This window comes from Natronolimnobius baerhuensis (assembly GCF_002177135.1).
GTDB classification, from domain to species: domain Archaea; phylum Halobacteriota; class Halobacteria; order Halobacteriales; family Natrialbaceae; genus Natronolimnobius; species Natronolimnobius baerhuensis.
Genome location: NZ_MWPH01000001.1, coordinates 735,473 through 790,391, shown reverse-complemented (window position 1 = coordinate 790,391; position 54,919 = coordinate 735,473). Strand labels below are relative to the sequence as shown.

General features: G+C 61.0%; 57 protein-coding genes and 1 pseudogene (2 of these 58 cut by a window edge). 29 read left to right on the top strand and 29 right to left on the bottom strand.

Annotated features, from left to right (window positions below; translation table 11 throughout):
• From B2G88_RS03805 to B2G88_RS03790, 4 genes are all read left to right on the top strand, one after another.
• Positions 1–339, top strand: the 3' portion of a protein-coding gene (locus B2G88_RS03805) for a GrpB family protein (RefSeq protein ID WP_087714010.1). Its footprint begins 186 nt before the window's first position; only the last 339 of its 525 coding nucleotides appear in the window; the start codon falls outside the window, past its left edge; it ends in the stop codon at positions 337–339.
• A gap of 169 nt (positions 340–508) precedes the next feature.
• The gene (locus B2G88_RS03800) at positions 509–748 is read left to right on the top strand and encodes a hypothetical protein (RefSeq protein ID WP_054862039.1); all 240 of its coding nucleotides are present in this window, start codon (positions 509–511) and stop codon (positions 746–748) included.
• A complete protein-coding gene (locus B2G88_RS03795; protein WP_087714009.1) occupies positions 745–1,098 on the top strand; it encodes a type II toxin-antitoxin system PemK/MazF family toxin in 354 nt (117 codons plus the stop codon). The genes B2G88_RS03800 and B2G88_RS03795 overlap by 4 nt, the downstream gene beginning before the upstream one ends.
• 765 nt (positions 1,099–1,863) lie before the next feature.
• Entirely contained in the window at positions 1,864–2,646 is a 783-nt protein-coding gene (locus tag B2G88_RS03790; protein WP_245835289.1) for a S1 family peptidase, read from the top strand.
• A gap of 129 nt (positions 2,647–2,775) precedes the next feature.
• Here the strand turns inward: B2G88_RS03790 and B2G88_RS03785 are convergent, their stop codons facing one another.
• The 4 genes from B2G88_RS03785 to B2G88_RS03770 all read right to left on the bottom strand — a co-directional run bounded on the left by B2G88_RS03785 (position 2,776) and on the right by B2G88_RS03770 (position 4,630).
• Positions 2,776–3,060: a type II toxin-antitoxin system RelE family toxin gene (locus B2G88_RS03785; RefSeq protein WP_054862037.1), complete on the bottom strand. Its 285-nt coding sequence runs from the start codon at positions 3,058–3,060 to the stop codon at positions 2,776–2,778.
• Complete coding sequence (locus B2G88_RS03780) at positions 3,053–3,337, bottom strand: ribbon-helix-helix domain-containing protein (protein ID WP_054862036.1); 285 nt, start codon at positions 3,335–3,337, stop codon at positions 3,053–3,055. Before B2G88_RS03780 ends, B2G88_RS03785 begins: the two co-directional genes overlap by 8 nt.
• A 100-nt stretch (positions 3,338–3,437) precedes the next feature.
• The gene (locus B2G88_RS03775; protein ID WP_054862035.1) at positions 3,438–3,761 is read right to left on the bottom strand and encodes a chorismate mutase; all 324 of its coding nucleotides are present in this window, start codon (positions 3,759–3,761) and stop codon (positions 3,438–3,440) included.
• Positions 3,758–4,630: a shikimate kinase gene (locus B2G88_RS03770; RefSeq protein WP_087714291.1), complete on the bottom strand. Its 873-nt coding sequence runs from the start codon at positions 4,628–4,630 to the stop codon at positions 3,758–3,760. Before B2G88_RS03770 ends, B2G88_RS03775 begins: the two co-directional genes overlap by 4 nt.
• Positions 4,631–4,745: 115 nt before the next feature.
• Here B2G88_RS03770 and B2G88_RS03765 point away from each other — a divergent pair, with 115 nt between their 5' ends.
• A complete protein-coding gene (locus B2G88_RS03765; protein ID WP_054862034.1) occupies positions 4,746–5,237 on the top strand; it encodes a DUF5796 family protein in 492 nt (163 codons plus the stop codon).
• A gap of 2 nt (positions 5,238–5,239) precedes the next feature.
• A complete protein-coding gene (locus B2G88_RS03760; protein WP_054862033.1) occupies positions 5,240–5,485 on the top strand; it encodes a DUF7508 domain-containing protein in 246 nt (81 codons plus the stop codon).
• Positions 5,486–5,510: 25 nt separating this feature from the next.
• Here B2G88_RS03760 and B2G88_RS20045 read toward each other — a convergent pair whose 3' ends face one another.
• Positions 5,511–5,645 carry a DUF7128 family protein gene (locus B2G88_RS20045; protein ID WP_054862082.1) on the bottom strand — a complete coding sequence of 45 codons (135 nt, stop codon included), beginning with the start codon at positions 5,643–5,645 and terminating at the stop codon, positions 5,511–5,513.
• Between the two features lie 229 nt (positions 5,646–5,874).
• Here B2G88_RS20045 and B2G88_RS03755 point away from each other — a divergent pair, with 229 nt between their 5' ends.
• Positions 5,875–8,100, top strand: a complete 2,226-nt coding sequence (locus B2G88_RS03755) for an AAA family ATPase (protein WP_054862032.1) — start codon at positions 5,875–5,877, stop codon at positions 8,098–8,100.
• Between the two features lie 197 nt (positions 8,101–8,297).
• On the opposite strand, the gene B2G88_RS03750 is transcribed toward B2G88_RS03755, so the two are convergent.
• From B2G88_RS03750 to B2G88_RS03730, 5 genes are all read right to left on the bottom strand, one after another.
• A complete protein-coding gene (locus B2G88_RS03750) occupies positions 8,298–9,053 on the bottom strand; it encodes a hypothetical protein (RefSeq protein WP_140408815.1) in 756 nt (251 codons plus the stop codon).
• Positions 9,054–9,196: 143 nt separating this feature from the next.
• Positions 9,197–11,449, bottom strand: a complete 2,253-nt coding sequence (locus B2G88_RS03745) for a catalase (RefSeq protein ID WP_087714006.1) — start codon at positions 11,447–11,449, stop codon at positions 9,197–9,199.
• A 131-nt stretch (positions 11,450–11,580) separates the two neighbouring features.
• Positions 11,581–12,330, bottom strand: a complete 750-nt coding sequence (locus B2G88_RS03740; RefSeq protein WP_054862030.1) for a protein sorting system archaetidylserine decarboxylase — start codon at positions 12,328–12,330, stop codon at positions 11,581–11,583.
• A 66-nt stretch (positions 12,331–12,396) separates the two neighbouring features.
• A complete protein-coding gene (locus B2G88_RS03735; protein WP_054862029.1) occupies positions 12,397–12,795 on the bottom strand; it encodes a response regulator in 399 nt (132 codons plus the stop codon).
• A 135-nt stretch (positions 12,796–12,930) separates the two neighbouring features.
• Positions 12,931–15,822 carry a DEAD/DEAH box helicase gene (locus tag B2G88_RS03730; RefSeq protein ID WP_087714005.1) on the bottom strand — a complete coding sequence of 964 codons (2,892 nt, stop codon included), beginning with the start codon at positions 15,820–15,822 and terminating at the stop codon, positions 12,931–12,933.
• 140 nt (positions 15,823–15,962) lie between these two features.
• Between B2G88_RS03730 and B2G88_RS03725 the strand changes: the two genes are divergently transcribed.
• The gene (locus B2G88_RS03725; RefSeq protein ID WP_087714004.1) at positions 15,963–16,238 is read left to right on the top strand and encodes a helix-turn-helix domain-containing protein; all 276 of its coding nucleotides are present in this window, start codon (positions 15,963–15,965) and stop codon (positions 16,236–16,238) included.
• A 17-nt stretch (positions 16,239–16,255) separates the two neighbouring features.
• On the opposite strand, the gene B2G88_RS19415 is transcribed toward B2G88_RS03725, so the two are convergent.
• Positions 16,256–16,972, bottom strand: a complete 717-nt coding sequence (locus B2G88_RS19415) for a hypothetical protein (protein ID WP_176393168.1) — start codon at positions 16,970–16,972, stop codon at positions 16,256–16,258.
• Between the two features lie 109 nt (positions 16,973–17,081).
• Between B2G88_RS19415 and B2G88_RS03715 the strand changes: the two genes are divergently transcribed.
• The 3 genes from B2G88_RS03715 to B2G88_RS03705 all read left to right on the top strand — a co-directional run bounded on the left by B2G88_RS03715 (position 17,082) and on the right by B2G88_RS03705 (position 18,667).
• Complete coding sequence (locus tag B2G88_RS03715; RefSeq protein WP_054862027.1) at positions 17,082–18,071, top strand: PGF-CTERM sorting domain-containing protein; 990 nt, start codon at positions 17,082–17,084, stop codon at positions 18,069–18,071.
• A 68-nt stretch (positions 18,072–18,139) separates the two neighbouring features.
• Positions 18,140–18,358, top strand: coding sequence for a hypothetical protein (locus B2G88_RS03710; protein ID WP_054862026.1), 219 nt, complete (start codon positions 18,140–18,142; stop codon positions 18,356–18,358).
• Between the two features lie 51 nt (positions 18,359–18,409).
• Positions 18,410–18,667, top strand: coding sequence for a hypothetical protein (locus B2G88_RS03705; protein WP_176393167.1), 258 nt, complete (start codon positions 18,410–18,412; stop codon positions 18,665–18,667).
• A 10-nt stretch (positions 18,668–18,677) separates the two neighbouring features.
• On the opposite strand, the gene B2G88_RS03700 is transcribed toward B2G88_RS03705, so the two are convergent.
• Entirely contained in the window at positions 18,678–19,028 is a 351-nt protein-coding gene (locus tag B2G88_RS03700; RefSeq protein ID WP_054862025.1) for a thioredoxin family protein, read from the bottom strand.
• A 783-nt stretch (positions 19,029–19,811) separates the two neighbouring features.
• Between B2G88_RS03700 and glnA the strand changes: the two genes are divergently transcribed.
• Both glnA and B2G88_RS03685 read left to right on the top strand, forming a co-directional pair.
• Positions 19,812–21,167: a type I glutamate--ammonia ligase gene (gene glnA / locus B2G88_RS03690; protein WP_087714001.1), complete on the top strand. Its 1,356-nt coding sequence runs from the start codon at positions 19,812–19,814 to the stop codon at positions 21,165–21,167.
• A 157-nt stretch (positions 21,168–21,324) separates the two neighbouring features.
• Entirely contained in the window at positions 21,325–21,657 is a 333-nt protein-coding gene (locus B2G88_RS03685) for a hypothetical protein (protein WP_054862024.1), read from the top strand.
• 23 nt (positions 21,658–21,680) lie between these two features.
• Here B2G88_RS03685 and B2G88_RS03680 read toward each other — a convergent pair whose 3' ends face one another.
• Positions 21,681–22,403, bottom strand: a complete 723-nt coding sequence (locus B2G88_RS03680; RefSeq protein WP_054862023.1) for an SDR family oxidoreductase — start codon at positions 22,401–22,403, stop codon at positions 21,681–21,683.
• A 135-nt stretch (positions 22,404–22,538) separates the two neighbouring features.
• Here B2G88_RS03680 and B2G88_RS03675 point away from each other — a divergent pair, with 135 nt between their 5' ends.
• On the top strand, positions 22,539–23,204 hold the full coding sequence (locus B2G88_RS03675) for a glycerophosphodiester phosphodiesterase (RefSeq protein WP_054862022.1): 666 nt from the start codon (positions 22,539–22,541) through the stop codon (positions 23,202–23,204).
• 30 nt (positions 23,205–23,234) lie between these two features.
• Here the strand turns inward: B2G88_RS03675 and B2G88_RS03670 are convergent, their stop codons facing one another.
• The 6 genes and pseudogenes from B2G88_RS03670 to B2G88_RS03645 all read right to left on the bottom strand — a co-directional run bounded on the left by B2G88_RS03670 (position 23,235) and on the right by B2G88_RS03645 (position 32,553).
• The gene (locus tag B2G88_RS03670; protein ID WP_087714000.1) at positions 23,235–23,624 is read right to left on the bottom strand and encodes a secondary thiamine-phosphate synthase enzyme YjbQ; all 390 of its coding nucleotides are present in this window, start codon (positions 23,622–23,624) and stop codon (positions 23,235–23,237) included.
• Positions 23,625–23,656: 32 nt separating this feature from the next.
• On the bottom strand, positions 23,657–24,739 hold the full coding sequence (locus tag B2G88_RS03665) for a HEAT repeat domain-containing protein (protein ID WP_087713999.1): 1,083 nt from the start codon (positions 24,737–24,739) through the stop codon (positions 23,657–23,659).
• A 76-nt stretch (positions 24,740–24,815) separates the two neighbouring features.
• Complete coding sequence (locus B2G88_RS03660) at positions 24,816–26,843, bottom strand: SpoVR family protein (protein WP_087713998.1); 2,028 nt, start codon at positions 26,841–26,843, stop codon at positions 24,816–24,818.
• A pseudogene (locus tag B2G88_RS03655) lies at positions 26,836–28,161 on the bottom strand (YeaH/YhbH family protein); the annotation flags it as partial. The pseudogene B2G88_RS03655 and the gene B2G88_RS03660, both read right to left, overlap by 8 nt.
• A gap of 16 nt (positions 28,162–28,177) precedes the next feature.
• Positions 28,178–30,463 (bottom strand): PrkA family serine protein kinase, encoded by a 2,286-nt coding sequence (locus tag B2G88_RS03650; RefSeq protein WP_087713996.1) that lies wholly within the window; start codon positions 30,461–30,463, stop codon positions 28,178–28,180.
• Positions 30,464–30,480: 17 nt separating this feature from the next.
• A complete protein-coding gene (locus tag B2G88_RS03645; RefSeq protein WP_087713995.1) occupies positions 30,481–32,553 on the bottom strand; it encodes a PrkA family serine protein kinase in 2,073 nt (690 codons plus the stop codon).
• A gap of 645 nt (positions 32,554–33,198) precedes the next feature.
• Between B2G88_RS03645 and B2G88_RS03640 the strand changes: the two genes are divergently transcribed.
• Together B2G88_RS03640 and B2G88_RS03635 are read left to right on the top strand one after the other, a co-directional pair.
• Positions 33,199–33,600, top strand: a complete 402-nt coding sequence (locus B2G88_RS03640; protein WP_054863772.1) for a DUF5820 family protein — start codon at positions 33,199–33,201, stop codon at positions 33,598–33,600.
• Positions 33,601–33,625: 25 nt separating this feature from the next.
• Positions 33,626–34,072, top strand: coding sequence for a UPF0179 family protein (locus tag B2G88_RS03635; RefSeq protein ID WP_087713994.1), 447 nt, complete (start codon positions 33,626–33,628; stop codon positions 34,070–34,072).
• 5 nt (positions 34,073–34,077) lie between these two features.
• Here B2G88_RS03635 and B2G88_RS03630 read toward each other — a convergent pair whose 3' ends face one another.
• Complete coding sequence (locus tag B2G88_RS03630; RefSeq protein ID WP_054863773.1) at positions 34,078–34,734, bottom strand: polysaccharide deacetylase family protein; 657 nt, start codon at positions 34,732–34,734, stop codon at positions 34,078–34,080.
• 34 nt (positions 34,735–34,768) lie between these two features.
• Complete coding sequence (locus B2G88_RS03625) at positions 34,769–35,131, bottom strand: winged helix-turn-helix transcriptional regulator (RefSeq protein ID WP_054863774.1); 363 nt, start codon at positions 35,129–35,131, stop codon at positions 34,769–34,771.
• Positions 35,132–35,283: 152 nt separating this feature from the next.
• On the opposite strand from B2G88_RS03625, the gene B2G88_RS03620 reads away from it, so the two are divergent.
• Both B2G88_RS03620 and B2G88_RS03615 read left to right on the top strand, forming a co-directional pair.
• Positions 35,284–37,797 carry a penicillin acylase family protein gene (locus B2G88_RS03620; RefSeq protein ID WP_087713993.1) on the top strand — a complete coding sequence of 838 codons (2,514 nt, stop codon included), beginning with the start codon at positions 35,284–35,286 and terminating at the stop codon, positions 37,795–37,797.
• Complete coding sequence (locus B2G88_RS03615) at positions 37,794–38,174, top strand: hypothetical protein (RefSeq protein WP_054863775.1); 381 nt, start codon at positions 37,794–37,796, stop codon at positions 38,172–38,174. Before B2G88_RS03620 ends, B2G88_RS03615 begins: the two co-directional genes overlap by 4 nt.
• A gap of 78 nt (positions 38,175–38,252) precedes the next feature.
• Here B2G88_RS03615 and B2G88_RS03610 read toward each other — a convergent pair whose 3' ends face one another.
• Positions 38,253–38,855 carry a small multi-drug export protein gene (locus B2G88_RS03610; protein ID WP_140408814.1) on the bottom strand — a complete coding sequence of 201 codons (603 nt, stop codon included), beginning with the start codon at positions 38,853–38,855 and terminating at the stop codon, positions 38,253–38,255.
• A gap of 150 nt (positions 38,856–39,005) precedes the next feature.
• Between B2G88_RS03610 and B2G88_RS03605 the strand changes: the two genes are divergently transcribed.
• From B2G88_RS03605 to B2G88_RS03590, 4 genes are all read left to right on the top strand, one after another.
• Positions 39,006–39,482 (top strand): MaoC family dehydratase, encoded by a 477-nt coding sequence (locus B2G88_RS03605; protein WP_054863776.1) that lies wholly within the window; start codon positions 39,006–39,008, stop codon positions 39,480–39,482.
• Positions 39,472–40,128, top strand: a complete 657-nt coding sequence (locus B2G88_RS03600) for a PH domain-containing protein (protein WP_054863777.1) — start codon at positions 39,472–39,474, stop codon at positions 40,126–40,128. The genes B2G88_RS03605 and B2G88_RS03600 overlap by 11 nt, the downstream gene beginning before the upstream one ends.
• Entirely contained in the window at positions 40,125–40,739 is a 615-nt protein-coding gene (locus B2G88_RS03595) for a PH domain-containing protein (protein WP_054863778.1), read from the top strand. The genes B2G88_RS03600 and B2G88_RS03595 overlap by 4 nt, the downstream gene beginning before the upstream one ends.
• Before the next feature lie 83 nt (positions 40,740–40,822).
• On the top strand, positions 40,823–41,452 hold the full coding sequence (locus B2G88_RS03590) for a GNAT family N-acetyltransferase (RefSeq protein ID WP_087714290.1): 630 nt from the start codon (positions 40,823–40,825) through the stop codon (positions 41,450–41,452).
• Here B2G88_RS03590 and B2G88_RS03585 read toward each other — a convergent pair whose 3' ends face one another.
• Together B2G88_RS03585 and B2G88_RS03580 are read right to left on the bottom strand one after the other, a co-directional pair.
• Positions 41,453–41,803 (bottom strand): DUF5658 family protein, encoded by a 351-nt coding sequence (locus B2G88_RS03585; RefSeq protein WP_087713992.1) that lies wholly within the window; start codon positions 41,801–41,803, stop codon positions 41,453–41,455.
• 275 nt (positions 41,804–42,078) lie between these two features.
• Positions 42,079–43,872 (bottom strand): acyl-CoA carboxylase subunit beta, encoded by a 1,794-nt coding sequence (locus tag B2G88_RS03580; RefSeq protein ID WP_087713991.1) that lies wholly within the window; start codon positions 43,870–43,872, stop codon positions 42,079–42,081.
• A 520-nt stretch (positions 43,873–44,392) separates the two neighbouring features.
• On the opposite strand from B2G88_RS03580, the gene B2G88_RS03575 reads away from it, so the two are divergent.
• Together B2G88_RS03575 and B2G88_RS03570 are read left to right on the top strand one after the other, a co-directional pair.
• On the top strand, positions 44,393–45,577 hold the full coding sequence (locus B2G88_RS03575) for a hypothetical protein (protein WP_087713990.1): 1,185 nt from the start codon (positions 44,393–44,395) through the stop codon (positions 45,575–45,577).
• A 10-nt stretch (positions 45,578–45,587) separates the two neighbouring features.
• Positions 45,588–45,818: a hypothetical protein gene (locus B2G88_RS03570; protein ID WP_054863780.1), complete on the top strand. Its 231-nt coding sequence runs from the start codon at positions 45,588–45,590 to the stop codon at positions 45,816–45,818.
• Positions 45,819–45,940: 122 nt separating this feature from the next.
• Here the strand turns inward: B2G88_RS03570 and B2G88_RS03565 are convergent, their stop codons facing one another.
• From B2G88_RS03565 to B2G88_RS03555, 3 genes are all read right to left on the bottom strand, one after another.
• Positions 45,941–46,813 (bottom strand): class 1 fructose-bisphosphatase, encoded by an 873-nt coding sequence (locus tag B2G88_RS03565; protein WP_054863781.1) that lies wholly within the window; start codon positions 46,811–46,813, stop codon positions 45,941–45,943.
• Positions 46,814–47,608 (bottom strand): class I fructose-bisphosphate aldolase, encoded by a 795-nt coding sequence (locus tag B2G88_RS03560; protein WP_054863782.1) that lies wholly within the window; start codon positions 47,606–47,608, stop codon positions 46,814–46,816.
• Positions 47,609–47,810: 202 nt separating this feature from the next.
• A complete protein-coding gene (locus B2G88_RS03555; protein ID WP_054863789.1) occupies positions 47,811–48,587 on the bottom strand; it encodes a hypothetical protein in 777 nt (258 codons plus the stop codon).
• A gap of 130 nt (positions 48,588–48,717) precedes the next feature.
• Here B2G88_RS03555 and B2G88_RS03550 point away from each other — a divergent pair, with 130 nt between their 5' ends.
• Both B2G88_RS03550 and B2G88_RS03545 read left to right on the top strand, forming a co-directional pair.
• Positions 48,718–49,572, top strand: coding sequence for a 3-hydroxyacyl-CoA dehydrogenase family protein (locus tag B2G88_RS03550; RefSeq protein ID WP_054863783.1), 855 nt, complete (start codon positions 48,718–48,720; stop codon positions 49,570–49,572).
• 143 nt (positions 49,573–49,715) lie between these two features.
• Positions 49,716–50,960, top strand: a complete 1,245-nt coding sequence (locus B2G88_RS03545) for a pyridoxal phosphate-dependent aminotransferase (protein WP_087713989.1) — start codon at positions 49,716–49,718, stop codon at positions 50,958–50,960.
• Between the two features lie 4 nt (positions 50,961–50,964).
• On the opposite strand, the gene B2G88_RS03540 is transcribed toward B2G88_RS03545, so the two are convergent.
• Entirely contained in the window at positions 50,965–52,017 is a 1,053-nt protein-coding gene (locus B2G88_RS03540) for a phytoene/squalene synthase family protein (protein WP_087713988.1), read from the bottom strand.
• A gap of 165 nt (positions 52,018–52,182) precedes the next feature.
• Here B2G88_RS03540 and B2G88_RS03535 point away from each other — a divergent pair, with 165 nt between their 5' ends.
• The 3 genes from B2G88_RS03535 to B2G88_RS03525 all read left to right on the top strand — a co-directional run bounded on the left by B2G88_RS03535 (position 52,183) and on the right by B2G88_RS03525 (position 54,677).
• A complete protein-coding gene (locus B2G88_RS03535; protein ID WP_054863784.1) occupies positions 52,183–52,833 on the top strand; it encodes an SDR family oxidoreductase in 651 nt (216 codons plus the stop codon).
• 62 nt (positions 52,834–52,895) lie between these two features.
• The gene (locus B2G88_RS03530) at positions 52,896–53,399 is read left to right on the top strand and encodes a hypothetical protein (RefSeq protein ID WP_087713987.1); all 504 of its coding nucleotides are present in this window, start codon (positions 52,896–52,898) and stop codon (positions 53,397–53,399) included.
• Positions 53,400–53,531: 132 nt separating this feature from the next.
• Entirely contained in the window at positions 53,532–54,677 is a 1,146-nt protein-coding gene (locus B2G88_RS03525; protein ID WP_087713986.1) for an acyl-CoA dehydrogenase, read from the top strand.
• A gap of 38 nt (positions 54,678–54,715) precedes the next feature.
• Here the strand turns inward: B2G88_RS03525 and B2G88_RS03520 are convergent, their stop codons facing one another.
• Positions 54,716–54,919, bottom strand: partial view of a hypothetical protein gene (locus B2G88_RS03520; protein WP_087713985.1) — the 3' portion only. The gene runs 321 nt beyond the window's last position; 204 of the gene's 525 nt are visible here — the last part of the coding sequence; its start codon lies off the right edge, out of view — the gene reads right to left on this strand; its stop codon occupies positions 54,716–54,718.

Sequence of the window (54,919 nt, the reverse complement as noted above, 5' to 3'; positions counted from 1 at the left end):
GTCGACGAACCGGAATCCGCCGACGCGTTGCGTCCCCTCCTCGAGGAGAACGGGTACGAATATCGCCCAACTGACGACGTCGCTGGGCGTCTCTTCTTCGCCAAGGGGCCACAAACGAATCGAACACACTATCTTTCGGTCACAGAACGAGAGAGCACCGTCTCCGAGGAGACACTCGTATTTCGGGACTACATGCGAACACATCCCGTCGCGGCCGCCGAGTATGCAGCCCTGAAACGAGAACTGGCCGCGACCTATCCGGCGGACAGGGAATCGTACACCGATGCAAAAAGTACATTCGTGGCGGCTGTCCTCGAGTGCGCAATGAACGGTGAGTAGTGGGTTGTCACGAGCGATTGTCCAATGTCCGACTAAGGGCCACTTTCAGTGACCGTTCTGTTGCTCCACCTTGTTCAAGTAGATGAAATCCATGGTGCGAATCACAGAATATATCTGCCGTGGGTAATAGTGGGTAAGACTTATCCAGCAGTCGGTCCAAGTCGGTAGCATGACGAAAGTAGATGCTCGGGACCTCCGAACGAACGAGACCGATGACCGAGGTCGAATCTATCTCGGAACGGAGTACGCGAACAAGCGTGTGACCGTCGCCGTCGTCGAGGTAGAATCTGGCCATCCCAACGAAGATGAACTAGCTGCCGCGTACCGCGAGGCTTCGGAGAGTGCGGAAGAGTTTGCGGAAGAGTGGGATGAAGCGTCGGACGAGGCGTGGGACGGGCTGGATAAATGAGCGAGGGCTCGGAGATTCGTCGCGGCGACGTGGTTATTGTCCGACTCGATCCTGCTGAAGGGCACGAAATGAAGAAAACTCGCCCTGCGGTAGTCGTCCAGAACGACGTTGGGAATAACAATGCTAGTACGACTATCGTTGCGCCTGCGACGGGAACCTATCGAGGCTATCCGTTCGAGGTTCTCGTTGAAGCAGCGGACTCGCCGTTCGAGAAAGATTCCTCGATTCGCCTCGATCAAATTCGTGTCGTTTCCATCGAAAAACGGATTCACTCGGTGCTTGGAAGCCTCGATAGAGAGACGATGGAGGCAGTAGATGAAGCGCTGAAACTAAGCCTCGGACTGGACTGACGTGTCTGCAGCGATCAGTATAGGTAAAACACATACCAATTCGTGGGGTTGAAGACCGGTATCTTGGAAAAATATTTAAATATATAGAATTGTTTGCAGACATGAACGGGTATAAAACAGACTGGGAGCTAGTACTGATTCCTTTATTTGCACTTGTTGTTTTGGTCTATGGACTCTTCGTTGGGAAACTACTTCTTGCTATTGTTGTGATACTGTTAGTGGGAATACTCAAGCTGTTATACCAGATAGAATCCTCAATTTCCAGCGGTCAATAAGCACGTGTAGTGTCCGCTGGTTCTGGTGATCGGTCTACTGCTCAATCCGTTCAACACGAATCAACTGAACAGAAACCGGACAATTTCCAATCGCTTGTTGGGTGTTACACGCGCTTAGAAACTTGATTAGTGCTATCTAGTGTTTCTTTGTTCAACCTTGTTCAGGCCTATAACTTCCGTTACACGGACCTGTGTACCTCGTCGGTTTTTCGATCCGTTGTTCACCGTCCGCAACGAACATGGTCCAGACGTTATACCGTTTAAGAGCTCGTGTAGTACTGTACACTATGATGGCGATAAAAACGATTTCACTCGACGAAGATGCCCCTGATCGCCTCTTCACCCGATTAAATGAGATACAACCTGTATAAATCCGGTCTGGATTTTGCATTCATTGTATAAAAACTTGTATATGCGATGGATTCTTAGAGAAATATGTATGGATAGTAGGTCTCGGCGTGATATTCTTAAACTTAGCTCAATTGTCATCATGGCGGGGCTTGCAGGATGTACAAGCCAGCGAGAGCCCACATCAGACGCTATAAACCAAGAACAGAAAACACGAATCGAAGAGCTCGAAGCGCTAGTCAAGTCAAAGGACAAACAAATAGAAGAACTCCATCGAGAAGACTCAATATCAGAATTCTCAACCGATATCATTGAACGAGCAGAAACAATGGCCAGGGATGCTCGAAATGCGACCGTGACAGTGGGCGGAGAGGGCGGTTCTGGAGGAACTGGATGGATTCTCGATGCAAATAAGGGATACGTCGTAACGAATTCTCATGTTGTCATAGATAATAATTCGTTCTCTATCCAAACATTCGATGGTGACAGCAGTAGTGCAACTCGTATTGGTTACTATGAGGACATGATACCAGATGTTGCGCTTCTCCAAATGGATTTGGAGGGAATCCAAGAACTCCCAATCGGAGACAGGTCGAATCTTACCAAGGACGATCCATTGGTAACGATTGGTCACCCTGGTACAATCGGTAACTGGATTATGACCCTAGGACGTCACAAAGAGTATGATGAGGTATTCGATACGTTGTACTCGACAGTCCCTACCTCGCGAGGCAATAGTGGGGGCCCACTGCTGACCCTTGAAGGAAACGTCGTTGGCGTTGTGAGCGGGTCACGTTTGGCGAATGACAGTGAAGATGATTTTTCGAAATCCGATGTATTGTACACTCAGTTGCCCGAACGCGATAAGTTAACAACGAGCGCACCAGTTGAAACACTGCTAGAATCGGTAGACGAATGGACTTAAATTAGAGATATATCGAAATTAGGCTGAACACTTATTTTTGGCTACCGGTTCTCCCGCTGCTTGACCTTGTTCAGGTCTCAGACTGATGTTACAGAGTTCGTCTACTTTGCCGGTTTCTGGTACATCTACTCAGTCGTCGTCAGCGGTATACGCGCCTCCGCGACGTTTGATTCGAGCAACGACCATTCGGTGCTCGTCTCGATGGAAAGTGACCGCGAGACGGAACTCACCGATACGTACCTTACGGCGTTGACTGTTCTGGAGCGGTTCACCATAGTCTGGTGGGTCGCGCCACGGAGAATCGACGATTTCGTCGAGTTTGTCGATGATACGCTGTTGCTCGCTCGGATTCAGCGCATCGAGGTCGTCCTGTGCGTTCGATGCGAGTTCCCACGCCCACCCGCCGTCACTCATTCGTGTCGCCAGTACCGAATCGTTCGCGCGCTTCTTCGGCGCTCATCGTCCGTTTTTCACGGAAATCCTCCTCCGCTTGAAGGAGTGCGACGAGTTCATCGCGGTCGAACGTGGGGTGTTCGACGGCATCACGTAAGGTATATCGAATAAATTCGCTACGGCTGTTGAATCCTCGTCCCTGCCACGTGTCTTCGATTTCGTCGAGAAACGACCGTGTGACTTTGAAGTTCACCGTGACGATCTCGTCGTCGCCGTTGTTTGTGGCCGCTTCGGACATACGTCTGTATTACTTGCGTGTTACTGTAGGTGTTTCGCCGTCCGAACGCCGAAGCTATTGGCGAGAAGAAACAGTAGATACGTGAACCCTGTGTCAATTGCTACCGGTTCTCACGCTGCTCTACTTTGTTCAACTCGATCAACAACCGGAAGATCGCCTTCACGAGATTCGCATCCACGTCGAACTGCTCTGCGTTATTGCCCGCTCGAGCCATCACCTGCTCTTCTTGTTTCTCGTCGGTCGTTGGCAGGTCCTGCTCGTCTTTGACCTGTGCAATCGTATCCGCGACGTAGGTTCGCTGGGCGATTAGTTCGACGATTTCCCGGTCAATCGTTTGAATTTCCTCGCGCAGTTCGTCGAGGCTCATCTCATCGGGAATTCGCTGCTCCGTACCGCCGTCCGTGGCTGTGTCGTCTCGAGTCATTGTATACGTGTGCCGTCCGTTCGCGTTTGCAGTAATCGTGTCGTTCCGTCGCGTTCGTTCCACTGCTCCTGGACCGCCTCGAGTGTCTCGCGTTCGCCGACGGCGACATAGCTGGGGCCGGTCCCAGAGAGGGAGACACCATCGACATCGGGGAGGGCCTCGATCATCGGCGCAGCCGAGAACTCGAGGGCGCCACAGAACGCGAAGCCGTTGACGGTCATGGCCTCGCCGTAGCGCCCATCGAGGGCGAGTTCTTCGACAAGTCGGGCCATCGGGGCGATCCGTTCGCACGCGTCGGCGTCGGTGTCGGCGCTGTAGGCGCGTTCCGGCGGCGTGTAGACGAGTGCGTTCCACTCGATCTCTTCGCGGGCGAGCAGTTCGTCGCCCAGATTGTTTGTCACGGTGACGCCGCCGAGCATGCTGGCGCTGGCGTCGTCGAACGCGCCGGTGACGGTGACGCCGGCATCGCGTGCAGCGCGGACGCCGAGTCGGCAGGCGTCGATCCGGTCGATTGCATCGCCGATCTCGAGGGCGTCGAGTGTTGCGAGGACTGTTGCGTTGGCTGCGGCGCTCGAGCTTTTCAGACCGGAGGCCATTGGGACCTCGCTTTCGGTCTGTACGTGGGCACCAACGGTGTCGGGATCGAGTCCCGCCTGCGTGGCGTATTCGTCGATAGCGAATTCAGCACAGCGCTCGACCAGCGTCGTATCAGCGTCGGGCTGGCCGTCGACCTCGCCGACGTACTCGCCGTCGTCGGTGAGTTCGACAGTCGCTGTCGTCTCGAGGTCGAGTGCGAACGCAGAGCCGACTCCGGTTGCGAGTGCGTTAAGAACCGTCCCGGCTGCGGGTGCAACGGCGCGGCCGTCCATGGTGACACACTCACACAGCGTGTATTTACGGCTGGCGATTTCGTCGATGCTGTCGTCCCGGTAGACACGCAGGGCAAACACACCGCTTTTCCCGATACCGGTCGAAGACGGGATAATGAGCGCACGCAACAACGTTGCGCCGAGTACGATCGGCGTCGACTTCGTCGAAGGCGGAATCGTCGTCGAATATCTCGACGGGCGGGATGTCTTCTATCACGGACCGCCACAACCCGCCGAACAGGCGATTACGACACCGCCCGGCAAGGACGTCCACGTTCTCGTCACCGGTCCCGACGGCATCGAAGGCGTCATGACGTACGTCAACGACCGCGACACGCACGACAACATCCTCGAGACGACCGGCGTCGGCCGCGTGATGCTTGAGGCGGACGATGAGGAAGTGCTGTTTCCGGGTGTTACCGTCACGACGGAGGCGTACTCGATTCGCGTCGAGGCAGACCTCTCGCTCGTTGACGGCCGCGTGTTCGTCTTCGCGGAGGACGAGATGAGCGAACACGCGTACGAACTGGTCGCTGCGGACGAGTCGGCTGCTGACGGGGACGGAGACGACGGAGATGAGAGCGAATCGCCTGACGAGGGTGTCTAAACATGCCGCTGCAGAAACCCTGGCGCGACCTCGAGCGGGCAACGGTCTCGAGCGCGCCCGACAGGCCGGGCGTCTACGAACTGGGCGACAGCGACGGTACCGTACTCGCGGTCGGAGACGGGATTCTCCGCGACGAACTCAAGAGCGCGTTGGCCTACGGCAACGGCGACCGCGTTCGCTGGGAGGAAACACACACCCGTGAGCAGGCTCGAGAACTCGCGGCCGAACACCGCGAGCGCCTCGAGTAGGGGCTGTGGTACCGGTGTCGCCTGCTCACTGAATGTAGGACGGATCGGTGCCGTCACAGTGTTTCTCGTGTTCGGTTGCGTCCGACTGCTCGTCGAACAGCAAGCCACAGGTTTCACACTCATACCACGTGGCATCGTCGCGCTCGGTCTGGACCACCATGCCAGACGATGGGACAGCGACACCCAAATGCGTTGTACCGGCACAGTCCGACAGGTCTGGCAACTGGCCGAAACAGCGTGAACACTCGCCCTGCACTCGAGTACACCCGATTCGTAGCCCGACACGACTCCCAATCGCATCACGCTGACGAGTCGGTGGGCTAACCGGTCAGTACCGGAGAGCGATTTGTTGGGAAATTCTCAAGATGGGGGCCACGAAAGACGTGCGTATGAGTGGGTCGGATTCGGACGGCGTTTCGCTGTCAGTACGAGCCGCGGAGAAACGAGATGCTGGCCGCGGTGTAGCACGCATTCCCGAACTCGCGCGCCGACAACTCGGCGTGTTGAGCGGCGACACAGTCGTCATCGAGGGCGATGCAGAAACCGTCGCAAAGATGTGGCCGGCCGATCCGTCGGTCCCCGAAAACGTCGTCCAGATCGATGGTGATACGCGCGCGAACGCCGGCGTCCACGTCGGCGACACCGTTACCGTCCGGACGAAAGACAAATCCTCGATTCAGGAAGCCGACCGCGTCACGCTGCGAGCGCCGCCGGCCGTCTCGAGCGACCAGCGCCGACTCGCCGAACACGAAGCGACGAAGAAACTCCGCAATCGGCCCGTCCGCTCGGGCGAACAAATCCGCGTCGAGGGCCTCGGTCAGGAGCCGTTCAAAGTCATCGACACCGATCCAAACGGCGACGTTCGCATCTCGAGTACGACCACGATCCGGATCGTCGACGCGAGCGGGTCTCCCACGGCCTCGAGTGCGAATTCGACCGGCGCGAGCGGAACGAGCGACACCGCCTCGAGCGGATCGGGGACGACCGCGAGTGACGGCGCGGCCGACGCTGATCTCGAGGGTGAGACGGCCGGGTCGGGCATTACCTACGAGGATATCGGCGGGTTAGACGAGGAACTCGAACTCGTCCGCGAGATGATCGAACTGCCGCTGTCGGAGCCGGAACTGTTCCAGCGCCTGAGCGTCGCGCCGCCGTCGGGCGTCTTGCTGTACGGTCCGCCAGGGACCGGAAAGACGCTGATCGCCCGCGCGGTCGCGAACGAGGTCGACGCCAACTTCGAGACGGTGTCCGGCCCGGAGATCATGTCGAAGTACAAAGGCGAGAGCGAGGAACGCCTGCGAGAGGTGTTCGAGGAGGCCGAAGCGAACGCGCCGACGATCATCTTCTTCGACGAAATCGACTCCATCGCGGGCCAGCGCGACGACGACGGCGACGCCGAAAACCGCATCGTCGGCCAGCTACTGACGCTGATGGACGGTCTCGACGCCCGCGGCGAAGTGATCGTCATCGGTGCGACCAACCGCGTCGACTCGATTGATCCCGCGCTCCGCCGTGGCGGTCGATTCGACCGTGAGATCCAGATCGGCGTCCCCGACGAACAGGGCCGAAAGGAGATCCTCGAGGTTCACACCCGTGGGATGCCCCTCGGTGACGACGTTAGTGTGGACACAATCGCCCGGCGGACGCACGGCTTCGTCGGTGCAGACCTCGACGGCGTCGCGAGCGAGGCCGCAATGGCGGCAATCCGCAGTCGCCCGACCGAAACTGACGAGCGCGATGAGTGGAATCGCAACCCAACGGTGCAGAAACGCCACTTCGATGAGGCACTCGCCTCGGTCGAACCCTCCGCGATGCGCGAGTACGTTGCCGAATCGCCGAACACGGACTTTTCCGACGTTGGCGGCCTCGAGGAGGCCAAACAGACCCTTCGAGAGTCCGTCGAGTGGCCGTTGACCTACGACCGACTGTTCGAGAAAACGAACACCGATCCGCCATCGGGCGTCTTGCTGTATGGCCCGCCGGGCACAGGGAAGACCCTGCTGGCGCGCGCGTTAGCGGGTGAAACAGATGTGAACTTCGTCCGTGTCGACGGCCCCGAAATCATCGACCGCTACGTTGGCGAGTCCGAAAAGGCCATCCGCGAGGTGTTCGAACGCGCCCGACAGTCCGCCCCGTCGATTGTCTTCTTCGACGAAATCGACGCCATTACCGCCGCTCGAGGCGATAGCCACGAAGTCACCGAGCGCGTCGTCTCCCAACTTCTGACCGAACTCGACGGCATGCGCGAGAATCCGAATCTCGTCGTCCTCGCCGCAACCAATCGCAAGGACTTCATCGACCCTGCCCTGCTTCGACCCGGGCGACTCGATACGCACGTCCTCGTCGGCGATCCGACCGCCGAAGCCCGCGAGAAGATTCTCGAGGTCCACACCCGGGGCAAACCACTCAGCGACGATATCGATATCACGGACCTCGCCGCCGACCTCGAGGGCTACACCGGCGCGGATCTCGAGGCGCTGGTTCGGGACGCCTCGATGAAAGCGATTCGCGAAGTCGCCGACAAATACGAGCCGGACGAAGCAAACGAGAAGGCCGACGAGGTGGTTATTGAGCGACGACACCTCGAGGCGGCTCGAGAGGACGTGGATGTATAGTACGGCCGAGAAACGAAGTGAATCGCTGCCCGTTGGCCATATCGGTTGAGTAAGGATTCGACCTCTGCCGCACAGGTCACCGGGAACCCGGCAGCCGCAGAACGAGTTGGCGCAGACGGTGGATCGCTACGATATCAGCGTGCCATGGTAGGCGGCCGCCAGAAAGCCGAAACGTTGCGCAGCGTGTCGAACAGTAGTCAATGAAGAAATTCCTGACGAAACGCAATCTGGGGTGTATCGGAGAGGAGGTCGGAGAACTCGTCCGGGATAGACGTGAGTCGATGCATCCTGACCTCGCCGAAGTCTGCTGATTCGGTCCGGAAGTGCCCGTTCTCGCCAGCCGATAGGAACTCGAGGTCGACGTCGTGGGCTGCCGTCTCGGCTACTGTGCGAAGGTCGCGTCGGCTGGCTTCGTTGTGGCTCCACACCCACCATGTCGACGGCGAACCGTTGGTGTCGTCCCGCTGTGTCACCAGAATAACCGAATCGCGGCCTCGAACCGGTCGAACTCCGGTTATCGGATCCGCGAGCGGGCGGACTCGCCACCGATTGTCGGTATTGCGCGCACACTCGGCGTTCCAGACGAGCACTTCTTCGATCTCGTGATCGTCCGGAGTTACGTATATAAGGAGGTCGTCACTGGATTGCGGGATCGGCCCAGAATACCGGTACTCGATTTCGATGTATTGTCTGCGCTCGGCCTCGTAGTGTCCCTCCTGGGTACCGGCGCTCTCGCCGTCCACATTCACGCCCAGGTAGTATCCATCCGAACCGACGAACCCAGTGACGTAGTAGAACTCTGACTCGGTTGCCGACCAATGGATCCCGGCGGGATACACATCGTTCTCAGCAGTCAGTGCATCGGTACAACCCGCGAGGCTGGTCAGGCTCGCCATACTACCGTCGAGGAGGGCGCGCCGGGAAATCTCCGGCCGAGTGGGACTCTGTTCCATATCGCCTTTGCAGAATAAATGTTCGCTGCACGGATAAGTGCGTACATCTGACATTCTTTCCGTTCCTACGCCCAACCGCACCCACAGACTCGAGACAGTGAGACCGAAACGGACACCGTTCCGGAGGAGCAGAGCGACGGCCGTTATGCCGGCACTTCCTCCGGCTCTCGCTCCCAGTGTCGGTGCTGAGCGATAGCATCGCGGAACGCTTCGGCGAACTCCTCGAGGTCATCGTTGCGACAGGTGACGACACCGGTATCCGAGACGAGGTCGCCGTCGTCGGCGATGTCGGTCTCTGGAAGGTCGACTGCCTCGAGAAGGTCCGTTCCCTCGCCAACAGCGGCGATTGGCTTGTAGTGTTTGAACGCCTCCGCGACGAAGTGCTTCGGCGAACCTTGCTGGCGCATGGCGTCGACGCTCTCGCTGCCGCCGGGAATGAGGACCGCGTCGAACGAAACCGAGGCCGCGGCGACGTGGTGTTTGTCCGGGTCGACGGTCTCGCCGTCGGTTCCCGACTTTTCACCGAGGAGTTTCGAGACGATTTTGACTCGAGCGCCCTCGTCCTCTAAGGCCGATTTGAGCGTCGAGACGTGGTCGTCGTCGAAGCCGTCGTCGATCAACATCGCGATTTTACGGGTTTCGATGGTATCGGGGGTCCGGTTTTCCATGCTGAGCGATGGGTCCTCCCGGTCGTGGTCCGGCAGTTCGTCGCCGGGCGATTCGGGCGGGTCGACGCCGATGCCCTCCGCAACGCGTGTGGCGAACTCGTGGTCGACGTTGTTGAACAGGTCGTAGACCATCCGCTCGCGGATCTCCATGCGGTCGACGTTGCCGAGTTCGAAGTGGGCAGCGTCGACGATGTTGTCCTTTTCGGGCTCGGACATGCTGTTCCAGAACAGCCGCGCCTGCGTGAAGTGGTCCTCGAAGCTGTCGCTGCGGTTTCTGATCTTTGTTCCGTCTACCTTCTCGGCGTAGTGCTCGTATCCGCCTTCCTCGGCGGGGACTTCCTGCGGGTCGTCGTCGCCGATGGAGTTTGGCTTGTAGGAGGCCTTGCCCTCGTTGATTTCCTGGCGCATGAAGCCGGCGCGCTGGTTGTTGTGGCGGTCGGCGACGGGCCGGTTGATCGGAATTTCGTCCCAGTTGGCGCTGCCGAAGCGGTTGAGCTGGGTGTCCTGATAGGAGAATAGCCGTCCCTGCAGGAGCGGATCGTTCGAGAAGTCGATGCCGGGGACGACGTTGCCGGGGTGGAACGCGACCTGTTCCACTTCGGCGAAGAAGTTGTCCGGCGTCTCGTTGAGTACCATCTTGCCAATCGGCCGAACAGGGACTTCGGTCTCGGGGACGATCTTCGTCGGATCGAGGACGTCGAAGTCGAACTCTTCGGCTTGCTCCTCGTCGAAGAGCTGGACGCCGAGTTCCCATTCGGGGTCGTACCCCTCTTCGATGACGTCGTAGAGCCCTTTCCGGTTGAAATCCGAGTCTTTCCCCCAGAGCTTCGTCGTCTCGTCCCAGACGAGTTGGTGGGTGCCGAGTTTCGGCGTCCAGTGGAACTTGACGAACACCGAGTCGCCCTCGTCGTTGACTAGCCGGAAGGTATGGACGCCGAAGCCCTGCATCATCCGGTACGCGCGAGGAAGTGCGCGGCCCGAGAGGACCCACATGATCATGTGGGTGATCTCCGGCTTGAGGGAGGCGAAGTCCCAGAACGTGTCGTGGGCCGCCGACGCCTGCGGAATCGCGTCGTCAGGCTCGGGTTTGATCGCGTGCACCAGATCGGGGAACTCCATCGCATCCTGAATGAAAAACGGCGGCATGTTGTTCCCGACGAGGTCCCAGTTTCCCTCTTCAGTGTAGAACTTCGTCGCGAACCCGCGGACGTCCCGAACAGTGTCCGAAGACCCTCGAGAGCCGACAACTGTCGAGAATCGGGTGAATACGGGGGTCTTCTGGTCGGGTTTTGTGAGCACTTTTGCCTTCGTCACCTCCTCGAGATCATCGTACTCGTCGCCCAAGTCCGGGTCCTCGTAGGGCTGGAAGTAGCCGTGTGCCCCCGTGCCGCGGGCGTGGACGACTCGTTCCGGGATGGACTCGTGGTCGAACTGAGTCATCTTCTCCCGAAAGTGGAAGTCCTCCATGATCGTCGGCCCGCGTTCGCCGGCTTTCAGGGAGTTGTCCGTATCGCTGATCTTCACGCCGTGATCGCTCGTCAGGTCTTCTCCCTCCGGGTTTTCACGGACTTCCTCGAGTTGGTCCTGTTTGCTCTCCTCGTCGACGCCGTCCGCGTCGTCGCTCGTTCCGGGTTGGCTCGAGCCGCCGTCCGTCGCTGGCTCTGGCTCGTCAGTGGCTGTTGTCGATTCGTCTATGCGTGGATCGTCGGTTGGGTCGTGGTCTGACATGGGTATCGGCTGGATGGTGCCTGCAGCGGCGCGATAGATCTCTGCTGAGCCGGCGTGGCAGGTACTGTGTGTGCCACTAACCAGTTGCATAAACGATGGCTGTTCTGCTGCAAGGGGCCGAAAAGAGCCAGTCAGGTCCCACTCGAGGACGTCCCGGTCCCCGCCGTCTCATCATCGTCGTCAGCCGGGTCAAGATCCACGTCGAATACGTGCTCGTCGAAGCCGTCATCGGACTCGAGGACGACGGTTTCGCCGGCGGTTACCGAGTCGCCAGTCGAGACGGCGATGTCGTCGATTTCGACGGTTGGCGGAAAGAGCACGTCGACGCGGCTGCCAAAGGCGATGTGACCCAGGCGCTCGCCGCGCTCGAGGTCGTCGTCGGGTTCGGTGTAGGGGAAAATGCGGCGGGCGAACGCGCCGGCGATGAGGGTGACGGTGGCGGTGTCGGTGTTGGGTCCGTCTGCGCCCTGCTCGCGGTCGCCGTCGTCAGGGAGGTGATCCGAGTCCGTCTCGAGGGAGACGTGGACGCGTTCGTTTCGATCCGAATCCTTCGAGAACGCAGGTTTGTGCGCGCCGGAGACGTGCTCAACGTCGGTGACGTGCCCACCGAATGGGGCGCGGACGACGTGGACGTGCCAGACGTTCATGAAGACGCCGAGACGGACGCGCTCGCCCTCTTTGCGCAGGACGGAGACGGTGCCGTCAGCCGGTGAGACGACGCCGGTCGGCGGCGCTCGACGCTCGGGATCACGGAAAAACGCGAGGACGCCGAGCCCAACGGCGAGCGAAAGCGCGGCCGCCGTCGCGCTGATCACGAGCGCGAACGGTGCGGCCAACAGAGGAAGCCAGGCGTACTTCCAGGCTCCCGGTGCGAAGTCCATAGCTGCATTCACGCGGCCGAGTCGTATGGCCGTTACGGACGTCGACTCGAGGAGCCATGGGACGCCCTATCTGTGTGCCTCGATTGCCAGTCGAATCCGGTTCGCGAAGACGTTCATCTCTCCCGTCGCGTGATTGCTCTTGCTCACGAAGGCCGTCACGCCCGCCTCGAGTGCGTCTTCGACCAGCGGCTCGAGTGGGTTTCCGGTAAAGAGAATAAACGGAATGTCGGGCATGCCGGGCGTTGCCTCGCCGTTGATCGAGGCTGCGAGGTCGAGGCCACTTTCCTGTACCAGTTCATAACTCGAGATAACACAATCGTAGGCCGTCTCCTCGAGGGCGTCGCGGGCGTCTGTGGCCGTCGCGACCGTTTCTACGTCGAATCCGTGTTCGGACTGTAACGTGTCACTGACGTGTGTGGTGAGAAAGTCACTGTCTTCGACGAGGAGAACGGTGTACGATGACATAGACAGACAACAGTATCGGGTTACGATAAATGATGTGGCACACCGGCCAGAACGCCTATTGCGCTGGATCTGACGGGCCGTACGCCGGGATGGTGAACGAGACAATCGTGCTCATCGTTGTTCCAGATCTGTCTATTAGTCCCAGAACGCTTGCGTGCGGGCATACTCCCGTTCTTTCGAGAGAATATCCCGATAGAACTCGTCTTCGTTCTCGCGAAGTTTGTTGATAATCTGGGCGGCGTTGTGCGGCCCGACACCGCGAGCAGCCATCGCGATCACGGCCTGTTTGCCGTGGCTCTGGACCAGACTCGCCGCTCGGTAGGCGCGTTCGGTCATCGACTCCTGTTCGTCGTCTTTCGTCTCGGCTTGAACAGCCTGGACGACCTCTTCCGCCCATGGGTTCAGCGAGGCGATTCTGGTCGATCCACAGTCGGGACACTCCGGCTGATCGGGCACCCGCTTGACTTTCGTTTTCACGTTCCACTCCTGGCAGTGCGTACACAGCAAGATCACGCGGTCGTCCTGCAATCGCTCACGAACCGTCCGGATCACGCTCGCATCCGCGTTTTCGGGCGCGAGCAGTTTCTTCCCGCTCGAGGACCGGCCACCCTGTCCAACCGGCGTGCGACCGCGGTGCGTGACGAGGTCGATCTCTCCCGACTGGATACCCTCGAGTACCGCACTCGCGCGGTCGATATCCAGATCCTCGTGGAACACCTCGCGGACGGACTCTGCGTACATCGGGGTCTCCTCGAGTGCGGCCAGCAGGCGTTCGTTCGAAATGCGACCCGACCCGGAGTTCTGCCAGCGTTTGAGCGCGCCGAACTTCGCCGAGACCTGTGCGAGCCGGAACGCGAGCGCGTCCGAGTTCTTGAGGCCAAGTTCGACGATTGCCTCGACGTGATCGGGATCGGTTTCTTCGAGTACCTCGAGAACATCACTGGTCGCAATCGAACTCGGAACCTCGAGTTCGATCCGGTAGGGATCGGTCTCGAGGCCGACCGAAGACCCTGCCCGCTGGCCCAGCAGCGCCGAGAGCGTTCGCCCGAGCGTCTCGTTGGCCATGTGGCCGAGGCAAGCGTTGATGACGACGGTGCGCCCCCGTCGCTCGAGCACGAGCCGGTCAGCCGTCGGCATCGGCGAGTCGGCTTCGATCTGGTGCTCGAGTTGCTCGCAGGCCTCAGTGAGGGTGTACTCGTCGGCGGGGTAGCGACCGGCGAGTTCGCGCCCGACGCTGGCTGCATCCGCGCCTGCGTCGAACTGTGGCTCGGCGACGGCGCGTATTTCACCGACCTCGCCTGCGACAGCGGCGGGAACGGGGATTTCCTGTCCGATCCACGACGGCACTTCGCCCGCTGGGTCTTCGATGGGACTCACCTTCACGCGGGCTTCCTCGTCGTCGATCTCCGCGATGCGCCACATTTCACCGCGTTGGACGAACACCTCGCCCGGCTGGGCGAAGTTGACCACGAACCGCTCGTCTAAGGTCCCGATCTGGGAGCCTGAGGCGATGTCGTGGACCTCGTAGGTCTCCTCATCGGGGATCATCGAGAGATTCGCGTAGACGTATTGCCAGGTCCCGCCGGAGGTCTCGAGGCGGTCCTCGCCCTCGTCGTGCCACAGAATCCGGTTGCGACTCAGTTCGGAGACGACCTCACGAAACGTCTCCTCGGGAAGGTCTCGGAACGGATACGCGCGCGTAATCGTGGCGTAGGCGTCTTGCATGTGCCTCGAGCCGCGGCTCTTGACGATGCCGGGAATCTGGTTTGCAACTACGTCCAGACTGCCTTCGTGGATCGCTGCGGGTTCAACCTCGCCCGCGCGAGCGCGTCGAGCAATCGCCAGCGCCTCGAAGGTGTCGTCCGGTCTGGTCGTAATGATCGTCCCGCTCGAGACCTCGTTTCGGCTGTGTCCCGCGCGACCGATCCGCTGGAGCAAGCGTGTGACCTGGCGTGGACTCTTGTACTGGACGACGTGGTCGACCCGACCGACGTCGATGCCGAGTTCCATCGAGGACGTACAGAGCAATCCGTCTAGCGCGCCCGCCTTGAACCGGTCCTCCACGTCGATTCGCGCCTCCTTCGAGAGCGAGCCGTGATGGACGCCAATCGGCAACTCGAGTTCGATAAATCTCGAGCCGAGCGCTTCGGCTGTCTGGCGGGTGTTGACGAAGATCAGCGTCGATTCGTGCTCGGCGACGAGATCACGAATCACGCGGACGTGACTCGCGGTGTCGGGTTCGGTCATCAGTTTGCCGGCGAGTGTCTCGTCCTCGTCGGTGACCTCGGGTTTGTGAACCGTCACGTCGACGTTACTCCCGACGTCGATTTCGCGCACTTCACAGGGCCGGCCGCCCGAGAGGAACTGCCCGACCTCACCGGGGTCGCCGACCGTCGCCGAGAGTCCAATCCGCTGAAACTCGCCAGCCAGATCGTGCAGTCGCTCAAGGCCGATTGCCAACTGTGCGCCGCGTTTCGAGGCCGCGAGTTCGTGGACTTCGTCGATGACGACGTGCGAGATATCCTGCAGCGCCTCGCGCAGGCGCTCGCCAGTCAGCATCGCCTGCAGCGTTTCGGGCGTCGTTACGAGCACGTCCGGCGGATCCTCCGCCTGCTTGCTGCGCTGGTACTGGGTCGTATCGCCGTGGCGAACGTCGACCTCGAGATCTAAGTACTCGCCCCACCACTCGAGGCGTTCGCGCATATCGCGGTTGAGCGCCCGCAGCGGCGTGATATAGAGTACGCCGAACCCTTCCGGTGGACCACGGTCTGCGGGGTCCGCCGACGAGGGTCGCGTCGCTGCGCTCCGCTCACCATCCTCGGCCAAGAGGTGGTCGAAAACGGGCAACATCGCAGTCTCGGTTTTCCCACTCCCCGTTGGGGCGATCACGAGCGTGTGCTTGCCTGCAGCAAGCGGTGGAATCGCGACTCGTTGTGGTGCCGTCGGCGTCGAAAACCCCCGTTCGGAAAGCGCACCACGAACCGTCTCACCGAGGTGTGTAAAGGCTGCGACGTCCCCGTCAGTCATCGCCCGCCAGTAGGGACGAGCGCCGCATAACGTTGTTGTGTGCGTGCGTTGAAGTCGCGTCTATCGCCCATCCTGCAGTTTACTTTCACTTTCACTCTGGTTGGAATTGACTTACAACAGGGACGTCTCAATACAAACGTATGTCACTCGATAATCAGAAGGTCTGGACGCCGACAATTGCGGTTACACGGACGACTCGAGAGAACATTCTCCGATATCTGTTCCAGAACGGGCGATCTTCGGCCAGTGAAATCCGCGATGCGCTGGCTCTTCGGCGAACGGGTGGTGAGGGAGCGTTCAGATCACTCCTCGAGTACGAGTTTCTCTCTCGAACAGTCAGTCAGGGACGCGTTCACTACGAACTCACCGACCGGGGTCGGCAGTTCACGAGCGACGAACTGCTCGAGGAGCACTGATTCGGGGGGTGCTGGCGTCAGTCCTGTTCGCGCTCGCTGTTGTCGCCCTCATTGCTGTCCGTCGCGGTGTCATCGTCCGTGGGACCCTCGCTGTCACCCTCCTCGAGGAGTTCGTCGGCGATCTCCTCGTCGACGGCCATCTTGCCCGGTTCAGGACTCGTCTCTGTGGCACGCTCTTCGATTTCGTCCGGTGGACGCTCTCCATCAGTCAGGTCGACGGTCGTCTCTGAATCGTCGACCACCTCATCTGCAGATGCTGTCCCAGCGGATGCCGTTTCGCTCGTCGCATCCGCCTCCCCGTTGTCTCCAATCGGAATTTCTTGAAACCGGTCGGAAACGGCCTCGGGTGTCTGTTCGTGCAGTTCGTCTACAGCAGGGACACGGTTCTGCAGGTCTCGCAGACGTTTCCCTCCCGTCTCTACAACGCTCGAGTCAAGATAGCGGCGAGCCACGTAGGCAACAGCGACAGCGGCAAGTCCCAAGAGAAGCAGCCGTCCACGTCTGCCAGCTGAACTGTCCTGCGTCCCACTCGAGTCGGACGGATCTACATCGGCCGACTGCTGGACTGCTGGTCGAAAACGCATTGTGGAGTCGACACGCTGTGACGGGAAGGTGATTGGGGGTGGCAACGCAAGCGGGGAATCGGCTTCTGGAACAAGTTGGTGCGCTATCGGCCCTGCTTCGAGGGCTTTCACAGCGGTAGGGACCACCTTCTGTTCGGGTATGCGGTTCATAGCTAATGACCCAAACCCGGTACATCGGAGAAATGACACCTATCAAACAGAGACAATCACAGCGAGTGATCGGTTCCCCGACAGTGGGTTCCACGGTGGGGGCTCGAGCATGAGTCTCGAGCGCTATCGCGGTCGGGCACTGATTGCGGTCGCCACGCTTGTCGCAGTCGGTGCAATCGTCGCGCTCGGCCTCAGTGCCAGCGCTGGCGCGGTCCAGGAGACACAGCAAAATGTCTCCGAGGAGGCGTACATCGAACCAGCACCCGAGTCTGGGGACGCCTACTTCGAGGCGGAAGCATCGGATGGTAGCTGGGTGAGTTACGTCAACCCGCGCGATGAGTATCGGTCGCCGTATCTCGGTGACGGCTCTGCGAAACTCTGTGTGACGTTGGTCAACGAGCGCGGCGAGCCCGTCGTCGGCGAGAGCGTTCCCGGAACGACCGTGACGCTCCCGACCGGTGACTCTACGTCCTGGCACTCCCACGCTGATCCGTTCGTCGTCGAATACCCACTCACTGAACACTACCAGCGGCCACTCGATTCCGATCAGTTCGGCACCGATCCGGACCTCGCACAGGGAGACGGCTACATGGACTCGCACTGTCTCGAGATCCACGGGCTCCCAGAAGACGGCGGCACTGTCGAGTACGGAGAGGTCGAGGTCACCGGCGAGTACGCAGCCGACATCGAGGTCGTCGGCTACATCCAGCAGGCACACGACTCCTGGGACACCGACGTCGATCCGATTGCGGACGCCGAGTCCTACGACGACGCTGGCGGTGGCTGGACCTACTACCCTGACGGCTCACACGGACAGGTCGTCGCTGTCCTCCAACTCGATGGTGACGCCGATATCGTGCCCGAGGTCCCCGACGTGAGCGACGACGACAGCGACGACCACACGAACGAGTCCACGAACTCGAGCGAGACAGCTCAGAACGAACCCGAGAGCGATGATGACACCAGCGCCGACGATGATTCATCCTCGAGCGACCAGCACGGTGACGACGAGGACGAGAGCATGCCCGGATTCGGCGTTGTTCCGGTACTCGCTGCCTTGCTTGCGGTAGCCTGTGTTCGCGCACTGTCCGCCCGATAAGAGTCGGTTGAGCGACGGGGCTCGACCAAACCGCGCCTGTTTTGAGCGGGGCCACTCGAGTACGACGTATGACCACCGACGATGCCGATGAGTCGGAGCCCCACGTTCCCGTCGTGTGCTCAGCGTGTGACACGACATCTCGAGTCCCGCTTTCGGAGTTAGCAACGACTGTGGAGCGACACAACGACCACCTTCACGACGGCGACGAGGTTGCCGAAGTCGACCCCGAGATCGCTGATCAACTCGCCGATCTCGTCGCGACGGATCTCGGATTGCTCGAGGAGTAATCGTCTCGACAGAGAGACGTATTTTTGAACGGGACGAACCTACCCATGTCTATGAGCGATCAGGCCGAGTGGATGGAACCCGAAGACGACGAAATCCTCGAGTTGCTGTCCGAAGACCACATCTTCGAACCAAGTCATATCGAGTCAGAAGGCGTCTGTCGCGGTCCAGTCGCCGCCTATCGGTGCCGGGAACTCACCAAGTACGGCCTACTGAATCGGCCGATGACCGGCATGTACGACATTACTGACCTCGGCGAGCAGTATCTCGCAGGCGAGGTCGATCCGAGCGAACTACGTCCGGATGAGTAACCTCCCGCGATCACTCGCTCGCAACAGCACCTGGCACATGTGTCTCGAGAAATGAGACGACTTCGTCGCCGCCCAGAAACCCCTCCGCAATCTGAGCGATCTGTGTCCCATCTCGAAAGAGAAACAGCGCCGGGACCGACCGAATGTCAAAGCGCTCGAGCAGCGCCAGATCGTCGCCAGGATTGACGAGTCCGATTGGGATTCCTGTTTCTCGAGCAACGTTGCCGAGCACTGGCTCCATCGCCTGGCACATCGAACAGCCACTCGTGTAGCACTCGATGAGTGCAACGTCGTGTGTGTCGATGAACGCCTCGAGATCGGCGTCGTCCTCGAGATGGACGGGACGCGGTGGGTCAGTCATAACAAGGGTATGGGAGACGGGCAGATACGAGTGTCGCTGCCGTTGTGAGTATCAGCCGATTATACCCCGCAAGCAACGCGTAGCGCACTCCCGTTCCAGCAGAAAGTGACCGAACACCCAATATATGGCCACTCTATACGGGTTTGCATATTGTTTGTGGAACGCTCTCACAGCACCGTCATCTCGTTGGTCGAACCTCCATCGATAATCATCCCAAAGCAGACCTATACGTCTCGAGCGACTACAACTCTCAATGACCAGACAGACGACCCATGAGGCGCGCTCGCGCCGAAAAACGACGTTGTTCTGCTGGGAGTGTGCGTATTCCAGCCCAGTGGATGGGGAGTGGATTCGTCGCCCCCACGACGACACAGTCGCATACGTCTGTCCACAGTGTGAGACAACGATTACGACCCGCCCACGGCGATGCGAGCACTCATCCGCGAGTCGCGCGCGGCGCGGTTCAATACCCGGATAACGCCCATAGACGCTGATTTTCCGGGTCCTTGAGACGATTTTCATTTTTCACACCGTCACAGCGACGCGTCTCTTTGGTAGGTCCCACTCGAGTCCTGAGACAGATTTCAGTGAATGTAAACCACGTTTCGGCGGCTGTTACTGACATTGTCCAGTTTGGGGCGCAGGTATTGCCAGCCAGTTTCCACTCTGTCATTTGAGTACCGTCCTGTGTGACCATTCGTCCTCTTTTTGCAGACTATGCGTATATTCGCCCACAACAGTAGAGCTTTAATAGTAGAATCCATTGTCTTGGTCGAGAAGAAGATGACAGGCGACAACCTGACCACTGCGGAACAAGACGTACTGGACAAAATCGAGGCAGAAGGCGTTGATTTCCTCCGCCTGCAGTTTACAGATATTCTAGGCACAGTCAAGAACGTCGCTGTCCCGGCCCGTCAGGCCGAGAAGGCGTTCACCGAGGGCATCTACTTCGACGGCTCCTCGATTGAAGGATTCGTCCGCATTCAGGAATCGGACATGCGTCTCGTTCCTGACCCGGACACCTTTGCAATCCTGCCATGGCGCAACAACGAAGACAGCGCTGCTGCACGGATGATCTGTGACGTCTACGACACCTCGAGTGGCGAGCCGTTCGAAGGCGACCCACGTCGCGTCCTCAAAAACGCCATCGAGCGTGCCGAGGAGATGGGCTATGAGGTTAACTTCGCTCCCGAACCAGAGTTCTTCCTCTTTGAGGAGGACGAAGACGGGAACGCAACAACCGAGACCGCAGACCACGGCGGCTACTTCGACGTTGCCCCGAAAGACCTCGCAAGCGACGTTCGTCGCGACATCATCGACGGCTTAGAGAGCATGGGCTTCGAGATCGAAGCCAGCCACCACGAAGTCGCCAAAGGCCAACACGAGATCAACTTCGAATACGACGACGCGCTCTCGACGGCTGACAATGTCGCCACTTTCCGGATGGTCGTCCGCGCAATCGCGGCTCAGCACGACCTGCACGCGACGTTCATGCCAAAGCCGATCCCGAAGATCAACGGTTCGGGCATGCACACGCACATGTCGCTCATGACCGAAGACGGCGAGAACGCGTTCCACGACGACGACGACGAGTTCAACCTGAGCGAGACGGCTCACTCCTACCTCGCAGGCGTCCTCGAGCACGCCCCCGCGATCACGGCCGTCGCGAACCCGACGGTCAACAGCTACAAGCGCCTCGTGCCCGGCTACGAAGCACCCGTCTACGTCGCCTGGTCCGACCGCAACCGTTCCGCACTGATTCGTAAACCAGCCGCTCGCGTGCCTGCTGCAAGCCGTGTCGAACTGCGCTCGCCGGACCCATCGTGTAACCCATACCTCGCGTTCGCTGCCATGCTGCAAGCCGGTCTCGACGGCATCGAGCAGGGCCTCGAGTGTCCGGATCCGATCCGCGAGAACATCTACGAGTTCGACGACGCAAAGCGAGCTGACTACGGCATCTCGACGCTCCCATCGAACCTCGGCGAAGCCGTCGACGCACTCGAGGACGACGAGGTCATCTACGACGCTCTCGGCGAGCACGTCGCACCGAAGTTCGTCGAAGCCAAGAGCCAAGAGTTCGAAGAGTACCTCATCGACGTCTCCGACTGGGAACTCGACCGGTACCTCGAGACGTTCTAACCCTCGTTCGCGGTCAGAACGTCCCGTCGGCTCACGCGGTCTGTCACTCTCGTGGCTGTGTCCCGCGGTTTTTGCTGTTACTTTTGTCGACTCATCGCACCGATAGCTGTCGCTGTCGTCCGTGGAACGTTTACTCTCCGCGACGAATCATTTTCCAATGACTGACTCCGACCGACCAGCACCGCCGGCGACGCTCGAGGAGCCACTTTGCGAGTTACTCGCGGACCTCGCCGCCGACGACCCCGACCAACTCCGTGCGGTTGCAACGTATTCGTCAGCACTCGAGACGTGGCTCGAGCGCACCGATGGGGACACAAACGGAGCGTTGACTGCGGACTCGAGCGAACAGGCTGCTGTCGGACCAGAGACGTACCCGCCGGGCGTCCCCGAGCGAGCAAGCGTGAGCGTGAGCGAAATCGCTGGCACGGAGTACTGGTACTATCAGTGGCGCGATGGCGACGACATTCAGTCGAAAACGGTTGAACGCTGACGCCCATGTGCGTTTGCTGTGACTTAGGCGTCGCCGTAAACTGGTACCGCCGCCCCGCTTGTGACCGCCGCACCGTCGCTGCAGAGGAAGGCCATTACGTCCGCGATTTCGGCGGGGTCGACCCACGAGTCGTGATCTGCGTCGGGCATCATCTCGCGGTTCATCGGCGTATCGATCACACTCGGCATCACCGAGTTCGCTCGAACCGTTCCCTGATTTTCCTCGGCAACTGTCTCCATCAACAGCCGTATTCCGGCTTTCGTGATCCGATACGGGCCGTCGCCCTCCCCACCCTCGAGCGACGAGCGTGCGCTGACGCTGACAATTGCGCCGTCTGTCTCCTGTAGCTCCGGCAGGGCGTGTTTCGACGCCAAAAACGCCGTCTGCAGGTTGATATCGAGCAGAAACTCGAACGACTCGAGGTCGGTTTCCTCAATGTGGTCGCCGCCGCGCCAGGTGCCGGCGATGTTCAGCAGGTGATCAAGTCGCCCGTGATCGTCGACGACCGACTCGATGAGTGACTCGACTGCGCTTTCGTCGGTCAGATCCGCCTCGTAGAAGTGGACGCCCTCGTCAGGCTCGAGTTGGCTGTCCTCGTCGTCGGGAGTGACGACGTCGACGGCACAGACCGTCGCACCGGCCTCGCGAAATCGATCCACGGCGGCGCTACCGAGTGCGCCGCTCGCACCCGTGATGATGGCAACTGTCTCCTCGAAGTCGACCGAAAACGAACGCTGTGGTGACATAGACTCTCCTGCCACATCCAGGGAGATTAATTGCGGGGGCGACCCAACTGTGTTGGCTGACTCACACAGACTCGAGTGCCCACGACCCCGCTGCAACCGGGAGTATATTGGCCCCCAGCCCGTTAGTGTGGCCGAATGCGACTGATCGCCCATCGTGGATTCGCTGCGACGGCACCGGAGAATACGATTGCCGCCGTACAGTCGGCCGCCGACCACGCAGACGCCGTCGAGTTCGACGTCCAACGCTGTGGCTCGGGCGAACTCGTCGTCATCCACGACGACACCATCGACCGCGTCACCGGCACCAGCGGCACCGTCGCCGACCTCAGTCTCGCCGATCTCAAAACCCACGCCGTCCTCGAGTCGGACGAGCAAATCCCGACGCTGGAGGAGATGCTCGCTGCACTTCCGCCGGATATCGAGGTCAACCTCGAGATGAAAGCCGAGGGGATCGCAGCGGACGTCCTCGAAACCATTGCCGAGGCAGACCTCGAGAATCGCATCGTCACGACCTCGTTTCTGCTGTCGGAACTGCGGACGATCCGTGAACTCGAGCCGTCCCAACCGTCCGGACTTCTCGTCAGTCGTCGCCTCGAGACGCCCGTCACGACGGCTATCGAACTCGACTGTGACGTGATTGGTGCGAACTACGCGCGGTGTCTCACCACGCAACTCGTCCCGCGGGCGAAAGCCGTCGGTCTCGAGGTCCACGCGTGGTCACTCGAGCGCTGGCTGCTGGCGAAACTCCTCGAGTTACGCGGCGTCGACTGTGTCTCGGCGGATCGACCGATTCGGGTGTGAGGGTACTCGGCAGTTGAGCCTCGATCCGGCCTACTCGCCGACCGTCGTCACCGACACCGTCCGCGTCCGCGGCCCATCACACTCGAGCAGAAACACGGACTGCCAGGTCCCGAGCGCGAGTTCGCCGTCCCGCACGGGAATCGTTGCATCCGGGCCGACGAGCGCGGCGCGAAGGTGAGAATCCGCGTTCCCGTCGAGGCGGTCGTGTGCGTGGCCCTCGTCCGGAACGAGTTCGTCAAAAAAGCCCTCGAGATCCTCGCGAAGTCGCGATTCGTTCTCCTGAACGATGAGCCCGGCTGTCGTGTGTTTCACAAAGGCCGTACAGGTGCCCGAGGTGAGATCGTCCGAGACGGCCGCCTCGAGGCGGTCCGTAATATCGACGGTCGTGAGCCGGGCGTCGGTGTCGACGGTGAACGTCATACGCGAGCGAACGGCGGCCAGCAGGGATTGTGTTACGGTCGCGAGTGTTCCGAGTGTTCGATGTCGACGGTCGCCTGGCTCGACTCCTGGAGTTGCATGCGCGCCCAAGCCGCCCGCTCTCGAACACCCGGATCAGGGTCGCGGTGCTCGAGTGTCTCGAGTTGGTCCTGGGCGGTCTCAATCTGTCCGTACCCAACCGCGAGACAGGCGTTCAGTCGAACTGGCGTGTGATCGTCAGTAAGCAACGAGACGAGGCGGTCACGGACGGGCGAGACGGCGACGTCGGCGTTGGCACCCGCGGCGACACGTGCAATCGTCGTCACCGCGTTGGCCCGCGTCTTCGGGTACTCGCTCTCGAGTGCGGGTGCAAGGTCTGGGCAGACGCTTTCGACGGTGGCGGGATGATGACGCGCCACGTCTGCGAGACAGCCAATCGCGTTCGTTCGGAGCGAATCGGTTTCGTGGGTAACGAGCGCAGCGGCGTCATCGACGAACTCGTCGGTCAGCAACGTCGTCTCGGCGCGGGCGATCCGACCGAGTGCAGCGAGGACGTCGACACCGTGTTCGGTCGGATCTGGTCGCAACGCATCGGCAAGGACCGGCACGGCCGGCTCGAGTTCCGTTGGAGACGCCGTCGAGAGTCGACTGAGCGCCTGGATACCCCAGCCGTCGGTGGCTGTTCGGTCATCGATAGCGCCCGTGAGTGGTTCGATATACTCGACGAGTGCGTCGGGGCGTTCCTCGGCAATCGAGGTGAGACACCGACAGAGGTCGGCCGTCGCCGGGTGCGACGGCTGGTTCGTGACGAACGCGACGATGTCCTCACTCGAGGGGGCAACGTCGGGCGGTGATTCACGTGCGAGTTCTGCGAGACAGTAGGCTATATCGTCGTGAAAGTCGATTTCTGGGCGGCCAAGAAGCGTCCGCAGTTTCGGCACGGTCGGGATACAGATTCCCGGAGTGTCATCGACCTGTGTTCGGATTACCCTGACAGCGTCAGCCTGTGTTTCCGGCTCATCATCATCGAGTTGTGCAAGAATTGCAGGCAACTCGAGTGATGGCGAATCACACTGTCTTCGCTCGTCGTCTGGGTCCCCATACCCGTCCCCATCCATACTATCCGCTTCATGTGTGATCTACCGTAAAACTCTTCCGTCAGTTTAATTCACGAACACTGAACGGAAAGTCCGCTTAGGCGAGCCAATCCTCGGGTTTCGTGTCATAGTCGACGTCGTCCGCCTCGAGATGCTCGACGTCTTCCCAGGGAACATCCTCGATTCTAACCTCGGTACCGTCGTACCGAAGCAACTTCCCTTGCTCCCTCGCTTCGGGTTCGCGATTGCGGCGTTTAGCCACCTCGATGTCGTGCTCGTCGACCTCTGTGACAATCGTGAGGAGAGTGACCGGCCGCCCCCACAGTTCGAAGATTCGCTTGATCGTCTCTCGAGCCTGCCCGAGATCGAGCATGACGCCGTTGTACTGGTGGCCCAACAGGAGTTCGTTCGCGTTGTTGTAGTTGCCGTCGTAGACCGCAATCGTCGGCTTCCCGAAGTTGGTAAACTGCAAGAGCAGTTTCTTCTTGACGTCTGCGGGGGCATCGCTTGCGACGTGGAACTGCCCCGTCGCTCGCGAGTGCTCGTAGGTGAAGTAGTTGTTCTCGGTGATGAACTCCTCAGTCAGGAACTCATCGAGGAAGGTCACGTCGTTGTGGCTCTCCCGAACGTCGTACAGCCGATCCCAGCCCGCCGCGAAGTCCACGTCCGCGAGAGCCTCCTCGACGCTCCCGTAGCGCGCATCGTCGAACAGATAGCGCCCGATTCGCTCGAGTTCGTTCTGACTGACTCGCGAGAGGAAGCCGCGATTCTGGCGCTTGATCAGCGAGTAGTGTCGCCGAGCGAGTCCCTCGTACGTCAGCACCTTCCACGGATACTGATCCACGTCGATCTCGCCCGCACGAGCGCGCTCGAGCGCCTCGTGGTCGATCCACTCGTCGGGAAGCGAGGTGAGGTCATCGAGCGCGTCGGCGGAAATCGACTCGAGTGCGTCGGGTGGCTCGAGTTCGGCAAGGACATCATCGAAGTCGACGACATCGCTGAGGTTGCGCCAGGAGATGCCCTCGACGCGCAGCAAGCGCTCTAAGACCTCACGGCGGTTCGTCGTGTTTTCGACGTACTCCCAGAGTTCCATGCCGAGGCTGTAGGGGTTGAGGCCGCCCGAGGCGAGGACTTTCGCCATGTGATCGGCGTAGTTCATGAACTCGTCGTCGCCGGCGAAGCCCTCGTCGGTCATCATCGTCGACTCCCAGTAGGCCGCCCAGCCCTCGTTCATCACCTTCGTCATCTTCTGAGCGGCGAAGTAGTACGCCTCCGCGCGCATCATATCGAGGACATCGCGTTGCCACTCCGTCATCTCGACGGCGCGTTCGCGCTCGCCGTCGTACTGCTTGCCGTGCTCGCGAACGAACGCCAGCAGGTCCTTCTCTGGAACGTCGGGGAACGTAACGCCCTCCTCGTCGCCCTCGAGTTGCTCGAGCCACTCGTCGTCGAACACCTCGCCTTTGATCTCGTCGGAGAGATCGAGTTCGTCCAGTTTGGCCGCGAGGTCGTCGTCGAGTTCCTCGGCCGTCCCGTCGACGGCCAGCCGGCGCTGGAAAACCCGATGCTGGTCGATGTTGTCCTCGAGACTCAGGCAGTGGTCGATCCACTTTTCGACCTCGGCGCGGTCGATGTCGGGATCGGACATGTAGCCGTCGATGGCGCGGGCGTGGCGCTCGAGCATGGCGGCGGCGTTGACCTGCGCTTCGTCTAATTGCCCGCCGGTAAAGAGGCCGAACCACTCGTTGTTCGCGAAGAAATCGGAGTGGGCCTCGACGTGGGTGATGACGGCCTTCTGGTCGGCCAGGGTGTTCGACTCCTGCAAGAACGCGTGGGCCGGGTTGTCGTTGTTGACGATTTCGAACGCCTTCCCGCCGCCGTACTGGCCCTGCTTGCGCTGCTTGTCGTACTGCATTCCCCATCGCCAGTGCGGGTATCGCGACTGGAAGCCGCCGTAAGCGATGAGTTCGTTCATCTCGTCGTAATCGATGATCCAGTACTTGACCGGGTAGGGATCGAGACCGAGTTTCTGTGCCAGCTTGCGAGCCTCAGACACCGGTTCCTCGAGGTCGCTGGCGATTGCCTGTTTGCGGAATCGGTCCGCGTTCGAGTTTCGTTTACTCATTGTCATCACTCTCCGTCGAGAGAATCCGGTAGATCGCGTCCGTCACGTCCGACTCGTTGTTGACGTACGCCACCGCGACATCGTCGTCGTCGATGCCGAAGTGGCGCTCGAGTTCCTCGGCGTGGGTCGCGTTGATCGCGTTCCCGCTCGGCTGGGTCTCCACGTAGGCGTGCAGATTCGCCGGAATCTCCTCCATCATCGGGATCACCCGCTGTCCGGTGTCGTTGCTCGAGTTCTCGGAGTCGCCCGCCGCGAAGACGTAGCGGTTCCAGTCGCTCCAGGGGTACTCCTCTAACAGCTCGGCCGCGAGTTCGTACGCGCTCGAGATCTTCGTCCCGCCACCGGAGCGGATGCCGAAGAAGTCGTCGCGTTCGACCTCCCAGGCGTCTGCGTCGTGGGCGATGTAGACGAACTCGGCGTTGTCGTACTTGCCCTGGAGATACCAGTCGAGCGGGGTGAACGTGCGCTCGACGAGTTCGCGTTTCTTCTCGCGCATCGACCCCGACACGTCGCGGATGTTGACGACGACGACGTTCTTCTCTTTTTCCTCGATGATCTCGGGGTGGCGGTAGCGTTCGTCCTCGCGCCGGAACGGGATCTGTTTGATCCCTTCGCGGCGGATCTGTTCTTGAACGGACTCGCGTTCGACGTTTCCCTCGACCTCCTCGATGGACTCCCAGGTTCCGCGCTCGTCCGCAACCTCGTCGTAGGCTTCTTCGACCCAGGCCATCGACACCGGCAGATTCTCGCCGCGGGCCCACTCGAACACCTCGCGCGGGGAGATGCCCTCGACCTTACAGAGTTCGCGCAGGAACTCCTCGTCGAAATCCATCGCGAGCTTTCGCTTGAGTCCCTCCTTGAACATCCGCTCGAAGTCGAGCGTGCTGTCGGGGCCGGTGCGAGTCATGTCGGTGAAGGGGCCTTCCTTCTCCTCGACGACCGTCTTGCCCTTCGGCTCGAGGTCGAGACCCAACTCTTCGTCGAGTTCCGCGGCGAACTCCTCGGGGTCCATCTCGTAGTACTCGTGGTCGCCCCCCTCCTCGCCGGGTTCGCCGTCTTCGTCGCCGTCGCCCGGCTGTGGCTGGGGTTGGCCGACCGGCTGGCCGGGCTGGGGCGTGCCGTCCTCACCCTGGCCGACGCCACCCTGATCGCGCTGATCGTAGGCGAATTCGGGCAGCGAGACGATCTTTACCGGCACGTTGATCTGGCCGGGGCCACTCCCGCCGAGATCACCGTACTGGATGAACTCGGCTAAGTCCTCGCGGCGCTGTTCACCCACTTCACGGAATCGGTCGAGGTCGTCTCTCAGTCCCATACGTGCACCTCTCGAGTTATCAGTCCCATCTGTAGCTCACCTGTCCCATAACGTGTCGGCTGGTCAGTTCGGCCGAGGCCGGCGAGTAGTCGAACTCCGCGACCATGTTCTGGATCGTGTTCTCCTTGACCGTCTCCGTCTCCGTCCCGCTCGGTGGGTCATCCCACTGGCGCGGGTCGAAGTCCTCGAAGGTCCGCCGAACGTCGTCCCAGTCGTGGCTCTCGAGGACGGACTTGATCACCGGAATTGCCGTGAGGTCGACGTTGCCGACGGCGAAGTCCTCGTCGCGGTGTTCCCAGGCGTGGCGATTCAGGGAGGTGATCACCTTCTCCCGCCGGAAATTCCGGACGCTTTCGCGGGGGAGGTTCCCCTCGTACTCTTCCTCGGAGAATCGCCCGAGGTGTTCGACCTCGAACAGCTTCATCTTCAGCGGATCGGGCTCGACTTCCTCGCCGCGGTCGTTGGAGAGCGGTTCGTCGGTCTCCCACGCGTAGACGTGTTCGACGTACTCGGCGACGGTCTCTTCGTCGACGCGTTTGTCGTGCATGATCGCCTCGATGACGTCCGACTCCTGGCGGTCGTAGACGTAGTTTTTCACCGGCACGACGCGGTTTTCGAACTCCGAGCGCTCGCCCGTCGAGAACACCGGTGCCTCGCCCAGTCCCTCGGCCATCGCGTTCAGTACGTCACGCGGCATGACGACGTCTTCGACGGACAACTCGGCGTGGTGGCGGTCACGGTCCGTCTGGAGGAGTTCCGCGAGCGTATCGCGGGTGTAAGTCACCGGAATGCCGTGGTCGCCGTCCGCGCTGTCGTCGTCGAAATCGAACTCGTCTTTCTCCCGACGGATGTCACCTTCCTGCAGGTAGCCCTGATCGTAGATCAGCGCCTTATCCACTAGGTCAAGTCCGTTCGGCAGATGCTCCTCGTCCAGTCGCGTGACGACCGCATACAGCGCCGCCGCCTCGAGTGCGTGCGGTGCGAACTCCTCCGTGCGCGTCTCGCCCGCCTGATCCTTGAGCGTCACCGTCACGGGCGCGCGGATGCGCTCTTCGAGTTCGTCGTACGTATCGGCCTCCCAGACGGCCGTCTCGTTCGTCAGTTCTCGCCGGATGAGTTCGGACTCGAGGCTGAGGTTCGTCAGGTAGCCAAAGCGGTGTTTGTCGAGCCGCCGTTTGAGCGCCTTCAGCGGGTCCATCCCGTTCCGGTCGGCGTGCTGGTTGAGTTGGGCCTCGAGGTCGGGATTCGAGATGATCAGCAGCTGCGAGTCGACGTCCATCCCGATTCCCTTGTCCAGTTTGACGGACTGCTCGTCGGGGACGTTCAGCAGCTTTTGCAGCAAGTCGGCGTGCTGGGCTGCGTCCTCGACGATAGTGAGGACGCCGTTGCCCTGCGAGAGCACGCCGTCGTAACTGAACGCCTGCGGGTTCTTTCGCCCCCTCGAGTCCAGTTCCTGAAGCATGCCGTGCATCCACGAGCCCACGAGTCGCTCCTTGGGCTGGCCGTCGTCCTCGCTGTGGAGGACGCCGACGCCCTGGCCGATATCGACGACGTAATTTTTCACGCGCAGGTGGCTCTCGTCGGCAATCGCCGAGAACAGTTCCTCCTCGCCATTTCGACGGTAGCGTTCCTCGAGATAGTCGTATGCCTCCCGCGAGAACGGATCGAGTTCGGCATCGACCTGGACTGGAACGTGGTCCTCGAGTTCCTCGTTGAGATCTGCGAGGAGTTGTTCGCGGACGTCTTCGGGGAACACCGACAGCGGATGGGCCTGGACTGGGCTTTCGTACCAGTTTCGGTCGTCACCCGCAGTCGGATCACCACCGTAGCTCAGGCTGCGGTCGTCGGCGTCGGTGCTCGTAATGTTCCACTCGACCGTGTACCGGCGGCCTTCGGGTGTTTTCGAGTACTCGCGCAGGCCGTTGACCAGACACCGCTTGAGTTCGGATTTGCCGGTCGCCGTCGGCCCTTCGAACCAGATGATTTTCTCGTCTTTCGCCCGGCCCGCAGCGATTGATCGGAGGTCGTCGACGAACCCGTTTAGCACTTCAGTGTTGCCCAGAATCGCATGCTCGCCGTCATTATGCGGGTCGTCGAAGAAGCGGTATCGCTCGTTCTCTTCGCCTTCTTCGACCACCGTGCGCGTGCCGGCGGCTTCGATTGCCTCGAGCAAGTACTTCGAGGCGTGGGAGGCTATCGTCGGGTTCTCGAAGAGCCGGTCGACGTACGCCGCAAGGCTCATCGGCTCCTCGTAGGTCGCCTCGAGTTCGCGGTCGGCCTCGGTGACGTAGTCGTCGCCAGTCATATTAGGTCACACTCATATTAGTCGTCGATCTCCGCTTTGGCGACCTCTGCGCCAGCGAACTCGAGCACCTCCTTTGCGCCGCCTTCGGAGTAGCCCTGTTCGATCAGGGCGTCGATCCAGGCGGAGCGTTCGTCGTCGTCGAACTCGTTGGCCGACACCAGCGCGGAGAAGTTGATGTTGTGTTTCTTGTCCTCCCAGAGTTTGCGCTCGAGTGCGCGGCGCAGGCGCTCGTTGTCCTGCGGGTTGAACGCCTCGCCCTCGCGGGCACGACGGGAGACCCAGTTGCTCACTTCCTGGCGGAAGTCCTCCTTGCGGTCTTCCGGAATGTCGAGTTTCTCCTCGACGCTTCGGAGGAACGTCTCGTCGGGTTCTTGCTCGCGCCCTGTCAGTTCGTCTTCGATGGTGTCGTCGTCGATGTAGGCCATCACGTGATCCATGTACTTCTCGCCCTGGCGCTGGATTTCGTCCAGATCGTAGGCGAGCGCGTGGCGCACGTCCTCGATGGCGCGCTCTTTGTACTCCTCGCGGACGACCTCGAGGTAGCGGTAGTACTTCTCGAAGTTGTCCTCCGGAATCGAGCCGTGGTGCTCTAAGTTCTCTTCGAAGAAGTTAAACACCGTCAGCGGCGAGAGGAAGCCTCGAGAGCGGTGTTTCGAGTCCATGATTGCCTCGGCGATTTCGTCGCCGATGAACCGTGGCGAGACGCCGACCATGCCCTCACCGATCTCGGCTTTGCCTTCTGCTTCCTCGCGGAGTTTCTTCACGTCGACGTCGTCGCCTTCGTCGATCTCGCCGTTATAGGCTTTCGCTTTCGAGAGGAGGTCGACTGTCTCTGCGTCGGGTTCCTCGATTCGGGTGAGGACGCCGAACAGGCCGGCCATCTCGAGGGTGTGTGGCTCGACGTTGATGTCGGGCACGTCGGCGTTGGTGAGCATCTTCCAGTAGATTTCGGCCTCGTCCTCGTAGGAGAGGACGTAGGGGAAGTCGATCCGTTTCGTCCGATCGTTGAACGCCTCCATCTTCTCGTCGCCCTTTTTGTCCTTGTACTCGGGCATGTTCGTCCGGCCGACGATCACCTGGTCGATGTCGATTCGCGGGTTGTTCTTCGGCTTGATCGTCTGTTCCTGGGTCGCGTGCAGGAAGTCATAGAGGAACTCCCGCTGGAGTTTCAGTAATTCCTCGCCGGAGAAGATTCCCCGGTTCGCGTTACAGAACGCCCCCGAGTAGTCGAACGCGCGCGGGTCACTTTCGCCGTAGACCGCGATCTTCGAGTAGTTGACATCGCCGGTGAGTTCGGTCTCGTCCTGATTCTTCTTGTCTTTGGGCTCGAACGTCTCGAGGCCCTGGCGCTTGTTCTCGTCGGCGACGAAGCGGATGATCTCGATGTGGTTTTCGAGGACTTGCTGGAGGTCGTCGTCGTAGTACGCCAGCAGTTTGTCCATGTAGAACTCGCTTTCGGGATCGAGGGCCTGCTCGTTCTGGATGGTGTAGGGGGCGTCGAGTCGTTCGTTCAGATCGTCGATCACTGACTGGCGCTGTTCCCGTGGGAGCAAGACCAGCGGGTCCTGGTTCATCGGCGAGCGAACGGTGTCGTCGGAGGGGTCCTGGTCTTTGATGACGTCACAGAGGTTCGTCCAGCGGAACGTGTACATGCGCCCCTCATCGCGAAGCGTGTAGTCTTCGAAGTACTGACGAACCTGCTTGTCGAAGTGGGACTTGCCGGAGCCGACGGGGCCGAGCAAGAGCTTGATTCGGCGCTCTGGACCCAGCCGTCGGGCACCCGATTTGACCTTGTTGACGAACTCGTGGATCGACTGGTGGATTACCTTCCCGTAGAAGGTGTTTTCACCGTCGTTGAGCGGGTCTTCGCTCGCGAGCAGGTATTCGACCATGCCTTCGGTCTCGTCGTACTGGGTGCCGTAGTGGTCGAACATATCCGCGACGCGCTGGTGGGCGTTGCGGGCGATTTTCGGCTCCTCGTAGCACGCCTCGAGGTACCAGTCGAAGGACTTGGTTTCCCGCAGGTCTGCGGGCATCGATTCTTTGTACGCCGTACTGAGTTCTTCGAGTGTCTCGATGTCACCGGTCATTGTATCACTGTGTGGGTTTGGGTCTCCCCGTTGGTTGCGTGTGATCGCGCGGGGCCAGTATCGGACAGCACCTGCGCAGTGGGCGCGTTGAGCCGCGAGTCACCCGTCTCGAGCGAGGGAACACCTCGAGACGTCCTCGTCGTGACTCCGTGAGCGGGTCTCACCGAGTACAACTCTCGTTGGGCGGCAGCGCATGCGTGCGTCATGTGTGAGCGATCACCACTCGTCATTGCGAGACGACCCGGTCGACGGTCGGTCACAACGTGCGTCGGGGACGGACGCGGAGTGGATCGGCCCGGGAATCGGATACCGATAGTATTTAATGAGTGAGTAATCCAGCCACTTAATGTTTGCCACAAAAGGTATTTACCAGGAATATTTTCCAGGATATTTTTACCAGATTTGAACAGAGTCGGTTGGTATCGTGGCTCATGATCGGTCAGTTCTGACTTAAACTGTCGCCTTGAGATGGCGCAGTTCGCTCGTGCGCGCACGTTCATGCGAGTGTGACCGTCACTAGCACCTACACAACAACCAGCTTATAGCTCGAGTGTACTTGCAGTGCGTGAGAATCCATCACATGGTTGGTCGCGCGAGTCTCTCGAAGACCACGGGGATTTAGCCGCCGGACACTGAGTCAGTACTATGACCACGCTCGAGGCGCTTCCCGATGCCTGGACCGTCTGGTCGGACGGCGACGACGGCCGGCTCGTCCTCGCGTACCGGCCGGACGTCTTCGATGGCGATGCGTTCCCGGCTGCCTGTCTCCCAACGCTGTATCTCACACACGGCAAACGCACCCGTCGCCCCGGCCAGAACCCGACCAGCACCGCCGGTACCGCCGACTGGTACGTCACCTTCTATCTCGAGCCGGACGTCTCGCTGAACGAGACAAACCGGTTTCCAACGCGAGATGCTGCCCTCGAGCGCGCCCTCGAGTTAGCGCAGGCGTTCGACGACGGCGAGATCGACTATCGCGGGCTGTATCAGGTGCCCCGCGAGCAGTACTTCGAGCGCCTCGACGAACTCACGGGACGTGAGGCTTAACCCCGCGTAGCGAGTATACGTCGACATGTCAACCGTGACGCTCGTCGGCACTCGGCTGGCCGAGCCGGGGACCGAGTTCGTCTATCAGGGGGAAGCCGACGGCTGTGCCGGCTGTCCATATCGGAGTCAGTGTCTCAATCTCTCGCCGGAGACGACCTATCGTATTACCGACGTTCGAGAAAACGCCCAGACGCTCGAGTGTGCGATGCACGACAACGGCGTCCGAGCTGTCGAGGTTGAACCCGTGTCCGTACGCGCGAACGTCCCCTCACAGGGCGCATACGCCGGCAGCAAGGCGAGCTTACAGGGCCCCTGTCCGTACGTCGAGTGCCCCAGCCACGAATACTGCGAGCCGGATGGCGCGGCCTTCGACGAGGAGTACCAGATTCAACAGATTATCGGCGACCCACCACACGACCGCTGTTATCTCGACCGCTCACTCGAGTTGGTCGAACTCAACGTCAACGACTGAACGGCTCACACCACGAGCGACACCGGGTCCTCAAATTCGACGCCGCGCTCGAGGAGTCGGTCGACGAAGTGTGCGACCAATTCAGGTGCGTTCCCCGCATCGTGAAACAGGACGATATCAGCCGCGCTCGACTCGAGTCGATCCGCGCTTGCCGCGAGTTCTGTGTCCAGTTCTGCGGGTGAATCGACCGTCCAGTCTGCGACATCGACTGTCCAGAACCAGTCTCGATCCGTGCCGTGATCCTCACGGTACCACTCGTAGTCGATCAGGTCCGGATCTGGCGAGACGAAGCCGCCCGCTGCGAGACGGTCCTGAAACGCTGTGGCGTGCTCGCCGCCCTTGTCGCCAAACGGAAAGCGAAATAGCTTCGCCGGACGGGAAACGCCAGCGGCGTCGTAGACGTCTTCGAGGAGCACTTCGGTCCGCTCGAGTTCCTCGCGGAACGTTTTGACCGAAAGATCCGAGGCGTGTGCGTGTGAGTGCGTATGGTTCCCGAGGTGAAAGTCGGCCTCAAGGGCCGTCCGTGCGTGGTCGGGGTATTCAGCCAGCCGACGCCCTTCACAAAAGAACAGTGCAGGTACCTCGCGGTCCTCGAGGACGGCGACCGTCTCCGGCAGGGTCGGCGAGGGAGCGTCGTCAATCGTGAGATACGCCGTGGTCATCGGCTTCGATGTTCGCTTCGGTTCGCGATTGTGCTCACGCGTCGAACGTCTCTTCGTCGAGCCACGTCCCCGCCCAGCACTCGATTTCGTCGAACACCGGCTCGAGTGACTCGCCTTTGTCCGTCAGGCTGTAGTAGGTCGCAATCGGAGACTCCTCCTCGAGTCGACGTTCGACGAACCCCATCTCGCCGAGGTCATCCAGCACGCGCGAGAGCGTCCGCGCGTTCGCGTCAGTCGAGCGCTTGAGTTCGTTAAATCGCTGTTCGCCCTCGAGCAGTTCGTGGAGGACGGCCAGTCGCCACTGCGAGCCGATTTGCTCGAGCGATTCGATGACGGGACAGGCGGCAGCGGCCTGCTCACCATCTCGTGTCTCAGTCTGGGTAGGTGTAGATGCCATCGGTAGATACTGCCTCGAGGTACGTAACAGCGCCCTATAGCAGTTCGGATCCGAACTAGCTAACATGATGATAGTCTGATGTGCGTTCTCCCTGACGATACTCGACCGGACAGTTATACTGATCGAGAATCTGTGTGACGCTAGCAAGTGCAATGAACGAGACGACCCGGCGTGGCCTCCTTGCTGGGGCGCTCGCTGCAGGCGTCGGCGGCCTGTCGCTGCACTCGGTCAGTGACCTCCTCGAGACCGTTGCGCCGCTGTCGGGGCGAGCCTGGGACGCGGCTGACCGGGAGCTATCGGACACGATAGCGAATCCACACGGCGAGGCGACTGTCCGCTACGACGAGTACGGCGTGCCGACAATCGAGGCAGAATCCGACGGCGCAGCATCGTTCGCCGTCGGTTACGTCCAGGCCTTTGACCGACTCTTCCAGCTCGATCTCCAGCGGCGGGTGATGCGTGGGCAGGTGTCGGAACTCGCTGGCGAGGCGACGGTCTCGGACGACCGGTTCTACACGATGATGGACTTTGTCGGTGCCGCTGAGGCGACCTGGGACCTCGTCCGTGAGACCCCCGCCGGACCGCTCATCGAGGCCTACGCTGCCGGCGTCAACGCGGCCATCGATGGCGAGCAATTCCCCCTCGAGTTTGAGTTACTGGGGTACGAACCTCGTGAGTGGACCCCGGTCGATACGATACTGATGGAAAAGCAAATCTCGTGGGATCTGACGGGGAATTTCACCGAGCTTCGCCACGAGGTGATTGCGGATCAACTGGGCGAGGACGCCCTCGAGGAGTTGTACCCCGAACGACTGGATCACGACGTCCCAATTCTGCACGACGGAATCGACGGCGAGCGACTCGAGGCGGCCGGACGTGAGGCTACAACCGAACCCGAGACCGACTCTGATATCGCGGCCAGCACCGGTCGACCATCGAGTGCGACGGGCGAGCACACTGTTGGCCACGAACTGACGAGATGGCTTTCCGGATTCGAATCACCGACAGGTGTCGGCTCGAATAGCTGGGTGGTGTCTGGCGAACACACCGAGAGCGAGAGCCCAGTCGTCGCCTACGACCCGCATTTGACGTTGATGACGCCGCCGCTGTGGTACGAACAGCACGTCGAGACCCCAAACACCTCGGTCCGTGGGGCCACGTTCCCCGGCGTCCCGTTCGTCATCGCGGGCGCGAACGAGACGGGTGTCTGGTCGTTTACGAACGTCGGCGCGGACGTCCTGGACTGCTACGAGTACGAACTACGTGAGTCAGAAACAGCAAGTGACGAGCAGAACGACCTCGAGGCGGCCACCGACGCCGACGAGTACTATTACAACGGCGAGTGGCGCGAGTTCGACACCGAAACGCACGAAATCGTCGTTTCCGGCGGCGACAATCGAACGGTTCAGCTCAAAAAGACCGTTCACGGCCCCGTCCTCGAGCGCGAGGGCCAGACGGTCGGCGTCGCCTGGACCGGCCATACGGCAACACGGACGACAGAAGCAATCTACGAGTTTGAACGCAGCGAGGGGATCGAGGACATCCTCGAGTCGACCCGGAAGTTCGACCTTCCGACGCAGAACCTCGTCTACGCGGACGCTGACGGCCGAACGCTGTACTACGCGACCGGCAAACTGCCGATTCGGCGAATCGACGGCGAGCCAGTCTCGGGCAATCAAATTTTCGATGGCTCCGCAGGCGAGGGTGAGTGGGATGGCTTTACGCCGTTTGGCGACTCCTCCTGGGAGGGGTTCGTCCCGTTCGAGGAGAAACCACACGTGATAGACGCCGACGTTCTCGCGACGGCGAACCAGCGCGTCGTCGACGACCCCGACCACTACATCGGCGTCGACTACGCGATGCCCTATCGCGGTGCCCGAATCGAGGACCAACTCGCGGAACGCATCGATTCTGGGGAGTCAACCGACCTCCAGTTTCACCGCGACCTGCAAGCCGACGTCGTCGATGGCCGCGCCGAACAGTTCGTTCCCGTCCTGCTCGAGGCGATTGCCGACCACGAGACCATCTCTGACCGACTGACGGACGCAGCCGACTCGCTCGAGGAGTGGGACACCCGGATGGCCCGCGACTCATATCCAGCGTTGGTGTTCGCACGCTGGCTCGCTCACTACCGACGAGCCGTCTTCGAGCCGACGTTTTCGGATCACGACCTCGATGAGTCGTACTATCCGAACGACTGGGTGCTCGCAAATTTCTCGGCTGATAGCGACTGGTTCGACGACCGCACGCGAGCCGAAACGATGGTCGCAGCGCTACAGGATTCACTCGAGGAGATCGACGCCGAAGGATGGGAGACCTACGGCGACTGGAACTCGACGCGGCCACTCGAGCATCCATTCAGCGTCGAAGCCCCGTTTCTTGACTACGAGGAGCGACCGGCAGATGGCTCGGTTGCGACAGTCAAGAACTACCGCGTCGACAGCGGTGTTGGCGCAAGTTGGCGAATGGTCGTCGAACCTGGCGGCGAGGCGACGGCGATTCTGCCCGGTGGCAACTCGGGTGATTACTTCTCGGCCCACTACGACGATCAGTTCCAGCCGTGGCTCGACGGCGAGCAGAAGTCGATGGCAAGAGACGGCCGAACTGACGGTGCAGTCGACGCCATGTTCGAGGCGACGAGTGAACGAGGTGACGGCGAGTCGTGACCGACCAGCGCGCAGAGTCGCTGATTCATCGGGCAACTGTCACACTCGAGCGTGTCCGAACAGAACCCCAGATCCACGTGCTCGCACTCCTCGGAAGCGTCATGATCGGACTCGCACTCGCGTGGGTTCACTGGCTCGGACTCGTCGCCGGTGGCGCAGCGGTTGGACTGATCTCGCCGACCCGCACGCGAGCACTCGCTGGTGCACTCGGCTTTGGCCTGCTCGTGCTCGGCGTTTTTGTCCTTTCGGTCGGTGAGACACCGCTCGATCTCCTCGAGATGACGCCGGTTGTCTACGCCACGATTGGCAGCGCGATTGGGTTACCGCTGCTTGGGTCGCTGATCAGTAGTCTCACCATTTCCCCTCGTTCAGAGTGACAGAAGAGATGACAGAGACACCCCATATGATGCGAGTCGTAGTGAACGGGGATGTGGCTACGCGTTGACAGCGGTTGGTTACGTCAAGCCGAGTACCGACACACCCGCGAGTGATGCCGCGACGAGTGCAACTGTCCACGCGCCGAGTCCGACGGTGAGCCAGCCAATCGTCGTCTGGCGACTCGAGCCAGCGGATACTGCTAACATCGCTGTGAGGTGAATCCCGGCTAGAATCGGGCCGGCAAACGCCAAGCCGACGAGTCCGTATCGCTCCCAGATGCGACGGGCGCGCGCATATCGCCCACTCGAGTCATCGTCGTCGTCCGTTCGCTGTGACCACCACGCGAGCAGTCGGTGCTGGGCGAGGACGATCACGCTGACAATCGTGACGCTGCCGGCGAACGCCACCAGCCCGGTGATGACCGGATCGAGTCCGAGGCCGATTGCGACCGGGATGACGATGAACGGTTCGATTGTGGGCACCATCGTCAGGATGAACACGAGCAGATACTGCCAAATACCGCTCGTCCCCTCGAGCAGCGAGTCGGCCTCGGTATCGGGATCAGACACCGACTCAAGGAGTGTGGCCTCGAGTGCAACGCCATGGTGAGCAGAGTCGAACGCGAGTTCGAGAAGCGGCGGTTCGAACGCAGGTTCGACGAGGAGGGACAGCAGTGTCATTATGAATCGACTCGAGCAGTTGGTATGATGACACTCACGTGCAGTCAGAAAAGGCGTTTCGGTTGTCGCTGTTCGGGGACGATTTGGGTGCCGTTTCCAGGCACGCACCCCAGCAGTAGCTTTTTAGTCCGGATCTGCGACGACGAATACATGACCGGACGGTACTACGAGGAGTTCGCGGTCGGCGAGACGATTTCACACGAGCGCCGACGGACGATCTCCGAGAGCGACAATCAGCGCTTTTGCGATCTAACGATGAATCAGCAGCCGTTGCATCTCGACGCCGAGTTTGCCGCTGACACACAGTTCGGCGAGCGAGTAGTCAACGGCCTCTACACGCTGTCGCTTGCGGTTGGCATCTCGATTCCCGAGACCACTGATGGCACTATCGTCGCGAACCTCTCCTACGACGATGTCGAACACCCAGAGCCTGTCTGTCACGGCGATACGATCCGTGCCCAGTCGACCGTGACGGACAAACGCGAGACCAGCGACGGCGAGCGCGGCGTCGTCACGATGACCGTCGAGGCGTTCAATCAGGACGACGACCTCGTGTGTTCGTTCGACCGAACCGTGCTTTCACTGAAACGCGACCACGCCGAGGGAGGTGCCGACAATGGCAACTGACGCACCGACGACCGACCCAACCGCCGGCGACCTCGAGTGGCTCTCGCTCGAGGACGGCGAGGAAATCGTCTGGGCCGGCGGGCCGGATCGTCGAACACTGCTCCCGGCGTTTCTGATCGGGATTCCACTCGCCATCATCCTGATCGGGATACTCATCATCGTCGGCGAATACCTGCGGATTACGAACACGAGCTACGTCGTCACGACGCGAGCGCTCTACCGGAAATCCGGTGTACTCTCGCGGGATGTCAAACGAATCGAACACGAGAAAGTCCAAGATATCTCCTACACGCAGTCAGCGCTCGGGAACCACTTCGGCTACGGCACCGTCGAAGTCAGTACGGCGGGTGGCGCTGGCGTCGAAATGGCGTTTTCGTCCGTATCGGAGCCACGGGACGTCCAGCACCTGATCGGCGAGCAGCGAAAGCGCTCACGCTCGAGTGCAGGTTCTCGAGACCGTGACGCCGACCGACCGGCCGACGAGGTGCTCGAGGAGATTTGCACCGAACTGCGCGAGATCCGGACGCTGCTCGAGGATTCAACAAACTCGTCGCGTCGAACGCCTGATGGCGACTCGAGTCACGACATCCCAGGAACGGACCGCGAGACGACGCAAACGGGCTCGAGCGGGCCACGATCACGATGACGGAGCCCGCTAACGAGAGGCGTGACCGCTCCGTCGATGCGACCGCCCTTGAGTGGCTCGTCCTCGAACCCGACGAGGAGATTCGCGTCCAGACGGGGCCACGCATACAGACCATCTATCCGTGGCTCGCACTCGCTCTTGTCGGGTCGCTCGTTGTCAGCATCGCCGTCTGGATCGACGTTCTCTCGCTGCTTGGCTTGCTCTGGATTCCGGTGTTCGTTGCACCCGCAATCTGGCAGTATGCACAGGTGACGCGGACGGCGTTCGTCGTGACGACTCACCGCGTTGCAATCCGTAGCGGCGTCCTTGGACTCTCTGTTCGCGTCGTCGGACTCGAGCGCGTCCAGAATACGACCCGCAGCCAGCACGCACTCGGTCGGGTGGCCGACTACGGGACGGTCACGCTCGAGACCGCAAGCGGCTCGATGCTGTCCTTTTGGAATGTCGAGGGACCAGCGACGGTACAGGCATCGCTCGAGTCCGTGACCCAGTCTGAGGACGACGATAGCGACGGGCGGCCGGCTGTTCCGGGCTCGAGCGAGCACTGGCAGACCGTTCTTGCGGAGGTCCGAGCCTGGCGGCGCACACTCGAGGAAACGCACTCGAGTTGACCCACCATCTATCGCGTGTCAGTAACTCACAAACCACCGGCAAGAATTTTGTACACCCACTCAACAGGACTGCTATGGGTGAGTTGCTCCCGGAGACGATCAAGACGGACCGGTTACGATTCGACGCAATTCGTCCCGAGTCGGTCGACGTCTTCGACCTCTATGAGATCTGTTCGTCGGATCCCGGAATCGACGAGATCACCGAGTACATGACCTGGGATCCACACGAGACGCCAAAGGAGGCCCAGGAGTTCATCGAGCGCGTGAGCGAACAGTACGAGGACGCCGACGGCGTCTCGTATCTGATTCGACCGCGAGGTGACGCGATAGACGCCACAGCAGACGGTGCCGGCGACATTGCGGGCACTGGCGGTTTCGGCATCGACTGGGAGAAACGCACGATGACGATGGGCGTCTGGTTCCGAAAACGGTTCTGGGGCCGGGGCTACTCCGGCGAACGCGCCGCCGCATTCCTCGAGCTCGCATTCGACCGCCTCGATCTCGAGGTCGTCGCAACTGCTGTCCACGTCGATAACGACCAGTCGATCCGCGCAATAGAGAAATATGTCGAGGCCCACGGCGGGCGTCGCGACGGGTGCATTCGCAACCATATCGTGATCGACGGCGACCCGGCTGACTGCTATCGGTATACGATCTCGAGCGAGGAGTGGGCCGACAATCGATCCGATCTGACGGTACAGTTTCGCGACTGATCAGATCACCAGCGAGATCATGTACATATTGATGAATACGGCGAGGAGCCATGGGAGCGCGAGGCCGGCGGGGACGATTGGCCGGTACGCTCGAGGCAGCAGTGGGCGACAGACCAGCCCAACGCCGATTGCGAACGCCTTCAGGACAAGCATACCCGCGAGCCCGTAGCCCTCGATTGCGCCGCGCGCAATCGGGTTCGATTCGGCCAGCCCCAGGTGCAAGCCGATGAACGTCGTCACGACATCGCCGACCAGCGAAATGGCGACGAGCACCCAGAGCGCTCGCTCGAGTTGGACTGGTGTGACGTCAATCGGCAGCGAATGGTGTCTGTAGGCACCGTCGGAACTCATACGCGCTCGTCCGGAGTCGAACCGGACTTGCCACAATACGGACTGTTGTAGGTCATCTCCGGCGCAACCGCGACCGTTCTGCGGGTCCACCGGATATCGGTACAGCAACCGTACAGGGTGGCGGGAACCATCGGAGCGTGCGACAGGGCCGCACGCAGCGGTTCCAGTACTGCCAGTATTGTTATGGCAGCCGTAGAACGCGAGCGCTCGCGGTAAGCGCTGCTGACCAGTGAGAAGGGAGTGGTTATACCGGCTGAATAGTCGATCTCTCGAGGCTACAGCACCGTCCCGTGCTTTTTGTCAGGAAGGGATTTCTCGACGTCTTCGTAGAACGCAAAACGAGCAGCGAGCTCATCGCGGAGTCGACTCGGCGGGATGAGTTCGTCGATGACAACTTCGCTGGCCATTCGGTGGACGTCGATATCTTCGCGGTACTCCTCACGGAGTTCCTGTTCGCGTTTGGCTCGCTCTTCGGGGTCGTCGATTTCAGAGAGTTTGCGAGCGTAGACGGCGTTGATCGCCGCTTCCGGACCCATAATCGCGATTTCTCCGGAGGGCAGTCCGATGACGCTTTCGGGGTCGTAGGCCGGCCCGCCCATCGCGTAGATTCCCGCGCCGTAGGCCTTGCGCACGACGACGGTCTGTTGGGGAACGGTCGCAGCGGACGTCGCGTAGATCAGTTTCTTGCCCTGTTCCAAGATGCCGTCTTTTTCGACTTGCGAACCGGCCATAAAGCCGGGCGTATCACAGAGATACAACAGTGGAACGTTGAACGCATCCGCCGTCCAGATGAACTGGGCGGCCTTCTCGGCAGCATCGGGGAAGATCGCCCCCGCTCGCTGAGCCGGCTGGTTCGCGACGATTCCGATTGGCCGGCCGTCGATCCGTGCGAACGCCGTCAGGATCTCCCCGCCGTACTCCGGGCGCAACTCGAGGATGGAGCCGTCGTCGACGAGTCGCTCGATGACGTCGGTCATGTCGTAGCTTTCGTTCGGCCGCTGGGGGACGACCGCGTCAATGCCCTCGGGCGATTTCGCCGGTGCTGTGCCGGCTTGCTGTGGCGGTTTCTCGTCGGCGTTGTCCGGCAGGTACGTCAGCAACTGCGCGACGAGTTCGCGGGCATGTTCCTCGTCTTTTGCAACGAGATCCGCAGAACCGGACTCGCGGGCGTGGACTTCGGGGCCGCCTAACTCCTCGAGCGAGATGTCTTCGCCGGTGACCATCTGAACCATCCGAGGGCTCGCGATGGCCATCGCGGACATGTTTTCGACCATGATGGTGAAGTCCGCAAAGACGGGCGTGTAGGCCGCACCGGCAATACACGGGCCGTAGAGCACGCAGATCTGTGGGACGCGTCCGGAGAGCATCGAGTGGTTGTAGTAGTACTTGCCGATCCCCTCGCGATTGGCGAAAAAGCCAGTCTGCTGGTCGATTCGGCCGCCCGAGGAGTCCATCAGATAGAGCACTGGCCGCCCCGTCTTCAGCGCGCGCTGTTGCATCTGGAGGAACTTATCGACGCCTTTCGCGGCCATGCTACCCCGCTTGACGGTGTAGTCGTTGGCCATAAAGTGCAGGTCCCGGCCCTCGAAGGTCGCCCCACCCGTAATCAGTCCGTCCGCCGGCAGTCGGTCGTCCGTTTCCTCGCCCGCCCCGTCGGGATGCCAGTCGTCGAACGCCGCGAACGTCCCGTCCTCGAACAGAAAGGCGTCGTCCGCGCCGCCGAACCACAACTCGAGGCGGTCGCGGACGAACAGTTTCTCGTCTAACCCCTCACGATACTTTTTGGGGCCGCCCTCGAGAATGTCTTCGATCTCGGCCTCGAGCGCTCGTTCGCGGTCGGTTGGGCCGAGTGACTCCGTGGATGATGCTGTCGCGTGCTGGGCTGTAGAGCCGTCAGCGTTGGCCGTCGCCGAGTGGGTGTCGTCGGTTGGATCGTACTCGTGAGTCGCCGCTGGCTCGGTTGCATCGCCAACGTATACGTCGACACTGTCACCGAGATGTGTTGCCAGCGCGGTTGCAATCGCCGAGGCTTCGTCCTCGGTCGCTCCCGGTGCGATACGGACTCTCATACCACCTGCTGTGATGGGCGTGCTCAAAAAGCCAGCGCGCTGTCGCCATCTGAGAGGACGGCGACGCTCGCGGTGTGAAGACACAGAGGAGAGAGGTTCGCGCCGAAACAGTCATCGATCACCGCGGTCGGCGGTCGAGGAGTGGACGGATGAGGAGGGTTCGTGTCGAGGAGATGGCGCGAACCTGTCGAGTGTCACTGCCCCCGTGGTCACCAGCACGGAGACAGCTACATCTCAACCGGGCGACGCTACGAACGCTCGCATTCACGCGTGGCGTTTTTATATCGGGTATAATAACTTGATGAAACGTTGGCCCAGACTGGTTCTCACAGACAGTGTGGCGGGGACGCAACTCGAGCGTGAGACGCGTCGCCGCCTCCGTGTCTCCCGATTCAGCATCTGCAGGCAGTATTGCTATATCCCAAATCGGTGTAGCAGTGGTAGCTTTCGACTACCCCGTGTACGTGAACATTAGCTTTGGCGTAACGGGGTGCACCAAAATTCGGGACCAGGAGAGCGTATGTCTGATACTGAACCGGAGAGTACCGTCAGGCGGCTTGCGTCGCTTCGTGACCGCCTCGAGGCGGGAATGGATCGCCGTGAATTTGTGCGGACCCTGGTGACCGGTGGGTACGCCCTCGGAATGGCCCACTTCCTCGGCGTCGAAGACTTCCTCTCGGCAGACGATGGGGAGGTCCCGGTCGTGACGGCACTGGTTCGTGAGGATCCCGCGGACCCCTACTCGCTGACGGAGCGAACGCGAGACGTGCCCGCCGACTGGTACGCTGCTGTCGAGACGGCAACCAACCTGAACGAGAAACTGGCCAAACGGGCGTTTACCGGCTATCTCGGCAGTGCTGTCGTCCCCGGCAGCTACGACAGCGGGACGGCCTCCGTCTCGATTGGCATCTCGAGCGATGCGGACTCGATTCCGGATGCGATCTCCGAGTTCGCCGAAGACATCTCGATCAACCCCCAGACACTCATCGAGATCGAATCGATTGAGGAGGGGCCAGATCTATCAACTGCACGCCCTCGTTTTGCCAGTCAGATCCCAGCAGACGGCCCCCCAAGCGGTGTCGCCTGTGAGACGCCCTCGAGTCTAGCAACCCTGTCGCCAGCGCTGTATGATCCCGTGGATGAACGTGCCTTTTTCGCAACGGCTGAGCACGCCTTCGATATCGACGGCGCGCCAATCGGAGAGCGCGTCACACTCCCCGTTCAGGGTGGTGACCTCTTCACATTGGGCGCTGTCGAACAGGCATTTCCCGTCGAAGACGTCGTCGCCGTCTCACCAGCAGACGGCGATGGTCTCCAGCCCTCGAGTTGGATCGACGCGCCGGAGTCGGTTCGCGTAAACGGCCAACTCACAAAGTTCGGCCTCGCTGACCTCGTTGCCCGTGACGAAGAACTCGAGAAGGTCGGGGCGTTGACCGGACACACGACGGGTCGAGTGCAGGGAATCGACGCCGTGACCTGCTTTACGGACGACTTCTGTCGGCGCGGCCAGATCCGTTGGGGTGGCGAAATGGATCTGACGGATGGCGATAGCGGCTCCGTGAGCTACTATCCGGATCCCGAGGGTGATGACGACACGGTACTCGTTGCCGGGTTCAACAACGCCCGTACCTGGTGGCCTGGCCAGAGCTACGTCTGGGGCGTCAGCGCGTACCATCTGACCGAAACGCAGGGATATCACTTCTGACCATCTGACGATGTCTACACCGAATTCCACGTCCGACGGCGGCTCCCTCTCGACACTGTTTAGCACCAGCGTTCGAATCGTCGCCGACCTGTTCATCGTCACCCTCTGGGTAGTGTTTCTGACGCTGCTGTTTCTCGGAACCGCCTGGCCGCGCTGGGCGTTCTACGCGCTGTTGCTGGCTGGAATCGCAGTCTACGTCACGATCACTGCTGCGTGGGGAGACAGAACTGGAACCGACTGAGCATCCCTCCTCCGACCGGATCGAACGCGACTCAGGATGCCGTCCTTCAGTACTCTCGCGTGCAAAAACAGCGCGCTTGAACCTCCAGGGCGATTTTTGACCGCAGGCGAAACAGGGACTCGTCACTCGAGTTCCGACTCGAGGCGCTCGATTAGGTCGTCGTTGCCGACGAACACCGGTGTTCGCTGATGGAGCGCGGTCGGCTCGACAGAGAGCAGCGACTGCTCGCCATCCGAGGAGCGCCCGCCTGCTCGCTCGAGAATATAGCCGATTGGATTGCCTTCGAACTGCAGCCGAAGCTTGCCATCTGGTGCAGACTCGAGGCCGGGGTAGCCGAAGATCCCGCCGTAGGTCAGCACCTGATTGACGTCGCCGATCATCGCACCGCCGTAGCGGAGTTTGAGTTCGGACTCGATTTCGCGGGCGTAGGACTCGAAGGAGTCCGTCCAGTCGGGAACGCGTCCGCCGAAGCCGTAGACGACGGGCTCTGTAGGGAGCGTTACGTCTCGGTCGATGAGCCGCCGTTCGCCGCCGCTGAGTTCGTACGTCGAGACGGTTTCGTCCGTTGCGATCACCATTGTCGTGATCGGGCCGTAGAGGATGTAGCCCGCTGCAACGAGCCTGTCACCACGGGCGGGGAGCGCATCGTCGTAGATGCCGATGATCGTCCCCATCGCGTTGTTCGACGTGAGATTTGAGGAGCCATCGAGCGGGTCCACAGCGACCGCATACGTGTCGGCCGACGCCGGATCATCGCCACACTCGAGGACGGTTTCCTGTTCTTCGCTTGCGTACTGTCCGACGCCGTCGATGTCCGACAGTCGCTCGGCGAGTAACTCGTCGGCCCAAATGTCGGCCGCGAGTTGGGTCTCGCCGCTTGGGTTTTCCTCGTCGTCGACGGTGTTGCGGCGACCGACCAGTCCCTGTCGAATCTCCGTCGCTGAGCGACTCAGCGTCGCGACGATGGACTCGACGACTGGATCGGAGACCGTCATCTATTCGGCTGCCTCGAGTGCGGCGTCTGCCGTTTCCTCCTCGAAGATGACCTTCTCGAGGGCGTCGAGGATGTGGGTTGGGTTCTCTCGCTGCCAGACGTTGCGGCCAACAGCGAGGCCCGTACAGCCGGCGTTGACGGCGGCTTCGACGGTTGAGAGGAAGTCGTAGTCCGAGGTTTTCGAGCCACCGCTCATGACGACGTTCATATCGCCGGCGGCCTTACAGGCGTGTTCCATCGCGTCGGGGTCGCCCGGGTACTTGACTTTCGCAATGTCTGCGCCGATCTCGAGGGCGAGACGAGTCGCATAGGAGATCGTGGAGGGCTTGGTGTCGTTTTTGAGCCCCTGTCCGCGCGGGTAGGACCACATGACCATCGGCAGGTCGTGGTCACGAGCGGATTCCTGGGCGTCGCGGAACTCCTCGTACATCTCGACTTCGTGGTTCGAGCCGCTGTAGACGGTAAAGCCGACGGCGTCAGCGCCGAGTTCGGCAGCGTAATCGACTGTGCAGTTGACTGGCGAATCGGGTTCGCCCATCCAGAGGTTCGACGTCCCGTTGAGTTTCAAGAGGAGGTTGACGTCGTCCTCGTAGCTTGGGTAGTAGCCCTCGGCGATTCCTTTCTGGACGGCCATTGCCGTGACCGCGTCGTGCGTTGCCGTCTCGAACACCGTTGCCGGGTCGAGTTTTTCGGGGACGTCTTCAAAGTCGACAGGGCCGTGCTCCAGTCCGTGGTCCATCGCGAGAATCAATGATTTGCCGTCGCGAACGATAGGAGAGTCGTCGATGGGTAGCATTCGGTTCCCACTCCAATAGGTGGCTATATATCTCTGATGATCCTCATTATCGAAATTACTTATTTTAGTAGTAATTGTCTCGCCTGCTGGTTTTCATGTCTCTCGGAAGTGCGTGAATACTGATCGGTAGTACCCAACTATGGCGGCACAAGTTACGGATCCGATATCGTTCCTCGAGCGAGGCATCAGCGGTCCACCGTACTCACTCCAGCAGTTCGCGGGCGTTGTGTCGCCACGACCGAACGTGGAGGACGTTCAACTCGAGGACGTTCGCGACCTGAAAGGCATTGATCGTCGCCAGTCGTTCTGCCGAGGTGATTCCGGCTTCAGCCAGCGCCGCAGCATCGTCGGGACCGACGCCCGTAACCGCCTGCACCGGCGTAGGGAGCGGACACGGCCGCTCGGTCTGTTCGTCGGGTTCCGTTTCGACGGCTCTGGTACAGGCATATTCGAACGCCTGCCAGCCTTCATCGTCGCTGACGGCGATCCACTCCCGCTCGGCGTCCCCAAGCCCCCGAACCTCACTTGACCGGCGCTCGAGGTCGCCGTCGCTGCCGCCCTCGAGCGACCACGGGAGCGAAAAGCGCCGCCGAAGCGAATCCGCGAGCGACTCCTCGAGCGAGGCATCGAGGAGCATCCGATACGAACACTCCTTCTCGAGGACGGCCTCGGGGTCGATTCCGGCGTCCTCGAGCGCTGTTCGTTCAGCGTCCTCGAGTCCGGATCGGCGTCCACTGTCGCTGTCGTCGCCATCGTTGCCCCGCTCTGTCTCAGACGAGTCGGCGGGCTCGGCCGCCTCGAGCAGATCGGCTTCGTCGAACGAAAACGAGACACCAGTCTCGCCGTCCGTGTCGGTGTCATCCGCTGGCTCGAGATCGACTGTGATACCGATGTCGACGGTTTCGCCGCTGCGTGCCCCCTGTTCGGCGGTAGCTTCCCCCCTTGCTTTCGTCTCGGTGACGGCCTCTTTCTTGCTCACACAACCCACCAGTTACCAGTAGCTCTCACTGTCCACTCTTGAAACTTGTCCCCTCGAGTGCGATAGCTCTGGTGTCGCTCGAGGACGCCGGAGCCCGCACGTTTACCACGCAACCCGTCGAATGCGAGCCATGGTTCGCGACCGGATCGACCAAATCGGCGTCGTCGGCGCAGGGACAATGGGCAGCGGCATCGCACAAGTTTCCGCGATGAACGGCTACGACGTTCGCCTCCGTGATGTCGACCAAGCGTACGTCGACAACGGCTTCGAGACCATCGCAGACAGCCTCTCGCGACTCGAGGCCCGCAACGACCTTGTGGAGTCACCCGACACAATCGTCGACCGCATCGAGGGCACGACGTCCCTCGAGACGTTCGCAGACTGCGACCTCGTTATCGAGGCCGTCCTCGAGGACCTCGAGATCAAGCAGGACGTGTTCGCCGACCTCGAGCGCGTCTGCGATCCAGACATCGCGCTCGCGACGAACACGAGCACGCTTTCGATCACGTCGATTGCGAGCGACCTCGAGCACCCCGAGCGCGTCGTGGGGCTGCACTTCATGAATCCCGTGCCGATCATGGAGGGCGTCGAAGTCGTCGTCGGCGAGAAGACGACCGACGAGGTTACGAAACTCGCACACGACATCGCTGCGGACCTCGAGAAGACGACGTGGGAGGCCGACGACAAGCCGGGCTTCGTCACGAACCGGATTCTGATGCCCTGGATCAACGAGGGGATTCGCGCCTTCGACGAGGGCGTGGCCTCGAAAGCGGACATCGACGCGGGGATGGAACTCGGGACGAACGTGCCGATGGGTCCGTTGACGCTCGCCGACCACATTGGACTGGATGTCTGTCTGCACGCCACGGAGACTCTGCAGGAGGAACTCGGCGACCGATACCAGCCCGCCTATCTGCTCAAACGCAAAGTCGAAGCCGGCGATCTGGGCAAGAAAACCGGCGAAGGGTTCTACGAGTACGACTAGATCTCCGCGTCGGTGCGTGGCAGTTTTATCGTCATCGCTACCGTCCGACAGCTATGGCACCGGAGAGTTTCGAGAGCGACGAGTTTTAGGCCCAACTCGAGCACTCCAAATCTTCTTGGCGCTCACAGCCGAGGACTCGAGCAATGGAGCACTCGTCCGATGCTGGGACGGATCACGGCCGAGCGGAAGCCAACTCGCGCGTCTCCGCCCGCGTCCAGGAGATCCAGCCCCAGCAGATTCGCGTCATGTTCGAACTCGCCAGCGCGGTCGAAGCCGAGGCCGACGGCGACGCCGATCTCGTCCACCTCGAGTTCGGCGAACCCGACTTCGAGACGCCCGAGAACGTCGTGGAAGCCGCGTTCGAGGCGGCACGCGAGGGCGAGACGAAATACACCTCGAACGCGGGACTCCCCGTACTCAGGGAGGCCATCGCCGAGCGCGCCAGCGCCGCTCGAAACCGTCCGGTCGACCCCGACTCGGAGGTTATCATCACGAACGGCGGCGTCGAGGCGCTGCATCTCGCGATTCACGCGGTCGCCGACCCTGGCGACGAGGTTGTCATTCCGACGCCCGCGTGGCCGAACCCCATCTCGCAGGCGAAACTGGCCGACGCCGTTCCCGTCGAGGTGCCCATGCCCGCCGAGAAAGGGTTTGCACCCGATCCAGACCGCATTATCGACGCCATCGGCCCGGAGACGGCCGCCGTCATGCTGACCTCGCCGTCGAATCCGACCGGGCGCGTATTTTCAGAAACTGCCATCGAGCGCGTCATCGAGGCCGCCGTTTCACACGAGGCCTACGTCATCGCCGACGAGGTGTACCGTGAGCTGGCCTACGAGGACATCCCGCCTCGAGCAGTCGCCCTCACCGACCGCGACGAGTGGGTGCTCTCGGTCAACTCAACCTCGAAAACGTACGCGATGACCGGCTGGCGCGTCGGCTGGCTCACCGGCCCCGAGGACGTGGTCGCGCAACTGACGAAAATCCACGAGAGCACGACCTCCTGTGTCAACACGCCCGCACAGTACGCCGCCCTCGAGGCCCTGACCGGCCCGCAAGCGCCGTTCGAGGAGATGCACGCCGCGTTCCGCGAGCGACGGGAGTTCGTTAGCTCCCGCCTCGAGTCGATGCCCCACGTCTCGGTCACCGATCCCGAAGGCGCGTTCTACGCGTTCGTCGACGTCAGCGCGCTCGCGGGCTCGAGTATGGAGATTGCAAAGCGCCTGCTCTACGACTACGGGGTCGTCGCTGCGCCGGGCCAGGCCTTCGGCGCTGGCGGCGAGGGCCATCTCCGACTGAGTTTCGCGAACGACCGCGTACGGCTCGAAACGGGACTAAATCGACTCGAGGCGATGGTTCGGGACGAACTGGGCGAAAAAAGCGAGTAGTCGACTACTGGTGAAGCGGCTGTTCGGCCATGATCTGGCGCAACTCCTCGAGACGGGACCGCGAAACGTCCTCTTCGAACTGCTGGATCAGGGTGTAGACCTCGGCGCGTGGCACCTTCACGTCACCCTCTTCGACGACGTCTTCGGGTCGCTCTTGGAGTTCGCGCATTGTCCCGACCGCAAGCAGGTACGGGATCGCCCACGCGGAGAGGCGATTTCCGTGGCGTTCCGGCACGACCTCGAGATAGCGATGGGCGTCGTCGAGATAGGTCTCCGCGCGGTTTGTCACGCGCTGGATGACGTTCGTGACGCCGGTGTGGTGGGTTTCGTCCGTGACCGCCTCGACGTCGACGTTTTCCTCCTCGAGCCACTCGGCGGGGAGATAGACGTTGTTCTCCTCGTGATAGTCGTCCTCGACGTCTTTGGCGATGTTGACCAGCTGTAGCAGGAGTGCGAACGAACGCGCGTTGTCCTGCATCTCTGCAGCTCGCTCCTCGGAGGCACCCCGGGCGACCAACCCCGTAATCAGTGTGCCGACCGTGCCAGCGGCGTACCAGCAGTACTCCTCGAGTTCCTCGAGCGTCTGCAGGCGGAGCCCGCCTTCGTCGGCGTAGCGAGCGGTGAACATCGCCATCCCGTCGACGAGTTCGCGCACCGGCTCGCGCATAATCTCGCGTGGCTCTTCCTCGAGCGATTCGAACGTTCGAAGCACGCGTGGCGTCTGGGCGACGACCTCCCAGTCAGCGTTTCGCTCGTCGCCGTCCGGAATCCACGGCTCGACATCGTCCATGAACGTCTCAACGGATTGGTCCGCTTCGGGATCGAGCAATTGATCGTACGTCGAGAGCAGTTCGGTCTGTTCTGATGGCGGAATATGTCCCGCATCCTCAATTGTGTCTGCAATCCTACATAGGAGGTAGCCGAGACAGATGTGTCTCGCCATCGGCTCCTCGAGGCGATCTATCGTGATCGAGAAAGTCCGCGAAACGCCGTGTACCGCGTCGTAACACCACTCGAGATCGGCGTCGGTTGTGAGTTCGGGCTGGCCGGTGGTCATCTACTCGCTCTTACTTCGGGGCCATCCCGGAAAAATATCGTGGTCGCGGCGTGATACACTGTCTGTCCTTCTCGAGAGGTCAGGTTTGGCACCCAGTGGGTCGAGGTGGACTCCCCGGCACCACCCAGGCCAACGGCTTTTTTTGTCGACGACGAAGGGTGTTCCATGACGGAGATAATTCTCGTCGCAGGCTCACACGGCGCGACAGGACAGCACGTCACGGAGCGGCTTGCAGCACGTGACGACTACGAAGTGCGCGCGATGATCCGCAAGGACGACCAGGCCGACGAGTTGGCCGCACTCGGCGGCGACCCAGTTGTGGCCGACCTCACTGACCCCGACTCGCTCGAGGCCGCTGTCGAGGGCTGCGATGGCATCGTGTTCGCCGCCGGATCGAACGGCAACGATGTCTACGGCGTCGACCGCGACGGTGCGATCACCCTGATTGACGCTGCCGACGACGCAGGCGTCGACCGGTTCGTCATGCTCAGTTCGATGGGCACCGACGACCCCGACTCCGCTCCCGACGCCCTGCAGGACTACCTCATCGCGAAAGCCGAAGCCGACGAGTACCTCCGACAGAGCGGGCTCAACTACACCATCGTCCGCCCCGGCGAACTAACAACCGACGCCGGCACCGGCGACATTCGAGCAGCAGACAGCCTCGAGATGGATTCTGGCGACATTCCGCGCGAAGACGTCGCCGCAGTGCTCGTCACCGCCCTCGAGTTTGATCCTGTCTTCGGCGAAACGGTCGAGATACTGGGCGGCGAGACGGCGATTGAAGACGCACTCGAGGAGATCAGTTCGAGCTAGCCTACGCAGACAAGGAGGATACCGGGAGAAGATATTTACCGATCTGACTTGCGTGTTTTGACATGAACCGTCGGCGACAGCTAATTGGTCTCGGAACCACTGTTTCATTGGCCCTCGCCGGCTGCATTGGTGAGACTGACGAGACCGAACCAGCGCAGCAAGTGGACGACGATTCTGAGCAGTCGGTAAATGAAACCGAATCGGAATCGGTAGCCGATGACGACGAATCCGGATCTCCCGCCTGTTCGTTCCACATCGAACTCCTCGATGATCCGCCGGAAGACGCACCGGTGGCCTCCGCGACCGAGCACGACCTCCTGGAGGTCTCGCTTCTCGAGCGAATGTTCGCTGAAGCGACCGAGCCGGATGCAGACCACAGCACTGCCCGTCGCCGGGGGGGCGAGTACGACCAATTCAATCTGGAGCCAAGTTCGACGGCTGAACAGGAGGCAGCACGAGATGCACTCGAACCGTTTCCGAATTACAGCAATACCGACTATCCACCCGGAGTGTATGTCACACACGGCGGAATTACCGCGGCGATCACGGAGGACTGCGTGACGTGACCGTCGGAACTCTGCGAAAAACAGGCACTTACTCAGACACCTTCCCAGGATTGCTACAACCGAAATAAACCCACTCGAGGTGGTCGTTTTCGGGCGCGAACAGTAAAGGAGGACCCTCCCGTTAGGCCGGATATGGACTTTACACTCTCGGCCGAACAGGAACAGATTCGCGAGATGGTCGCCGAGTTCGTCGACGAGGAAATCGTCCCCGTCGCGAGCGAGATCGACCACGACGACGAGTTTCCCGCAGATCTCGTCGACGACATGGCGTCCCTCGGACTGATGGGCATGCCGTTCCCCGAGGAGTACGGCGGCGCGGGACTGGACTATCACTCGTATGCTATCGGTCTCGAGGAAATTTCTCGAGGCTCGGGCGGACTCGGAACGGTCGTCGCCGCCCACACCTCGCTTGCGGGCAACATGCTCTACGAGTTTGGCGACGAGTCTCAAAAGGAGGAATTCCTGACGCCGCTTGCAGAGGGGCGCGACATTGGCGCGTTCGCGCTCTCGGAGGCCGGTGCAGGGAGCGACGTACCGGCGATGAAGACCACCGCCGAAAGAGACGGCGACGAGTACGTGATCAACGGCGGCAAGCTCTGGATTTCGAACGGTTCCGTCGCGGACACGGTGACACTCTTTGCGAAGACCGATCCCAAGGCGGGCAACAAGGGCATTTCGTCGTTCATCGTCCGCCCCGAGGAAGACGACGGCTTCATCGTCGAGGGGACGGAGGAGAAACTCGGCGATAAGGGCTGTCCGACCGCCGAACTCAGGTTCGATGATCTTCGACTACCCGAGGAACGCCTACTGGGCGAGGAAGGCGATGGATTCATTCACGCGCTGAAAACGTTAAACGGCGGCCGGATCACCATCGCCGCTCGCGGCGTCGGCATCGCCCGTGCAGCCTTCGAGGAGGCCCGCGACTACGCAAATGAGCGAGAGCAGTTCGGCCAGCCCATCGGCGAGTTCCAGTCGATCAAACACAAACTGGCGGATATGGACACCAAAATCCAGGCCGCAAAGTTGCTCATGCACAAGGCCGCAGACAAAAAGATTCGCGGCGAGAACTACATCAAAGACGCCGCGCAGGCCAAACTCTACGCCTCGGAAGTCTCTCGAGAGGTCGCCAACGAGGGCATCCAGATCCACGGCGGCTACGGCTACACGAAGGACTTTCCCGCCGAGCGATTCTACCGCGACGCCAAACTCAACGAAATCTACGAGGGCACGAGCGAGGTCCTGCGCAACACGATCGGCGATCAGTTGCTCGAGGAGTGAGCCACGAGCACTGCCGACCCGTTGCTCTCAGCCTCATTTCACGTTCTCGAGTGTGCGCGCTCGTGATACCAACCGCCGACGACACCGAGCGGGAGAACCAGCCACCCGGCAGCCATCGCCGCGAAAAGGAGGCCGGCAGGAAACACGACGAGTCCGAAGATGATCGCCTCGAGTGCGGCCATCTCGCCGCTGGCAACGTTCGAGACGGCGAGAACGACGGCAGGGCCGAGCGCCCCTGCGAT

Bases quoted from the DNA above. Each gene is read 5' to 3' on its own strand.
- B2G88_RS03730 (WP_087714005.1), bottom strand. From the start codon at position 15,822: ATGACTGACGGGGACGTCGCAGCCTTTACACACCTCGGTGAGACGGTT.
- B2G88_RS03575 (WP_087713990.1), top strand. From the start codon at position 44,393: ATGTCTGATACTGAACCGGAGAGTACCGTCAGGCGGCTTGCGTCGCTT.
- B2G88_RS03630 (WP_054863773.1), bottom strand. From the start codon at position 34,734: ATGACCACGGCGTATCTCACGATTGACGACGCTCCCTCGCCGACCCTG.
- B2G88_RS03610 (WP_140408814.1), bottom strand. From the start codon at position 38,855: ATGACACTGCTGTCCCTCCTCGTCGAACCTGCGTTCGAACCGCCGCTT.
- B2G88_RS20045 (WP_054862082.1), bottom strand. From the start codon at position 5,645: ATGGTGGTCCAGACCGAGCGCGACGATGCCACGTGGTATGAGTGTGAA.
- B2G88_RS19415 (WP_176393168.1), bottom strand. From the start codon at position 16,972: ATGAACCGCATACCCGAACAGAAGGTGGTCCCTACCGCTGTGAAAGCC.
- B2G88_RS03735 (WP_054862029.1), bottom strand. From the start codon at position 12,795: ATGTCATCGTACACCGTTCTCCTCGTCGAAGACAGTGACTTTCTCACC.
- B2G88_RS03760 (WP_054862033.1), top strand. From the start codon at position 5,240: ATGCCGCTGCAGAAACCCTGGCGCGACCTCGAGCGGGCAACGGTCTCG.
- B2G88_RS03560 (WP_054863782.1), bottom strand. From the start codon at position 47,608: ATGCTACCCATCGACGACTCTCCTATCGTTCGCGACGGCAAATCATTG.
- B2G88_RS03535 (WP_054863784.1), top strand. From the start codon at position 52,183: ATGACGGAGATAATTCTCGTCGCAGGCTCACACGGCGCGACAGGACAG.
- B2G88_RS03545 (WP_087713989.1), top strand. From the start codon at position 49,716: ATGGAGCACTCGTCCGATGCTGGGACGGATCACGGCCGAGCGGAAGCC.
- B2G88_RS03635 (WP_087713994.1), top strand. From the start codon at position 33,626: ATGTCAACCGTGACGCTCGTCGGCACTCGGCTGGCCGAGCCGGGGACC.
- B2G88_RS03680 (WP_054862023.1), bottom strand. From the start codon at position 22,403: ATGTCACCACAGCGTTCGTTTTCGGTCGACTTCGAGGAGACAGTTGCC.
- B2G88_RS03715 (WP_054862027.1), top strand. From the start codon at position 17,082: ATGAGTCTCGAGCGCTATCGCGGTCGGGCACTGATTGCGGTCGCCACG.
- B2G88_RS03795 (WP_087714009.1), top strand. From the start codon at position 745: ATGAGCGAGGGCTCGGAGATTCGTCGCGGCGACGTGGTTATTGTCCGA.
- B2G88_RS03740 (WP_054862030.1), bottom strand. From the start codon at position 12,330: ATGGACTTCGCACCGGGAGCCTGGAAGTACGCCTGGCTTCCTCTGTTG.
- B2G88_RS03580 (WP_087713991.1), bottom strand. From the start codon at position 43,872: ATGAGAGTCCGTATCGCACCGGGAGCGACCGAGGACGAAGCCTCGGCG.
- B2G88_RS03685 (WP_054862024.1), top strand. From the start codon at position 21,325: ATGACTGACTCCGACCGACCAGCACCGCCGGCGACGCTCGAGGAGCCA.
- B2G88_RS03530 (WP_087713987.1), top strand. From the start codon at position 52,896: ATGAACCGTCGGCGACAGCTAATTGGTCTCGGAACCACTGTTTCATTG.
- B2G88_RS03565 (WP_054863781.1), bottom strand. From the start codon at position 46,813: ATGACGGTCTCCGATCCAGTCGTCGAGTCCATCGTCGCGACGCTGAGT.
- B2G88_RS03705 (WP_176393167.1), top strand. From the start codon at position 18,410: ATGAGCGATCAGGCCGAGTGGATGGAACCCGAAGACGACGAAATCCTC.
- B2G88_RS03640 (WP_054863772.1), top strand. From the start codon at position 33,199: ATGACCACGCTCGAGGCGCTTCCCGATGCCTGGACCGTCTGGTCGGAC.
- B2G88_RS03660 (WP_087713998.1), bottom strand. From the start codon at position 26,843: ATGAGTAAACGAAACTCGAACGCGGACCGATTCCGCAAACAGGCAATC.
- B2G88_RS03595 (WP_054863778.1), top strand. From the start codon at position 40,125: ATGACGGAGCCCGCTAACGAGAGGCGTGACCGCTCCGTCGATGCGACC.
- B2G88_RS03800 (WP_054862039.1), top strand. From the start codon at position 509: ATGACGAAAGTAGATGCTCGGGACCTCCGAACGAACGAGACCGATGAC.
- B2G88_RS03780 (WP_054862036.1), bottom strand. From the start codon at position 3,337: ATGTCCGAAGCGGCCACAAACAACGGCGACGACGAGATCGTCACGGTG.
- B2G88_RS03725 (WP_087714004.1), top strand. From the start codon at position 15,963: ATGTCACTCGATAATCAGAAGGTCTGGACGCCGACAATTGCGGTTACA.
- B2G88_RS03750 (WP_140408815.1), bottom strand. From the start codon at position 9,053: ATGGAACAGAGTCCCACTCGGCCGGAGATTTCCCGGCGCGCCCTCCTC.
- B2G88_RS03645 (WP_087713995.1), bottom strand. From the start codon at position 32,553: ATGACCGGTGACATCGAGACACTCGAAGAACTCAGTACGGCGTACAAA.
- B2G88_RS03525 (WP_087713986.1), top strand. From the start codon at position 53,532: ATGGACTTTACACTCTCGGCCGAACAGGAACAGATTCGCGAGATGGTC.
- B2G88_RS03625 (WP_054863774.1), bottom strand. From the start codon at position 35,131: ATGGCATCTACACCTACCCAGACTGAGACACGAGATGGTGAGCAGGCC.
- glnA (WP_087714001.1), top strand. From the start codon at position 19,812: ATGACAGGCGACAACCTGACCACTGCGGAACAAGACGTACTGGACAAA.
- B2G88_RS03670 (WP_087714000.1), bottom strand. From the start codon at position 23,624: ATGACGTTCACCGTCGACACCGACGCCCGGCTCACGACCGTCGATATT.
- B2G88_RS03620 (WP_087713993.1), top strand. From the start codon at position 35,284: ATGAACGAGACGACCCGGCGTGGCCTCCTTGCTGGGGCGCTCGCTGCA.
- B2G88_RS03755 (WP_054862032.1), top strand. From the start codon at position 5,875: ATGAGTGGGTCGGATTCGGACGGCGTTTCGCTGTCAGTACGAGCCGCG.
- B2G88_RS03745 (WP_087714006.1), bottom strand. From the start codon at position 11,449: ATGTCAGACCACGACCCAACCGACGATCCACGCATAGACGAATCGACA.
- B2G88_RS03570 (WP_054863780.1), top strand. From the start codon at position 45,588: ATGTCTACACCGAATTCCACGTCCGACGGCGGCTCCCTCTCGACACTG.
- B2G88_RS03710 (WP_054862026.1), top strand. From the start codon at position 18,140: ATGACCACCGACGATGCCGATGAGTCGGAGCCCCACGTTCCCGTCGTG.
- B2G88_RS03665 (WP_087713999.1), bottom strand. From the start codon at position 24,739: ATGGATGGGGACGGGTATGGGGACCCAGACGACGAGCGAAGACAGTGT.
- B2G88_RS03675 (WP_054862022.1), top strand. From the start codon at position 22,539: ATGCGACTGATCGCCCATCGTGGATTCGCTGCGACGGCACCGGAGAAT.
- B2G88_RS03585 (WP_087713992.1), bottom strand. From the start codon at position 41,803: ATGAGTTCCGACGGTGCCTACAGACACCATTCGCTGCCGATTGACGTC.
- B2G88_RS03765 (WP_054862034.1), top strand. From the start codon at position 4,746: ATGAGCGCACGCAACAACGTTGCGCCGAGTACGATCGGCGTCGACTTC.
- B2G88_RS03770 (WP_087714291.1), bottom strand. From the start codon at position 4,630: ATGGACGGCCGCGCCGTTGCACCCGCAGCCGGGACGGTTCTTAACGCA.
- B2G88_RS03605 (WP_054863776.1), top strand. From the start codon at position 39,006: ATGACCGGACGGTACTACGAGGAGTTCGCGGTCGGCGAGACGATTTCA.
- B2G88_RS03700 (WP_054862025.1), bottom strand. From the start codon at position 19,028: ATGACTGACCCACCGCGTCCCGTCCATCTCGAGGACGACGCCGATCTC.
- B2G88_RS03650 (WP_087713996.1), bottom strand. From the start codon at position 30,463: ATGACTGGCGACGACTACGTCACCGAGGCCGACCGCGAACTCGAGGCG.
- B2G88_RS03540 (WP_087713988.1), bottom strand. From the start codon at position 52,017: ATGACCACCGGCCAGCCCGAACTCACAACCGACGCCGATCTCGAGTGG.
- B2G88_RS03550 (WP_054863783.1), top strand. From the start codon at position 48,718: ATGGTTCGCGACCGGATCGACCAAATCGGCGTCGTCGGCGCAGGGACA.
- B2G88_RS03600 (WP_054863777.1), top strand. From the start codon at position 39,472: ATGGCAACTGACGCACCGACGACCGACCCAACCGCCGGCGACCTCGAG.
- B2G88_RS03785 (WP_054862037.1), bottom strand. From the start codon at position 3,060: ATGAGTGACGGCGGGTGGGCGTGGGAACTCGCATCGAACGCACAGGAC.
- B2G88_RS03775 (WP_054862035.1), bottom strand. From the start codon at position 3,761: ATGACTCGAGACGACACAGCCACGGACGGCGGTACGGAGCAGCGAATT.
- B2G88_RS03790 (WP_245835289.1), top strand. From the start codon at position 1,864: ATGGCGGGGCTTGCAGGATGTACAAGCCAGCGAGAGCCCACATCAGAC.